Below are 57,671 nucleotides of genomic sequence, written 5' to 3'. Positions count from 1 at the left end.
GGGCCTGGGTACGGTCGGCGGTGACCCACCAGCGGCCATCCGGGGTGCGCGCCAGGTCCACGGCGTACAGGTGCAGGAAGGCGCCGTCGGGTGGCTGGATACCCTGGCACGGCCAGAGGAAATTGTTATGCCCGAACACCAATTCCGCCGGCAGCAAGCCTTCCTTGATCAGGCGCTGCGGGCCGTAGAGGTCGGCCAGCACGGCATTCAGCAGGCGCGCACGCTGGGCGATACCGGCCGACAGGTGCTGCCACTCGTCAAAAGCCAGCACATGGGGCAACAGGTCCAATTCCCACGGGCGATCGGCGCCCTTGGGGTCGGCGTAGACGTTGTAGGTCACGCCGTTTTCCTGGATTTGCCGGGTCAGCAGCGCCTGGCGCTGGGCCAGTTGCGCAGGCGTGCTGCGCTGCAAGTGGTCCAGCAGGCGCTGCCAGTGGGCACGTACCGCGCCACTGTCATCGAGCAGTTCGTGATAGGTGCCCGCAGTCAGCGGGTAACGGTCGAGCAAGTCGGACATGGAACGCTCGGCAGAGGCAAGGGGAGTCAGTTTAAATCAAATTCACTGCAATCTAATGTGGGATGAAAACACCTGTGGCGAGTGGGCTTGCCCGCGTTGGATTGCGTAGCAGTCCGATTTTCTGGGGCCGCTGCGCGTCCCAACGCGGGCAAGCCCGCTCGCCACAAGGGCACTTCAGTTCCACATGGGGCGCGCTTAGTCATTTTTATGGGGGAAACGCCGCAGATCCAAGGTCATCGGCAATTCATCATTCACCACCACTGGCGGCACGGACAGCTTGCCAGGCGTGTGGCCGAGGCGGAAAAACCGCGCCATCCGCCGGCTCTCGGCCTCATTGGCATTCACCGGCAAGCTGTCGTAGTTACGCCCGCCCGGGTGCGCGACATGGTATTGGCAGCCGCCCAATGAGCGTTGCATCCAGGTGTCCAGCAGGTCGAACACCAGCGGCGCGTGCACCGGGATGGTCGGTTGCAGGCAATTGGCGGGTTGCCAGGCGCGATAGCGCACGCCAGCGACAAACTCGCCCACCCGCCCGGTCGGTTGCAACGGCACCGGGATGCCGTTGCACGTCAGCAGATAGCGCTGCGGCGGCAGGCCGCTGAGCTTCACTTGCAGGCGTTCCAGGGACGAATCCACATAACGCACCGTGCCGCCCACCGCGCCTTCTTCGCCCAGTACATGCCAGGGTTCCAGGGCCTGGCGCAGTTCCAGTTCGATACCGCTGACCGCGTAGTCGCCGACCTTGGGAAAACGGAACTCCAGGTGCGCGGCAAACCATTCGGCTCGCAGCGGGTAGCCGGCGGCGTTGAGTTCAACGATCACGTCGGCAAAATCCTGCTCGATAAAGTGCGGCAACAGGAAGCGGTCGTGCAGCTCGGTACCCCAGCGCGCCAGCTTCGGCGGCGCATACGGTTCACGCCAGAAGCGTGCGACCAACGCCCGCAGCAGCAGTTGCTGGGTCAGGCTCATGCGCGCATGGGGCGGCATTTCAAACGCGCGCAATTCCAGCAGGCCCAGGCGGCCGGTGGCGCCATCCGGTGAGTAGAGCTTGTCGATGCAGAATTCGGCGCGGTGGGTGTTGCCCGTCACGTCGATCAACAGGTTACGCAGCAGCCGGTCGACCAACCACGGCGGGCATTCTTCGCCGGGCGCGGGGATTTGCGCGAAGGCGATTTCCAGCTCGTACAGCGCGTCGTTGCGCGCTTCATCCACCCGTGGCGCCTGGGAGGTCGGGCCGATAAACAGGCCGGAAAACAGGTAGGACAAGGACGGATGGTTATGCCAATAGCTGATCAAACTGCGCAGCAAATCAGGGCGACGCAGAAACGGCGAGTCCTTGGGCGTGGCGCCCCCCAGCACGAAATGGTTACCGCCGCCGGTGCCGGTGTGGCGGCCGTCGATCATGAACTTTTCAGTGGTCAGGCGGGTTTGCCGCGCCTCCTCATAGAGGAATTCAGTGCGTTCCACCAACTCGTCCCACGTGGCGGACGGCTGCACGTTGACCTCGATCACACCTGGGTCCGGCGTGACCCGGAAGTTGCTCAGGCGCATATCGAACGGCGGCTCGTAGCCTTCGAGCAATACCGGGCAGTGCAGTTCTTCGGCCGTGGCTTCGATGGCGGCAACCAGCTCCAGGTAGTCCTCGACGCGCTCCAGGGGCGGCATAAACAGGTACAGGCGCCCTTCCCGTGCCTGGGCGCACAGCGCGGTGCGGGTCAGCCAGTCGGCGGATTCATCCACCTTGGGCACACGTTCATCGTTCGGCGCGGGTTCGCCGTGGCTTTGCAGTTGGGCGCTGGTCGGCAGCTCCGGTTGGTCCTGGTTAGGGTCGGTGGGGTGCACGAACGGATACTCCGCCGCCGTCACCCACGGCTGCGAGGCCAGCGGCAGGCGATAGCCCAGGGGCGAATCCCCCGGCACCAGGCGGCAGTGGTTATCGCGCAGGTACCAGCGCCCGCTCTGCCAGCGATCATTGGCGGCGGTGCGCGCCAGCGGCAGCACCTGGCCGATGACGGTATCCAGGCCTTGGCTGAACACTTTGCGCAGGCGTTCGCGCTCCAGGTCGTCGCTCAGGCGCGGGTCCTGGGCGGTGACGTTTTGCGGCAGCGCGCCTTCACGCCACAGGTAGTAGAAATTGTCTTCGAACGCCGGGAACACAAAGCGCGCCGGCAGCTTCAAACGCTCGGCGACGCTGGCCAGGAAGCGCCCGGCCATTACGCCATCGGCGCCATAGTCCTGTTGCTCATCGGCGATCAGCGCGCTGTTGTGCCAGATCGGCACGCCGTCGCGGCGCCAGAAGCAATTAAGCGACCAGCGCGGCAGCTGCTCGCCGGGGTACCACTTGCCCTGGCCAAAGTGCACCAGGCCCTTGGGCGCATAGTGTTTGCGCATGCGCTGGAACAGCTCGGCAGACAGCCGGCGCTTGTCCGGCCCGAGCGCGGCGGTGTTCCACTCGGCGCCGTCGGGGTCGTCGATGGACACGAAGGTGGGTTCGCCGCCCATGGTCAGGCGCACGTCGTCCTTGAGCAGGTCGCCGTCGATCTGTCGGCCCAGGGCCTGGATCGCCAGCCATTGCTCCTCGGTGTAGGGCTTGGTCACCCGAGGGGCTTCCCAGATCCGCTCTACCGACATTTCGTGGGTAAATTCACACTCGCACGGCTCCACCAATCCACTGATCGGCGCGGCGGAAGACGGATCGGGACTACAGGCCAACGGGATATGGCCCTCACCGGCGAACAGACCGGAGGTGGCATCCAAGCCGATCCAACCGGCACCCGGCAAGTACACCTCGCACCAGGCGTGCAGGTCGGTGAAGTCCACCTCGGTGCCGGACGGGCCGTCGAGGGCTTTGACGTCGGCGGTCAGCTGGATCAGGTAACCGGACACAAATCGCGCCGCCAACCCCAGGTTGCGCAGCAGTTGCACCAACAGCCAGGCCGAATCGCGGCAGGAGCCGGAGGCGTTTTCCAGGGTGAATTCCGGGGTTTGCACACCGGGTTCCATACGGATCAGGTAGCCAATATCGGCCGCCAGGCGTTGGTTGAGGCCGACCAGAAAATCTACCGCCGGCAATGGCGTGCGGTCGATGCCGGCCAGGTAGGCGGCAAACCGTGGCGTCAGCGGCAGGGTTTCCAGGTATGGCGCCAGCTCGCGCTGCTCATCGGCAGCGTAACTGAAGGGGATTTTTTCGGCGTAGGGTTCGAGGAAAAAGTCGAACGGGTTGAATACCGCCATCTCAGCGACCAGGTCGACTTCGATGCGCAGTTCGTCAGTTTTTTCCGGGAACACCAGGCGCGCCAGGTAATTGCCCTGGGGGTCCTGCTGCCAATTGATGAAATGCTGCTCGGGCAACACTTTCAGCGCGTAGGACAAAATCCGCGTGCGGCTGTGGGCCGCCGGGCGCAAACGCACGATCTGCGGGCCGAGTTCGACAGCGCGGTCATAGCGGTAATGCGTAACGTGGTGCAACGCGACATGAATCGACACGGCGGCCTCCTGCGAGCCAGGGCATGGGCACAAAGCGCGCAAGACTTATGCCAGAGCGGCGGTCATTGCGCTTTATCGTAAGACCCGGTGCAGTACAGCACCAAAACGACGCCAACGGTGGGGTGATGGTGCATGACCTGCACATATTTGTGGCGCGAGTGGGTGCAGCGGTAGCGGTTGGGTGGGCGCAGAGGTGGGGAATCACCTCGGTTTTTTTATTCTGATGATGGCGCGTTCGTGTTTGCGGCGTTTGTTGATGGCGGCCTGGACTTTTGCGCGCATGTGGCGGAGTTCTACATAGGCCGTACGCATTTCATGATGGCGTTTGCTGTGAAGCAGTAGCAGGCCGAGTATCGGCCAGAAGAAGCACTCCGCGTAAAGGAACAGGTTGGGCGAAAAATGAAACCCCGGCACAGCAACCAACAGGCAGGCGATGAAAAGGGCATACATGCCCCAGGCCCCTTTGGGGCGCCCGGAGGCGATCATGACATTGCAGAGGGTGATGAAGAGGGCTAACACCCGGCCAGTATTTTCAGCAGCCGCATTTGATAACGATGGGAAATAGTAGTTTTCCACCAACACGACAACAGCAACACTGCCGAAAATACCCGAAAAAATAACGGCGATAAACACGGGAAAGTTACGGATCAAAAAAGGCCGAATAGGGACAAGATACCTCCGTCCGAGAAGTCTCATTCCGCGATCTCCTCATACAACCCGATCGCAATGATCCGGATGTTCCCGGACCGGACACTGCCAGCAACACTGAATAACGCGCCAACGGTATCAATCATCTGCAAAAGGGTCACGCTCCTTACTTCTACCGAGGTGTAGCGCTTGGGAATCTCTCCAGCTAGCTGTTTCAGCTTTATCATTTTTCGGGTCATTTCCGGATGATTAATACTGAGTAACTCTCTGGTGAGTTTTCCCCGCTCCTGCCGATTCAAACCTTTGAGCACCTGATGCGTGCTTTTCCCTGTTACCTTTTGAAGCGTATTGATCATTCGAACTGTCGACATCATTGCGGCTCCAGCGCTTAACAACGAAGCAGCATCCAGTCCCGCCATCAAAGCCTGATGCCATTCATCGCTGTCCATGGCGTCATTAAGAGCAGGATCATTCCTTTCATTGTTAGCCCGTCGAGTACCAATCCAGCATTGAATAGTGCTGGCTGACGCGCCAACAACGCTAATCGCGGCCGCTACACCAGAGCCCCCAAAAGTAAATGGCGTCAGCGCAAAGCCCCCCGCAATCACCAACCAACTAATCACCGCCGAAGTACACGCGAACCCCGCATTCAGAGCCTCAAACGCCACCCTCGACTCACGCGGTTCATTCGCCAGCCGCCGAGCGAACTCCACCCGCCCGACGTAACTGGGCGCCTCGCGCAAAATCACCTTCTTCGGCGCCACACTGCAAATCGGCTGAAACTCACGCAACACCACCGCCCGCAACTCGGCATCGAGATACACCACGCCAGCCCCGACAATGGCTGGATCAGCATCAATAGCCGCAAACAACTTACGCAGATCAATACTGCTTTCGACCCGCTGCCGCGTCGTCAAATGGGCACTGGGGAAACCGTCTTTCAACACACTGGAAGTCATCCCTTTACTCCGGTTTTTCACAAGAGTGCAGAGGTTAAAGACTGGGCATCGCCTAAAAATGTCAGAAGCTTCGCTTTATGCGGACAGGCACTTCCTGATCGTTATGCAGCGTCTTGTAGGCCAGATCCCGAATAGGAAAAAGTACGCCCCACGCCACGACCGGCGAATACCAAGACAGGGAGCGACAATGACAACTGATATGTTTTTGAAGTTGGGGGACATCAAGGGCGAGTCCAAAGACCAGTCCCACCGCGATGAAATCGAGATCAGCAAATGGGGGTGGGGCATGACCCAAACCGGCTCCATGCACACCGGCAGTGGCGGCGGTGCGGGCAAGGTCGAGATTCAAAACCTGGCCATCTCCAAGCTCATGGACAAGTCTTCGCCCAACCTGATGATGGCCTGCTCCACCGGCAAGCATTACCCCGAGGCGCGGCTGGTGGTGCGCAAGGCCGGAGGCTCCAGCGCGGTGGAGTACCTGGTGATGACAATGAAGGAAGTCATGGTCATCTCGTACCAGACCGATGCGGTCACCTCGGCCGATACCTTGACTGAGGTGATTGGCCTGAACTTCGCCACCATTGAAGTCAGCTACCAGCCTCAGAAAGCCGACGGCGGCAAGGACGGCGGCGCCGTCAAATACGGCTGGAATATTCGTCAAAACGTCAAAATCTGAACCTACGCGCCCGCTTTGGCTGCCTCGCGCAGCCGGCGCACTTCGACCAACTTTCCGACCATCAGGCGATAGCCTTTGCTGTTGATCAGCAACAGCCCCAGCAATGGCCAGAACAGGCATTCACTGTAGATAAACCAGTGCGGCCGATACGCCAGTGTCGGCAAGGCCACCAGCAGGCACAGCACAAAAAACCCCACCATCCCCCACACCGCCCAGGCATAGCCGCGCACTACCAGGAAGTTGCTGTTGGCCACGAACAGCCCGGCAGCGACTACCACGAACCAGGACAGGGTCGCGTTGTTGGCCATGGGCACGTCGGCAAAATAAGTGCTGGCCGCCAGGGAGATAACACCCGACCCGCCCAGGCAGCCGGCGAGAATCACGCCGATGAACGCCGGGAAATGCGCCAGCAAAAACGGTTTCAGCGACGGCACGCCACTCATCACTCAGCCTCCTCGTACAAACCGACGGCAAAGGTCTTGGCCTGCGTGTAGTTGTCCGAACGCTTCAACCCCCAGACGCTGATGCCGGCACCGATCGCATCCCCCAATTGCACATAGGTGGCATGCTTGAGTTGAGTCGGCGTAAAGCGCTTGGGCAGTTCGCCACTCATTTGCAGCAGCTTGCGCATCTTGGTCGACATTTGCGGGTCAGCGACTTTCAGCAGCTCTTTGGTCAGCTTCTCCCGTTCCTGGCCGTTCAGGCCTTTGAGCACCTGGCGCAGGCTCTTGCCGGTGGCGGCGCGGGTGATGTTAACCAGCTTGACAGTGGTCAGCGCCGACGCGCCCACGCCGACCAGCGCAGCACCATCCAGGACCTTGGTCGCGGCCTGATACCACTCCTCGTTATCGAGGTAATCGTTCATCCCCGGGTCGTTGATTTCGTTGCGCGTGCGGAACCCGCCGACCAGGCAAGAGACGGTACTCGCCGAGGCGGCGGTGTAGCCGATGGCCGTTACGACGGTGCTGGCGCCGGCCGTGAACGGAATGGCGATGGTGCCACTCAACACCACCAGCCAACCGATCACCGCGCCGGTACAAGCCAGGGTGGTATTGAAGGCTTCACTCATCAGCCGCGACTCGCGCGGGTTGTTCAGCACCTGATCAGCGAACTGGGCCGGGGCGATGTATTTCTGCGCCTCGCGCACAATGATGCGCTTGGGCTTGATGCTGCAGATGGGCTTGAATTCACGCAGGGTGACCACGTTGAAATCGGCGTCGATATACACCACGCCCGCGCCGACAATGCCGGGGTCAGCATCGATGGCGGCAAACAGGCGCGGCAGGTTGATTTCGCTTTCGATGCGCTGGCGCGCCATGAACTGCGAGCGGTTGGAGTCCATGCCGATGCCGGCCAGGGGGTTGCCCATAGGTGTTCTTCCTTGAAAGTGATAGTGGCCGGTCGGGCCTCATCGGGGGCAAGTCGAATCGTCGCACCGCCCCTCCCACATTCGACCGCATTCTCATGCTGGAACTCGGTCAACTGTGGGATGGGCGGTGCGACGATTCGACTTGCCCCCGATAGCGATTTAATGGCCGCCACCTTAACAAACAGACTACCCAGCGGCTAGAAAACAAAACGCCAGCACGAGGCTGGCGTTTTGCATGTTCAGGTTACGATCAACGCGGCACAACCGGCTTGCGCGCAGGCTTGCCGCCCTTGCCCTTGGCCGCATCGCTGCGCTCTTTGGCCGCCTGCTTGTTACGTGCCTGCGCGGCAGCCTTGGCCTGTTCGCGCTTGTCCCACGGGTTGCTGCCGTCGCTGCCACGGGGCGGCAGGCCGGTGTGCTGGGTGAGGATCTTGGTGGTGGTTTCCTTGGCGACCTTATGGCTGCCGGCCGGCGTCGAGTTCTTGCGACGCGCGCTCTGGTAGCTGTCGGTGGACGGCTGGTGCAGCGGGATCAGTTGGTCCTTGCCCGGCCCGATCAGGTCGGCACGGCCCATGCGGGTCAGCGCTTCACGCAGCATCGGCCAGCCTTTCGGGTCGTGGTAGCGCAAGAACGCCTTGTGCAGGCGGCGTTGCTCCTCGCTCTTGACGATGGTCACCGCGTCGCTCTTGTAGGTGACCTTGCGCAGCGGGTTCTTGCCCGAGTGGTACATCGCGGTGGCGGTGGCCATCGGCGACGGGTAGAACGCCTGCACCTGGTCGGCGCGGAAGCCGTTGCCCTTGAGCCACAGGGCCAGGTTCATCATGTCTTCATCGGTGGTGCCCGGGTGGGCAGCGATGAAGTAAGGAATCAGGTACTGCTCCTTACCCGCTTCCTTGGTGTACTTCTCGAACATGCGCTTGAACTTGTCATAGCTGCCGATGCCCGGTTTCATCATCTGGTTGAGCGGACCTTCCTCGGTGTGTTCCGGGGCGATCTTGAGGTAGCCACCGACGTGGTGGGTGACCAGCTCTTTGACGTATTCCGGCGACTCGACCGCGAGGTCATAGCGCAGGCCGGAAGCGATCAGGATCTTCTTCACACCCGGCAACGCACGGGCGCTGCGGTACAGCTGGATCAAAGAAGAGTGGTCGGTGTTCAGGTTCGGGCAGATACCCGGGAACACGCACGACGGCTTACGGCACGCGGATTCGATTTCCGGCGTTTTGCAGGCGATACGGTACATGTTCGCGGTCGGGCCGCCGAGGTCGGAAATCACCCCGGTGAAACCTGGGACCTTGTCGCGGATCTCTTCGATTTCGCGAATGATCGACTCTTCGGAACGGTTCTGGATGATGCGGCCTTCGTGCTCGGTGATCGAGCAGAAGGTGCAGCCACCGAAGCAGCCACGCATGATGTTCACCGAGAAGCGGATCATGTCGTAGGCCGGGATTTTTTCCTTGCCATACACAGGGTGCGGGACACGTGCGTAAGGCATGCCAAACACGTAGTCCATTTCCTCGGTGGTCATCGGGATGGGCGGCGGGTTGAACCACACGTCCACTTCACCGTGCTTCTGCACCAGGGCGCGGGCGTTGCCTGGGTTGGTTTCCAGGTGCAACACGCGGTTGGCGTGGGCGTAGAGCACCGCGTCGCCACGGACTTTTTCCACCGACGGCAAACGGATCACGGTCTTGTCGCGGGTCATCTTCGGGCTGGCCAGGATCTGTACGACCTTGGCTTCTTCCGGGTCATCCACCGGGCCTTTCTCTTGCTCGATGGCGCAGGCCTGGGTGTCCTGGGTGTTCACGTACGGGTTGATGATCTTGTCGATCTTGCCCGGGCGGTCGATGCGCGTGGAGTCCACTTCGTACCAGCCGGCAGGCGTGTCACGGCGAATGAACGCGGTGCCGCGCACATCGGTGATGTCTTCGATCTTGTGGCCCCACGACAGGCGCTGGGCCACCTCGACAATCGCGCGCTCGGCGTTGCCGTACAGCAGGATATCGGCGGTGGCGTCGATCAGGATCGAGTTGCGCACGCGGTCTTGCCAGTAGTCATAGTGGGCGATGCGGCGCAGGGAGGCTTCGATGCCACCGAGTACGATCGGCACGTTCTTGTAGGCTTCTTTACAACGCTGGCTGTACACCAGGCTCGCGCGGTCCGGGCGTTTACCGGCCATGCCGCCAGGGGTGTAGGCGTCGTCGGAGCGAATTTTCTTGTCGGCGGTGTAACGGTTGATCATCGAGTCCATGTTGCCGGCCGCGACGCCGAAGAACAGGTTCGGCTCGCCGAGCTTCATGAAGTCGTCTTTGGACTGCCAGTTCGGCTGGGCAATGATCCCGACGCGGAAGCCCTGGGACTCCAGCAGCCGGCCGATGATCGCCATGCCGAACGACGGATGGTCAACGTAGGCATCACCGGTGACGATGATGATGTCGCAGGAATCCCAGCCAAGCTGATCCATCTCCTCCCTGCTCATCGGCAGGAATGGCGCAGGACCGAAACATTCGGCCCAGTACTTGGGATAGTCAAATAACGGCTTGGCTGTTTGCATGACGGTGACCGGTGTTGAGATGAAAAATCGCGGGCGCGGAATATAGCACAAATCTTGACCAATTCCGACCTTTGCAGTCGGAATTGAAAGCGCTGTGTTTACTCGTCTTCGAAGTTGTAGCTGCCCGGTGCCAGGTTCTCGAAGCGCGTGTATTTGCCGATAAACGCCAGGCGCGCGGTGCCGATGGGGCCGTTACGCTGTTTACCGATAATGATTTCGGCGACGCCTTTGTATTCGGTTTCCGGGTGATACACCTCATCCCGGTAAACGAACATGATGACGTCGGCGTCCTGCTCGATCGCTCCGGATTCCCGCAAGTCGGAGTTGATCGGGCGTTTATTCGGCCGTTGCTCCAGGGAGCGGTTGAGCTGTGAAAGCGCCACCACGGGGCAGTTGAATTCCTTGGCCAGGGCTTTCAACGAGCGGGAAATCTCGGAAATCTCATTGGTACGGTTGTCGCCGCCGGAGCCCGGGATCTGCATCAGCTGCAGGTAGTCGATCATGATCAGGGCAATATCACCGTGTTCACGCACCAGTCGCCGGGTACGCGCACGCATTTCCGACGGGCTGATACCGGCCGTGTCATCGATAAACAGCTTGCGGTCGTTGAGCAGGTTGACCGCCGAGGTCAGGCGCGGCCAGTCGTCATCTTCCAGGCGGCCGGCACGCACCTTGGTCTGGTCGATACGGCCCAGGGACGACAACATACGCATGATCAGCGATTCACCTGGCATCTCCAGCGAATACACCAGTACCGCCTTGTCGCTGCGTAACACGGCGTTTTCCACCAGGTTCATCGCAAAGGTGGTCTTACCCATGGACGGACGGCCGGCGACGATGATCAAGTCAGACGGTTGCAGGCCGCTGGTCATGCCGTCCAGGTCGGTGTAGCCGGTGGACAGGCCGGTGATGGCGTTGTCGGTGTTGAACAGGGTATCGATGCGGTCGATGGCCTTGGTCAGCAAGTCGTTGACGCTGACCGGGCCGCCGGTTTTCGGGCGAGCTTCGGCGATCTGGAAGATCTGCCGTTCGGCTTCGTCGAGGATCTCCTCGGCGGTGCGGCCTTCCGGGTTGAAGGCGCTGTCGGCGATTTCGGTGGCGATGCCGATCAACTGGCGCAACGTGGCCCGCGCGCGAACGATCTGCGCATAGGCCTTGATGTTGGCGACGGACGGCGTGTTTTTCGCCAGCTCACCGAGGTACCCGAGGCCGCCGACTTGGGAGGTCTGGCCTTCCTTGTCGAGTTGCTCGGCCAGGGTCACCACGTCGATCGGTGAGTTCTGATCGGCCAGCTTGGCGATGGCACGGAAGATCAGGCGGTGGTCATGGCGATAGAAATCACCGTCCGAGACTTGATCCAGCACGCGTTCCCAGGCGTTGTTGTCCAGCATCAAGCCACCGAGCACGGCCTGTTCGGCCTCGATGGAATGCGGCGGCACCTTCAGGGCAGCGGTTTGCAGATCGTATTGCTCGGGAGCTGAAATATCGTTCATGGCCACTTGGAATTTGGGGAGTGTAGAAAAACAAAAGGCACGACCTGTAAACAGGATCGTGCCCGATGTTAACCGGCTGGCACGCGAGGTGCCACCCAGTTAGGTGCTGCTTAAGCTGCTACCACGACAACGCGTACGGTGGCTTCAACTTCGGCGTGCAGGTGCACGGCTACGTCGAATTCGCCTACGTTGCGGATGGTGCCGTTCGGCAGACGAACTTCGCTCTTCTGCACTTCAACGCCGGAGGCGGTCAGTGCATCAGCGATGTCGTGGGTGCCGATCGAACCGAACAGCTTGCCTTCGTCACCGGCAGTGGCAGTGATAGTCACTTCCAGCTCAGCCAGTTGGGCAGCGCGAGTTTCGGCCGAAGCTTTTTTGTCTGCTGCGGCTTTTTCCAGCTCAGCACGACGCTCTTCAAACGCAGCCAGGTTGGCAGCGGTTGCAGCGGTGGCTTTGCCGTATGGCAGCAGGTAGTTACGACCGTAGCCGGCCTTAACGTTCACTTTGTCGCCCAGGTTGCCCAGGTTGGCGACTTTTTCCAGAAGGATCAGTTGCATGTGAAAATCCTCTAACTTTTAACCTTCACCGTTCGCGTTATCGGCGTCTTTCGACGCCAGACGACCGCGAAAATCAATCAGGCCGTCGACAATGGCCAAAACCACGAGTAACGGATAGATCAGCTGCATGAACAGCAACAGCGTGACGTACAACCCCACCAGCCAGAACTTGGCCAGGCGCTTTCGCGCAACCAGCCCATGCATCAGGGCCAGCCCGGCAAACACCAGCGGTACGCTGCAAATCGGCGCCAGCAAGGCCATCTGGGTTCCGAAGTTCGGCCCGACAACCATGCACGCCAGCAGCAACATCGCCGGCCCCGCGGGGATTCTGATACTGCGAAATTCGCGACCAAAACCACCCGGGTTGTACAACAACGCCTGCCAATAACGCCCAAGAATCAGGCTCAGCACGCTGACGATCTGCAACAGTGCCGCTATCAGGCCGGTCAGGACCGGTGCAATCAGTGACGCGAACCGCGCTCGCTCATCTACCGACAATTGCTGGTAGAGATCCCCGAGAGCCAGCGGCAGGATCTTGACGATCTCTTGCGCCAGCGCCTCGATATGCGGGCGGAAAGCCGCGCCAAGCATCACTGAGTACACCAACCCCAATGCCACGCTGACCAGCAGCGTGCGGACCCAGGACTCGCTTGCGCGTAAAACCAACGCAAGGCTCGATGACCCCAGCAGTACCAGAAGTACCCGTGGATCATCGAACTGCAGCCACCAGACCAAGGCCGGCAGCAGTCCCAGGGAGAGAACGCCAAGGGCGTCCTTCAAACCGCGCCGCAGGAGCACAAGGCAACCAGCTGCAGCACCCAACCAATAAAGCAACGGCAATGCCGCACATCCAGCCACTACCAGAGTGGCCTGCACACGACCGCGCATGATGAACTCAGCTAAGGCGCGCATGCATTCAATCCCTTACTACTTGTCGACTGCCCGGTCTCAGCGGCCGTGGCTGTCGGTGTAGGCCAGCAGGGCCAGGAAGCGGGCGCGCTTGATAGCGGTGGCCAGCTGACGCTGATAACGTGCTTTGGTACCGGTGATACGGCTTGGAACGATTTTGCCGGTCTCGGATACGTAGGCTTTCAGAGTGTTGAGATCTTTGTAATCGATCTCTTTCACGTCTTCAGCGGTGAAGCGGCAGAATTTACGACGACGGAAGAAACGTGCCATTTGATAGGCTCCTTAAAAGGTCCGTGGATTACTCGTCAGCGTTATCGCTGTTGTCGCTGTCATCACTATCAGCGCTATCAGCGCCTTCGTGCTCAGGACGGTCGCGACGCTCACGGCGCTCACTGCGGTTTTCTTCAGCCTTGAGCATCTCGGATTGGCCGGTAACGGCTTCTTCGCGACGGATGACCAGGTTACGGATCACTGCATCGTTGTAGCGGAAGTTGTCTTCCAGCTCGGCCAGGGCCTTGCCAGTGCACTCAACGTTCAGCATCACGTAGTGAGCCTTGTGAACATTGTTGATTGCGTAGGCCAGTTGACGACGGCCCCAATCTTCCAGACGGTGGATTTTGCCGCCGTCTTCTTCGATCAGCTTGGTGTAACGCTCAACCATGCCGCCGACTTGCTCGCTTTGATCCGGGTGGACCAAAAAGATGATTTCGTAATGACGCATGAATGCTCCTTACGGGTTGTAGCCTGCCGCTCAAAAACGGTCAGACAAGGAGTGAATGACACTTATGGATCTTGCCGCAGGGAGGCACATCGGTGCCTGCCCAGGAAGGCAAGGGGCGCAATTGTAGAGAAGGGGGAGAAGCGGCGCAAGGTGATTGGTGATTATTTGAACAATCCCCGCAAACACCGCAAAACAATTGTGGGAGGGGGCTTGCCCCCGATAGCAATGGAACACTCAACATCTCTGCTGACTGGCCTGCCGCTATCGGGGGCAAGCTCCCTCCCACATTTTGACCTGCGCCAAACTTAGTTACTTCTTGGCCTTGACCTTCGCGCCACGCTGGCGCTGGGCTTCGAACAGGCACACGCCGGTCGCCACCGACACGTTGAGGCTGCTGACGCTACCAGCCATCGGCAGGTGCACCAGGTAATCGCAGTGCTCGCGGGTCAGGCGACGCATGCCCTTGCCCTCGGCACCCATGATCAGGATGGTCGGGCCAGTGAGGTCCTGGTCATAAATACTGACCTCAGCCTCCCCCGCCGTCCCCACGACCCACAAGCCACGCTGCTGGAGTTTCTCCAGGGTGCGCGCCAGGTTGGTCACGGCCACCAGCGGAATCACTTCCGCCGCACCGCAGGCGACCTTACGCACAACCGGCGTCAACGTCGCCGACTTGTCTTTCGGCACGATCACCGCCAGCGCGCCGGCAGCATCCGCCGAACGCAGGCAGGCGCCGAGGTTGTGCGGGTCGGTCACGCCGTCCAGCACCAGCAACAAGGGGGCGCCTTCGGTGCGGTCGAGCAGCTCGTCGAGCATGGCTTCGCCCCAGACCTGGCTCGGGCTTACGTCCGCCACCACGCCCTGGTGGACGCCTTCGACCCACACATCCATTTCACGTCGCTCGGCCTGGCCGATGGCGACTTTATTTTGTGTGGCCAACTCGACCAGCGCTTGTACGCGCGGCTCGCTGCGACCTTCCGCCAACCACACTTGCTTGACGCGCTTGGGGTGGTGACGCAGCAGTGCTTCTACGGCGTGCACGCCGTAGATTTTTTCCAGACTCATGACTTGGCCTTAGGTTTGCGCGACCCGCCGCTTTTGGCAGGGGCCGAACCCGCTTTTGGCGGGCCTTTACGGTGTTTACTGGGCTTGCTCGACGGCTTTTCCGCCCCGTGGGACTTTCCCCCAGACGCCGCTTTACCACCGCTTTTGGCTTCGTTGAGCAGCTGTTGCTTCAACTCGCGGCTCTTGCGCAGCTCGGCGTTTTTCGCCGCGGCGTCGCTTGGGCGGTAAGCCTCAGGGGCTTTTTCCTTGGCCGCAGGGCGACGACCGGCCTTGGCAGGTTCAGGCGCTGCGGCCGCTTTCGCGGGTGCACCTTTGCCCTTGGAGGCTGGCGCAGCGGTTTCGCTGCCGCGTTTTTTACGACCCGCCGACTCGGCCGGCTTATCAGGCATACCGAAGTCGATCTTGCGCTCGTCGAGGTCGACGCGCATGACCTGCACTTCCACCGTGTCGCCCAGGCGGAAGCTGCGACCCGTGCGCTCGCCCGCCAGGCGGTGATGCACAGGATCGAAGTGGTAGTAGTCACCCGGCAAGGCGGTGACGTGCACCAGACCCTCGACGTAGATGTCGGTCAGCTCGACAAACAGACCAAAACCGGTCACGGCAGTGATCACGCCTGGGAACGACTCGCCCACGCGATCTTTCATGAACTCGCACTTGAGCCAGTTCACCACGTCGCGAGTGGCTTCATCGGCGCGGCGTTCGCTCATCGAGCACTGCTCGCCCAACTGTTCCAGGGCCGCTTCGTCGTACGGATAAATCCGCGCCTTCGGAATGGTCATGGCACCGGCGCGCTTGACGTGCGGGGTGTCTTGCTTGGAATGGATCACGCTGCGGATCGCCCGGTGCGTGAGCAGGTCCGGGTAACGACGGATCGGCGAGGTGAAGTGGGTGTAGGCCTCGTAATTCAGGCCGAAGTGGCCCTGGTTATCGGCGCTGTACACCGCCTGGCTCAGGGAGCGCAGCATCACGGTCTGGATCACGTGGTAATCCGGACGGTCCTTGATGCTGGCCAGCAATGCCTGGTAATCCTTCGGCGTCGGGCCGTCCTTGCCTTTGTGCAGGGACAGGCCGAGTTCGCCGAGGAACGCGCGCAGTTTTTCCAGACGCTCCGGCGGCGGGCCGTCGTGCACTCGGTACAGCGCAGGGATTTCGTGCTTCTTCAGGAACTCAGCGGTGGCCACGTTGGCCGCCAGCATGCATTCCTCGATCAGCTTGTGCGCATCGTTACGGGTGGTCGGGGTGATCGCGGCGATCTTGCGCTCGGAACCGAAGACAATCCGGGTTTCCTGGGTTTCAAAATCGATCGCGCCACGCACGTGACGGGCACCCAGCAATACTTTGTACAGCGAGTAGAGCTGCTTGAGGTGCGGCACCACGCCGGCGTACTCGGTACGCAGAGCCTTGGCTTCGCTGGTTTTCGGCGTTTCCAGGATGGTGCTGACCTTGTTATAGGTCAGGCGCGCCTGGGAGTGAATCACCGCCTCATAGAACTGGTAGTCAGTCATTTCGCCGGTTTTCGAGATGGTCATCTCGCACACCATGGCCAAACGGTCGACTTTCGGGTTCAGGGAGCACAGGCCGTTGGACAGCTGCTCAGGCAGCATCGGGATCACGCGCTCAGGGAAGTACACGGAGTTGCCGCGCACCTGGGCTTCGTTATCCAGCGCCGAACCGATCTTCACGTAGCTGGACACGTCGGCAATCGCGACGAACAACTTCCAGCCACCGGAGAACAAGCGCAGCTTGCCCGGCTTGGCTTCGCAGTAGACCGCATCATCGAAGTCGCGGGCATCTTCACCGTCAATGGTGACGAACGGCAGATGGCGCAGGTCGATGCGCTTCTCTTTGTCCTTCTCTTCCACTTCCGGCTTGAGCTTGCGGGCTTCCTTGATAACGGCTTCTGGCCACACGTGAGGAATATCGTAGGTGCGCAATGCAACGTCGATTTCCATGCCCGGCGCCATGTAGTTGCCGACCACTTCAACGATATCGCCTTGAGGCTGGAACCGCGCCGTTGGCCAGTGGGTGATCTTCACCTCGACAAACTGGCCGACCTTGGCAGCGCCATTGCGACCCGGGGTAATCAGCACTTCCTGCTGGACCTTCGGGTTATCCGGCACAACAAAGCCGATGCCGCCTTCTTCGAAGTAACGGCCGACGATGGACTCGTGGGCACGGGACACCACTTCGACAATCACGCCTTCACGCCGACCGCGACGGTCCAGGCCGGAAACACGCGCCAGGGCACGATCGCCATCGAACACCAGGCGCATTTGCGCCGGGCTCATGAACAGGTCGTCGCTGCCGTCATCCGGGATCAGGAAGCCGAAGCCGTCACGGTGGCCGGCAATGCGGCCAAGGATCAGGTCGAGCTTGTCCACGGGCGCATAGGTGCCACGGCGGGTGTAGATAAGTTGAGCATCGCGCTCCATGGCACGCAGACGGCGGCGCAGGGCTTCGAGCTGGTCTTCGGTGGTCAGACCGAACTCTTCAACCAGTTGCTCACGGCTAGCAGGCGAACCCCGATCGGCGAGATGCGCCAGGATCAGTTCGCGGCTAGGAATAGGGTTTTCATATTTTTCCGCTTCACGAGCGGCCTCGGGATCGAGGGACTGCCAATCGGCCATTAGAGAGTTTTCACCTTGTCTATATGCGGGTTAGTTTGGCATACGCGTATTGAAACGGGAAATTTCAGGCATCAACTAGCGTTTAAAAGCCTTTTATAACCCCGAGCAAGCACCTTGCACGACCATTGGCGAAATTTTCCAGGCTTTTTTCATGGCAGGGGTTTACAGCTCAAAAACGGCTCCGTATAGTGCGCGCCATCGACGACGGCAACGTTGTTGATGCTGCCCAGGTGGTGAAATTGGTAGACACGCCAGCTTCAGGTGCTGGTGATCGCAAGGTCGTGGAAGTTCGAGTCTTCTCCTGGGCACCAATTTCAAACTCAAGGTTAAACCTTGAGTCTCCCAAAAACCCGCGAAAGCGGGTTTTTGCGTTTCAGGCCTTTGATTTTTAACGAGAATCTTGATTTATTTTTTTGAATCAGGGGTTTACAGATCAAAAAGCCCACCGTATAGTTCGCCACATCAACAGCGGCAACGTTGCTTGATAATGCCCAGGTGGTGAAATTGGTAGACACGCCAGCTTCAGGTGCTGGTGATCGCAAGGTCGTGGAAGTTCGAGTCTTCTCCTGGGCACCAAATTCAGATCAAACCCGCGAAAGCGGGTTTTTTCATTTCTGGAGTTTAAAAACTCCACGCGCAATTCCTCCCCCCTTCGCCGCACCTGAGAAACTTTATCGTTTATCCTTGCAATGATTTGTTGCATACAAGCGAGGAACACTTCGGATGATGATCCGCGATAACCGTCTCAAGACATCCCTTCTGCGTGGCCTGACCCTCACTCTGCTCGGCCTGACCCTGCTCTCACCCGCCGCCTACTCCGCCGACAAGATCTCCCTGACTTTGTACAACGGCCAGCATAAGGAAGTCGGCGATGAACTCGCCAAGGCCTTCGAAGCCAAGACCGGCATTCACGTCAACGTGCGTAAAGGCAGCAGCAACCAGCTGGCCAGCCAGGTTGTCGAAGAAGGCGAGCGCTCCCCGGCCGACGTGATTTACACCGAAGAATCGCCGCCGCTGAACAAACTCGGCGAGCAAGGCCTGTTGGCCAAGATCGACGCCAGCACCCTCGACGTGCTGCCCAAGGATTACGTCGGCAGCAACGGCGACTGGATGGGCGTGACCGCGCGCACCCGCGTCGTGGCCTTCAACCCCAAACTGATTGCCGAAAAAGACCTGCCCAAGTCGGTACTGGATTTCGCCGGACCCGAGTGGCAAGGCAAGGTCGGCTTCGTGCCCACCAGCGGCGCATTCCAGGAACAGGCCGTGGCGATCATCAAGCTGCACGGCCGCGAAGCTGCTGAAGAATGGCTGACTGGCCTGCGCGCCTTCGGCAAGGTGTATAGCAACAATATGGTCGCCCTCAAGGCCGTGGAAAACGGTGAAGTGGCCACCGTACTGGTGAACAACTACTACTGGTTTGCCTTGAAGAAGGAAAAAACCAACCTGGACTCGCAACTGCACTACTTCACCAACGGCGATGCCGGCGGCCTGATCACTGTGTCCTCCGCAGCGGCGCTGAAGTCCAGCAAGCACCCCAAGGAAGCCCAACAACTGCTGGCATTCATGGCCAGCGAAGAAGGCCAGCGTGTGATCACCAACACCTCGGCCGAATACCCGCTGCGCAAGGGCATGCAATCCAACCGTGGCCTCAAGCCGTTCAGCGAGCTGCAACCGCCGAAAGTCACCCCTGCAGACCTGGGCAACGCCGAAGAAGCCCTGGACCTGGAACGTGACGTTGGCTTGAACTGATGACCCCATCGCTACCCGCCGCAGGCTTCACACCCCGGCGCAAACGCCCGTCGATCTGGCTGCTGCTGCCCGTGCTGTTTCTGGTGGGCCTGAGCCTGCTGCCATTGGTGTATGTCGGGCTGAAGGCCTGGCAGGCCGGCTGGGCCGAGGCAGTACATCTGCTGTGGCGGCCATATGTGTTCGGGCTGCTGCGCAACACCTTGGCGCTGATGGTCGGGGTGACAGTGGCGTGTGGCGTGATCGGCCTGTCACTGGCCTGGTTGCTGGAGCGCAGCAACCTGCCGGGGCGGCGCATCTGGGGTGTGATTCTGTGCCTGCCGTTCGCGGTGCCGGCGTTTGTCAGCAGCTTCACCTGGGTGTCGCTGAGCGCCAACTTCGAGGGCCTCGGCGGCGCGATCCTGGTGATGACCCTGTCCAAATACCCGCTGGTGTTTCTGCCGGTGGCGGCCACCCTGCGCAACCTCGACCCATCTCTGGAAGAATCGGCGCGCACCCTCGGCCTGAATCGCTGGGGGGTGTTTTTGCGCATCACACTGCCGCTGTTGTGGCCCTCGCTGCTGGCCGGCGCACTGCTGATTGCGTTGCACATGCTGGTAGAGTTCGGCGCACTGTCGATCATCGGCCTGCAGACGTTCACCACCGCGATCTACCAGCAATTCGAACTGGAATTCAGCAATGCCAATGCCGCGATGCTCTCTGCAGTGTTGCTGGTGATGTGCCTGACCTTGTTATGGCTGGAGCTGCGGGTGCGCGGCAAGGGACGGCATGTACGCATCGGCCAGGGCGCAGCGCGGCACGCCGAGCAGGTTCGGCTGGGCAAATGGGCAGCGCTGGGCCAGGTGTATTGCCTGGCGCTGGCGATCATCGGCAGCGGCATTCCCCTGGGCATGCTCGGTTACTGGCTGGCAGTGGGGTCGTCAGCGGCGTTTCCAGTGGCGCAGATCGGTGAGGCGCTGTTGTCCTCACTGGCACTGTCCCTGGGCGGCGCGGCGTTGTGCCTGGTGCTGGCAGTGCCGGTCGGCCTGCTGGTGGTGCGCTACAAGGGCCAACTGGCAATCTGGGCCGAGCGCCTGCCCTACCTGCTGCACGCCCTGCCCGGCTTGGTGATTGCGCTGACGCTGGTGTATTTCGCGCTGCATTACGTGCCGGCGCTGTACCAGACCTCGGCGTTGTTGCTGATCGCTTATGCGCTGCTGTTTTTACCGCTGGCCCAGGCGCCCATCCGCACGGCGCTGAACAAGGCTGCGCCGCAGCTGGAAGAAGCGGCGAGAACCCTGGGCGCGTCGTCGTTCAGTGCGTTTTGCCGAGTGACGTTGCCGATTATTTTCCCGGCATTGGGCGCGGCGTTTGCGCTGGTTTTTCTGGATGCGATGAAGGAATTGACGGCCACGTTGCTGCTCAGTCCAACCGGCCTGAACACCTTGGCGACTGCCGTGTGGGCGCACACTTCGAATGTGGAGTTTGCGGCGGCGGCGCCTTATGCGGCGTTGTTGATTCTGGTGTCGGGGTTGCCGGTTTATCTGCTGACGACTCGGATGTATCTGAGTCGCTGAGACCGCTATCGGGGGCAAGCCCCCTCCCACATTTGACCGTATTCCAGCTTTGGAATGCAGTCAAATGTGGGAGCGGGCTTGCTCGCGAAGAGGCCATCACAGATAACCTCAAGCCCGGAACTGCCCCAGGCTCGCCTTCAACTGCGCCGCCAGCCCATCCAGCACCTTGCCACTGGCGGTAGTCTCCACCACCGCCTGCGCGGCACGTTCGGCCTGGGCATGGATCACTTCGACCCGCCCACGCACGGCATGCGCGCCCTGCGCCTGATGCTCTGCCGCGCGCGTCGCCAAACCGATTGCCGCGTGCACCTGCTCCACCGACGCCTGCACCGTCTGCTGCAAGCGCACGCTGTCACGCAGCACCAGCAAGCCCTCATTGGCCTGACGCCCGGCCTTGCCGATGGTCTCCACCGCCTCGCGCGCGCCCTGTTGCAGCGCCACGATATGCGCCTGGATGTCGCCGGTGGAACTCTGGGTCTTGCTCGCCAGCGCACGCACTTCGTCCGCCACCACCGCAAAACCGCGCCCGGTTTCACCGGCACGCGCCGCCTCGATGGCGGCGTTGAGTGCCAGCAAGTTGGTCTGTTCAGCGATGCCGTGGATTACCGTGAGCACCACTTCGATCTGCTCACTTTGCTGCGCCAACCGCTCGATCACCTGGGAGCCCGCCTGCACCTGCCCGGCCAACGCTTCGATCAGGCTGCCGACCTCGGCCGAGGTGCGCGAGTTCTCATCCGTGGCCTGGCGAATATCCACCACCTGCTGCAAGGCAGCCTGCATGGCATGGCTTTCGGCCTGGGCCTCATCAGCCATCTGCGACAGCGCGCGCAAGCTCTCGGCCACCTCATCACGCTGCAGCCCGGCCGCCTTGTCGGCACCGGCATTGCGCAAGGTCATGGCGCCGATTTCCACGCCGGTACGCTGAGCCACATCGCCAGCCTCACGCACGATGGGTTGCAACTTATCCACAAAGCGGTTGACCGCCGAGGCCATGTCACCGATTTCGTCCTTACTGCTGATTTGCACGCGCTTGGTCAGGTCGCCCTCACCCGCCGCCAGGTCATCCATGGCCGCAATCAACAGCTTCAGGCGATTGACCACGCGGCGCCCCAGCACCACGGCGATCAGCAGCAATACGCCAAAACCCACCACCGCGAGCCCCATCCCGATGCGCCAGCGCAGGGTGCCAGCAGACTCCTGGACGGCGCTGGTGGTGTTGGCGGCCATCTGGGTCGCCGTGGCTTGCGCCGACTGCAGGCGCGCACCCATGGCCGCCGCACTGTCGGCGGCGGCACCTTTGAGGCTGTCGCCGACCAGTTGATCACCGCTGGCGATCAGCGCGGCAAAACGCTTGTCCAGCGCAGCCAGGTCCGCCTCTACCGCGGCGGTCGAAACCCCCATGCGGACTTTACCGATCTCTACCCCATTGGGGCTGATGGACGCTTCGACGTAGAACACCGAAGGATCATTTTTCGCGGCGTCCAACACCTTATCCAAGGCGCGGTCGCCCTTGCCCTTTTCCAGCAGCGCCTGGTTGATCGGGTTTTCACGGTTAAGGTAACGGGTCAGGTGCTCACCCGCGGCGTCGTCATACACCACGAACAACACGTTAGGGTTGCGCTGGGCGCGCCGAGCAAACTCCGAGAGAGTCGGCACATCGCTGTCCCACATGGCGCGGGGCGCCACCGAGGCCAGCAGTTGCGCCATGTCATTGGCAGAGTCCTGCAGGTCCTTTTCCAGGGTCGCACGCAGTTGCTTCTGCTCTTCCTGCAGGCGCGTGGAAAGCCCTGCGGTCAGACGCTGACGCGTGCTGGTAGACAAGCTGTCCAGGCTGGATGTGACTTCCTTACCGGCTTGCGCCAATTCGCCGGACAATTTCTGGCTGTCGATCCCCAGGCGATTGCCCAGATCAGCCTCCAGCGCTGTGACCGTGCTTCGGGTTAGAGCGACCGCCACCAGCACTTGCACCAAAAGGGCGATACCTAGGGTAACGAACACCGGCCGCAACAGACGGCTTTGTAACAATGAGAGAACGGCAGACATCGGGAATCCCTCCACCACGGGTGCCATTAATTTGATAGCACCGCGAAAGAAAGAACCGAAGCAAGGGTCGTGCCGCTCAGGCAGCAGATATGCAAAAGGGCTCCCGAAGGAGCCCTTTGCTTTTTACATCAACAGCTTATTAAGCGAACGGGTGACGCAGAACGATGGTTTCGTTGCGGTCCGGGCCCGTCGAAATAATGTCGATCGGCGCGCCGATCAACGCTTCAACGCGCTTGATGTACGCACGGGCGTTAGCCGGCAGCTCTTCCAGGGTTTTGGCGCCCACGGTCGATTCGGTCCAGCCCGGCACTTCTTCGTACACAGGCTGCAGGCCTACGTAGCTGTCCGCGTCGGTCGGCGCAACGTCGTTGCCTGCTGCATCTTTGTAGCCGATGCAGATGTTGATGGTTTCCAGGCCGTCGAGTACGTCCAGCTTGGTCAGGCAGATGCCCGAGATGCTGTTCACATCGATAGCACGACGCAGGATAACCGCGTCAAACCAGCCGCAACGACGCGCACGGCCAGTGGTAGCGCCGAATTCGTGACCTTGCTTGGCCAGGTGCGCACCCACTTCGTCGAACAGCTCAGTCGGGAATGGACCCGAACCCACGCGAGTGGTGTAAGCCTTGGTGATGCCCAGGATGTAGTCCAGGAACATCGGGCCAACGCCCGAACCGGTAGCCACGCCGCCAGCGGTGGTGTTGGAGCTGGTCACGTACGGGTAGGTACCGTGGTCGATGTCCAGCAGCGAACCTTGGGCGCCTTCGAACATGATGTCTTTGCCAGCGCGACGCAGGTCGTGCAGCTCGGCAGTCACGTCCAGCATCAGCGGCTTGAGCAGCTCAGCGTATTCCTTGCACTCGGCCAGGGTCTTGTCGAACTCGATGGCCGGCTCTTTGTAGTAACCCACCAGCATGAAGTTGTGGTAATCCACCAGTTCACGCAGCTTGTCTTCGAAACGCGGCATGTTGAGCAGGTCGCCCACACGCAGGCCACGACGCGCAACCTTGTCTTCGTAGGCCGGGCCGATACCGCGACCGGTCGTACCGATCTTCAGCTCGCCACGGGCCTTTTCACGGGCCTGGTCCAGCGCAACGTGGAAGGACAGGATCAGCGGGCAGGACGGGCTGATACGCAGGCGCTCGCGCACCGGTACGCCTTTCTCTTCCAGCTTGATGATCTCACGCAGCAGGGCGTCAGGTGCAACCACTACGCCGTTACCGATCAGGCACTGCACGCCTTCGCGCAGTACGCCCGACGGGATCAGGTGCAAGACGGTTTTTTCGCCATCGATGACCAGGGTGTGGCCAGCGTTGTGGCCACCTTGGTAGCGCACTACGGCGGCAGCATGTTCGGTCAGCAGATCAACGATCTTGCCTTTGCCCTCATCACCCCATTGGGTGCCCAGGACTACGACATTCTTACCCATAACACTTGTCCTCATTCGCGCAAACTTGGTGCCGGCGATGGCCGGCAGGAAAACTCAAGAAGCCAGTGGCGATACTTGCCAAAGCCCGTTCTGCAGAATCAATTGCCGGTCGCAGTCCGCATCACGGGCGGCGGCCAATGGCTGCCCAGGCAAAGCCTGGACGACACGCTGACCCTCACTGCGCAACTGGCAAACCTGCTGCCAGAGTGCTGCGTCCGTACTGTCGGGCATCCAGACGCCACCAGACGGCAGCTCGACCTCAGCACGCCCCAGGGTCACCAGGGTTTTCAAATCGGTAGAAAAGCCCGTCGCCGGACGTGCGCGACCGAAGTCGGCGCCGATATCGTCGTAACGACCGCCTTGGGCGATGGCCTGGCCAACACCCGGTACAAACACCGCGAACACCACACCGGTGTGGTAGTGGTAGCCGCGCAACTCACCCAGGTCAAAGTACAGCGGCAACTGTGGGAAGCGTGCCGACAACTGCTCGGCAATCGCCAGCACGTCATCCAGCGCCGCCAATACCGGCGCCGGCGCATTGGCCAGGCGCTCACGCGCGGCCACCAGCACTTCACGGCCGCCACACAGGTTCACCAGCGCACGCAGCATGCCGGCGAGGTCGGCAGGCACGCCCTCGGTGAGCGCGATCACTTCGTCGATGGCCTTGCGTTGCAGGGCATCGAACAACTGTTGTTCCACTTCACCGGACAAACCGGCCGCACGCGCCAAGCCACGGTAGATACCCACGTGGCCCAGGTCCATGTGGACATCCGGCACGTCAGCCAGTTGCAACATGGCCAGCATCAGGCTGATCACTTCAACGTCGCTGCTCGGGCTGGCGTCGCCGTACAACTCGGCGCCCAGTTGGATCGGGCTACGGGAAGACGACAACGCACGCGGCTGGGCATGCAGCACGCTGCCGGCGTAGCACAGGCGGCTCGGGCCTTCGCGGCGCAGGGTGTGCGCATCGATGCGCGCCACTTGCGGCGTGATGTCGGCACGGAAACCCATTTGCCGACCCGATTGCGGGTCGATGACCTTGAAGGTGCGCAGATCCAGGTCCTGGCCCGCGCCGGTCAGCAGGGATTCCAGGTACTCGATATGGGGGGTCACGACAAACTCGTAACCCCAGCTCTGGAACAGATCCAACACCTGACGACGCGCTACTTCAATGCGCGCAGCTTCCGGTGGCAGTACTTCTTCGATGCCATCTGGCAGCAGCCAGCGGTCTACCGTTGCCATTACGCCATTCCCCTTTGATCCGGGCGGCCAGCCCTCGGCCGAGCCTTGAGTGAAGCAGAAAATGCCCGCCGCCTGCATAAACCACGCGCAAGAGCGACGTGACGAACGACCTGTAACCGGCCTCGTCGGGCACTTTCCTCGAAAAACCTGTCACGCCTGCCGAATCAAACATGCAGACGCAAAAAAGCCGGGAATTTCCCGGCTGCCGCATCATACACCCGTTTTCTGAAAGGATCACCCCGCCAGGCGTTTTAGCCGCCCGACGGGAGTGAAACCTACAGAATCACAGGCTGGTTACTTGGACTTTTCCAGGTAGCGGAAGAAGTCGCTGCTTGGGTCCAGCACCATGACATCGGTTTTGTTCGCGAAGCTTTCACGGTAGGCACGCAGGCTACGGTAGAACGCGTAGAACTCCTGGTCCTGGCCGTAGGCCTTGGCGTAGATCGCCGCGGCTTGAGCATCACCATCACCGCGCGCCTCTTCAGACTCGCGATAGGCTTCGGCCAGCAGTACACGGCGCTGACGGTCGGCATCCGCACGGATACCTTCGGCCAACTCGTTACCCTTGGCGCGGTGCTCACGAGCTTCACGCTCACGCTCGGTGCTCATACGCTCGAACACGCTGCGGTTCACTTCCTTCGGCAGGTCGATAGCCTTGACCCGGACATCAACCACTTCGATGCCCAGCTCTTTCTCTGCCATGGTGTTCAGCGAGCGCGTGATGTCAGCCATCAGCGCATCACGTTCACCGGAGACCACCTCGTGCAGGGTGCGCTTACCAAACTGGTCACGCAGGCCCGACTCCAGACGGCGCGACAAACGCTCGTCGGCAATCTGCTTGAGGCCGGAGGTCGCAGTGTAGAAGCGCTCGGCATCCTTGACGCGCCACTTGGCGTAGGCGTCAACCATCACGGCTTTCTTTTCCAGGGTCAGGAAGCGTTGTGTCGGTGCATCCAGGGTCATCAGGCGGGCGTCGAACTTGCGCACCTGGTTCACGTAGGGGACCTTCACATGCAGGCCGGGCTGGACATCTGCCTGGACCACGCGACCGAATTGCAGCAGCACCGCACGCTCGGTCTGAGCCACGATGTAGAAGCAGTTCCAGGCAGCGATGACCACGACGACGCCCACAATCAGGGCGGTCAGCGATTTATTGCTCATCAACGACTCTCCCTGGTACGTGTTTGCTGTTGCAGCAAGTCAGCGGCCGCACGGGCGCTCGCTTCGTTGGCAGCGGCATTGGAACCGGTGGACGCTGCGCCGGTGCTGCTACGACCACCTTCGATCATCTTGTCCAGCGGCAGGTACAGCAGGTTGTTCTGCCCACCTTTGCTGCCGGTCACGAGAACCTTGCTGGTGTTGCTGAAGACTTCCTGCATGGTGTCCAGGTACAGACGCTCGCGGGTAACCTCGGGCGCCTTGCGGTACTCGGCAACCAGCTTGGTAAAGCGATCCGCCTCACCCTTGGCACGGGAAACCACTTCGTCGCGGTAACCGTTGGCATCTTCAAGGATGCGCTGGGCCTGACCACGAGCTTCCGGCACGACGCCATTGGCGTAGGTTTCAGCCTGGTTGCGCGAACGCTGCTCGTCTTCACGGGCGCGGATCACGTCATCGAAGGCTTCCTGCACTTCACGCGGTGCCGCTGCGCTCTGTACGTTCACCTGGGTAACGGTGATACCGGTGCGATAGGTATCGAGGAACCGTTGCAGGCGCTCCTTGATTTCGCTGGCCATCAATTCACGACCTTCGGTCAGCACCTGGTCCATGGCGGTGGAACCCACCACGTGGCGCAGGGCGCTTTCGGTTGCGTGTTGCAGGCTGATTTCCGGCTGATCAACGTTCAGCACGAAGTCCTGCAGGTTGCTGATCTTGTACTGCACGGTCAGCGGCACTTCGACGATGTTCTCGTCTTCGGTCAGCATCTGGCCCTGCTTGGTGTAGGCACGCTCACGCGTGACGTTCTCCATGTACTTCTTGTCGATCGGCGGGAAATAGATGTTCAGGCCCGGGCCGACCGTTTCGTAGTACTTGCCGAAGCGCAGCACCACGGCCTGCTCCTGCTCGTCCACCACGTATACGGCGCTGTACAGCCACACGGATGCCAGCACGACAAGACCCAGGCCCAGCAGGCCATAGCCGCCGCCCTTGCTTGTGCGACCGCCATCGTCACCACCGCGTTTTTTTCCACCACCGAACAACCCATTCAGGCTTTCCTGCAGCTTTCGGAAGGCCTCGTCGAGATCTGGTGGCCCCTTGCGGTCGCCATTATTGCGGCGTTTACCACCCCAAGGATCCTGATTATTCGAGTTGCCACCCGGCTCATTCCAAGCCATAGCGCTCTCCATCTGATAAAGCAAAGACGCACCCACGGCGCGCCGACCAATGCTACAGAATGCCTGCTACTGCGGCACAACCGCTTTCGGAGGCTTTTATTGCAAAGTGTGTTGTTCGATGAACTCTGTCGGTACTACACCCTCGCGGCTGACCAGCCGGTTGAGCTCCGAGCGCGGCAATCGAACGGCCAGCAAGCTGACACCTTCTTCGTCGTGTTCTTCTTTCTGTACCGCGCCCAGCTCGAAAAACTGTGCACGCAGTCGAGCAAAACGCTGCGGCAAGCGCAAGGTGCCGACGAACAAATCACTGCCGAGCAACTCGGCAATGGCCTGTTCAAGCAACTCCAAACCGCTGCCATCTCGCGCCGACAGCCATACCCGCTGGGGCTTGCCGTTCTCGTCGCGCTGGATTTGTGGCTCTACGCCTTCAAGCAAATCGAGTTTGTTATAGACCTCGAGGATCGGCAAGTCCTGGGCACCAATCTCGCCCAGCACCACCATCACCTGCTCGATCTGCAACATGCGATCCGGTTCAGCCGCATCGATCACGTGCAACAGCAGGTCGGAATTGCTCGACTCTTCGAGCGTAGACCGAAACGCCTCGACCAGCTTGTGGGGCAAGTGGCGAATGAAGCCCACGGTGTCGGCCAGCACAATCGGCCCCAGGTCGTCGATATCCAGACGGCGCAGGGTCGGATCCAGAGTGGCGAACAGTTGGTCGGCCGCGTACACGTCGGATTTGGTCACGTTGTTGAACAGCGTGGATTTGCCGGCGTTGGTATAGCCCACCAGGGACACGGTAGGGATATCCGCACGCGAACGCCCGCGCCGCGATTGCTCACGCTGGCTGCGGACTTTTTCGAGGCGGCCCTTGATCTGGCGCAGGCGCACCCGCAGCAGACGGCGGTCGGTTTCGAGCTGGGTTTCACCCGGGCCACGCATACCGATACCACCCCCTTGGCGCTCAAGGTGAGTCCAGCCGCGAACCAGCCGCGTGCTCATGTGGTCAAGCTGGGCCAGTTCGACCTGGAGCTTGCCTTCATGGGTACGGGCGCGCTGGGCGAAAATATCGAGGATCAGGCCAGTGCGGTCGATCACGCGACACTCGAAAACACGTTCGAGGTTACGTTCCTGACTGGGCGTGAGGGTGTGATTGAAGATCACCAGATCGGCTTCTTCGGCATGGACCAGGTCGCGCAGTTCCTCGACCTTGCCGCTGCCAATCAGGAATTTGGCGGTTGGCCGATGACGCGGTACGTTAAAAAACGCAACGGTCTCGGCGCCGGCCGAATTTGCCAACTCCTGAAACTCCTGCGGATCTTCGCGCGCCTCAGGGTCCTGTCCATCCAAGTGAACGAGGATTACCCGCTCACCACCACCGTGGCGCTCAAAGAACAAAGGAGACTCCTATCAGGCGTTACCTGGCTCAGCGTCACCGACTTCGTCACCTGCTGCGCTTGGCAGACGGATTGGACGAACTGGAACGACTGTCGAGATAGCGTGCTTGTAAACCATCTGGCTGACGGTGTTTTTCAGCAGGATCACGAACTGGTCGAACGACTCGATCGTGCCTTGCAGCTTGATACCGTTGACCAGGTAGATGGAAACCCCCACTTTCTCTTTACGTAAAGTATTCAAGTAAGGGTCTTGTAGCGAATGCCCTTTTGACATGTGCCGCACTCCTTTAAGGATCAATAATAAAAAATCGGAAAATAGATAGCTTATGGCCGTCACACCCCCAAGGATAGACGGCAATTGCAAGGACTCAGCTCAATATGGAGACCGTTCCCAAGTATTTCAAGGCGCGTGACAGATTGTCGCTGTCCAGGCTGTCCAACCAGTGCAAATCGCTCCAGCTGCGCAACCAGGTGAACTGGCGTTTCGCCAATTGGCGCGTGGCAATGATGCCGCGCTCCTGCATTTCGGCTGACGTCAGCTTGCCATCCAGATGATCCCAGACTTGGCGGTAGCCTACAGCACGTATCGAAGGTAACCCGGGATGCAGGTCACCTCTTGAACGCAGTGCTACGACCTCGTCGATAAACCCCTGTTCCAACATAATTGTGAATCTTTGTGCAATTCGTTCATGCAGCACCTGACGATTTGCCGGAGCGATGGCCAGATTCGCCACAGTATAGGGCAATTGTGACTGTCCAGATGCGCCTGCGTCAGCACTTTGCGCAGTTTGTTTCAGCCGATGTTCAGTCATGGTCTGGCCACTTACGCGCCAGACTTCCAGGGCTCGGGTGAGCCGCTGGGGGTCATTGGGGTGAATTCGCGCAGCGGACACCGGGTCCACGGCCGCCAGCTGGTCGTGCAGGGCTTGCCAGCCAAGGCGTACAGCCTCCTCCTCAAGCTCGGCGCGCACCTGGGCGTCGGCGGGGGGCATATCCGCCAGCCCCTCCTGCAAAGCCTTGTAATAGAGCATCGTGCCACCCACCAGCAACGGAATATTGCCTCGCGCGGTGATCTCAGCCATGGCGGCCAGGGCATCGGTGCGGAAATCCGCCGCCGAATAGCTCTCGCCAGGGTCGATTATGTCGATCAGGCGATGTGGATGCTGGGCCAGAAGCGCTTTCGACGGTTTGGCCGTGCCGATGTCCATGTCCCGGTAAACCAGGGCAGAGTCGACACTGATCAGCTCGCACGGCAGCACCTTGGTCAGCTCGATGGCCAGGTCGGTCTTGCCGGCGGCCGTGGGGCCCATCAGGAAGATCGCGGGGGGCAAGGCACTCATCAACGGCCGCGCAAGAACAGTTTGTCCAGATCGTCCAGGCCCATTTGGGTCCAGGTCGGTCGGCCATGGTTGCATTGGCCGCTGCGCTCGGTGTTTTCCATATCGCGCAGCAAGCCGTTCATTTCCGGCAGGGCCAGGCGGCGGTTGGCACGGATCGCACCGTGGCAGGCCATGGTGCCGAGCAATTCGTTGATATGCGCCTGGATGCGGTCACTGGTGCCGTATTCCATCAGGTCGGCCAGCACGTCGGCCACTAGCCGGTTGGCCTCGGCCTGCTTGAGCAGCGCGGGAATCTGGCGTATCGCCAGGGTTTCCGGGCCCAGGCGCTGCAGTTCGAAGCCGAGTTTCTGGAACACGCTGTGGTGCTCCTCGGCGCAATCGGCCTCACGCTGGCTCACGGCCAGCGATTCCGGCACCAGCAGCGGTTGGCCGCTGAGGCCTTCGCTGGCCATGGCGATCTTCAGGCGTTCGTACATGATCCGCTCGTGGGCGGCGTGCATGTCCACCAGCACCAGGCCATGGGCGTTTTCCGCGAGGATATAGATGCCTTTGAGTTGCGCCAGCGCGTACCCCAGCGGCGGGATATCACCACCGCCTTCCGGCAGCGCAACCGCCGAGCCCGCATCAGCCCCCGGCAGCGGCGCGAAAAACTCGCGATAAGCCGCCTGAGCCTCAGCCACCGGCACCGTTGATTGCGGGCGCGGCGTGTATTGATATTGATACCCCGCACCGGCACCCGCGCCCGGCGCCGTGTACGCAGGCTGCGGTTGTGGCGATTGCAGCAGGTTACCCGCCAGGCTCATCTCGCCCTGGGGGCCGAATTCACCGGCTTCCGGGCCGCTCGGGCGGACCACCGCCGTCACAATCGGCGCCGATAGCTGGTCATCCGGGCGCACATCGCCTAGGGCACGGTGCAAGGTGCCATAGAGGAAGTCATGCACCATGCGCCCATCACGGAAACGCACTTCGTGCTTGGTCGGGTGCACGTTGACGTCGACCACCGACGGGTCAACCTCAAAAAACAGCACAAACGTCGGATGCCGCCCGTTGAACAACACATCGCGGTAAGCCTGGCGCACCGCGTGAGCCACCAGTTTGTCGCGCACCGCGCGGCCGTTCACGAAGAAGTACTGCAAGTCCGCCTGACTGCGGGAGAAGGTCGGCAAACCGACCCAGCCCCACAGGCGCAGGCCATTGCGTTCGATCTCGATCGGCAGCGCCTGCTCCAGGAAGCCCGCGCCACAGATCGCCGAGACCCGCCGAGCGCGCGCGGCGTCGTCATGGGCTTCGTGCAGGCTGAGGATGGTCTTGCCGTTGTGGCGCAAGTGAAACGCCACATCGAAACGCGCCAGGGCCAGGCGCTTGATGACTTCCTGCAGGTGATCGAATTCGGTTTTCTCGGCCTTGAGGAATTTGCGCCGCGCCGGGGTATTGAAGAACAGGTCGCGCACTTCCACCGAAGTGCCCACCGGGTGCGCAGCCGGCTGGACCCGGGGCGCCATGTCGCGGCCTTCGGTTTCCACCTGCCAGGCTTGCTCGGCGCTGCGGGTGCGCGAGGTCAGCGTCAGGCGGGCCACGGAGCTGATCGAGGCCAATGCCTCACCACGAAAGCCCAGGCTCATCACCCGCTCCAGGTCTTCCAGGTCGCGGATCTTGCTGGTGGCGTGACGGGCCAGGGCCAGCGGCAGGTCATCCGCAGAGATGCCGCTGCCATCGTCGCGCACACGCAGCAGCTTGACGCCGCCCTGCTCCACGTCGACATCAATGCGCTTGGCGCCAGAGTCGATACTGTTTTCCAGCAGCTCCTTGATCACCGATGCAGGCCGTTCAACAACCTCACCCGCGGCAATCTGGTTGGCCAGACGCGGGCTGAGCAACTCAATGCGCGAGCCACTGTTCAAGACTGATTCGCTCATTTACTGCGCCGCCAATTCAGTGCCGGGGATGGTCAACACCTGGCCGACTTTCAACTCATCGGTTTTCAGGTTATTGGCGCTGCGCAAGGTGGCCGCCGATACCTGGAAACGCACCGCCAGCATGGCCAGGGTGTCACCCGGCTGCACCCGATGGTCACGCGGGCCCTGGGCGATTTTGCCGGAGTCGCGCAGCCAGGCGATGTAGGTGCCCGGCGGCGGGTTCTGCTGGAAGAACTGGCGCACACCGGCGCTGATCGAACGCGCCAGCGCCTGCTGGTGGCTGGCGCTGGCCAGTTTCGAGGCTTCGTTGGAGTTGGAGATAAACCCGGTTTCCACCAGGATCGACGGAATGTCCGGCGACTTCAACACCATAAACCCGGCCTGCTCCACACGTTGCTTGTGCAAGGAAGTGACGCGACCGATATTGCTCAAGACTTTCTGGCCGACGTTCAAGCTGGACGTCAGCGAGGCCGTCATCGACAGGTCGAGCAGTACGCCAGCGAGCATCTTGTCCTTGTCATCGAGGGACACGTTGCCGGCGCCACCGATCAAGTCGGAACGGTTTTCGCTGTCGGCCAGCCAACGGGCGGTCTCAGACGTAGCACCGCGATCCGACAGGGCAAACACCGAAGCGCCGAAAGCGGCGGCCGAAGGCGCGGCATCGGCGTGGATCGACACGAACAGGTCGGCGCCCTTCTTGCGGGCAATTTCGGTACGGCCGCGCAACGGGATGAAATAGTCGCCGGTACGGGTCAGCTCGGCGCGGTAGCCTTTCATACCGTTGATCTGGCGCTGCAACTCGCGGGCGATGGCCAGTACCACGTCTTTCTCATGCTGGCCGCGCGAGCCGGAGGCGCCCGGGTCTTCGCCGCCGTGGCCGGCGTCGATCACCACGATGATGTCGCGCTTGCCGGCCGGAGCCGGCGGCGGTGGTGGCAACTTGACCTGCGGTTGCGACGGGTTGACCGGCACTGCAGGCACCATGGCCACGCTTGGGGTCGGAGCAGGCGGCGGCGCGGCATCGGCGGCGTTGTCGAACAGGTCGACCACCAGCCGGTTGCCGTACTGGGCATTCGGCGCCAGGGAGAAGCTCTTGGGGGTCACGACTTTTTTCAGGTCGATGACCACGCGCAGGTCGGTCGGCGTACGTTGGGCCGAGCGCATGGCGGTAATCGGTGTGTTGGCGGTGGAGACTTTCAGCGGCGCGGCCAGGGTCGCACCGTTGATGTCGATCACCAGGCGATCAGGCGCCGTGAGGGTAAAGACGCTGTGCTGGACCGGGCCAGACAGGTCGAACACCAGTCGCGTGTTATCCGGCGCTCGCCACAGGCGAACACTTTTCACCTGTGAAGCAGCCAGAGCATTGACAGTCATTGCCGCAAGCAACACCCCTACGACACTAACCAACGCGCGAAAGCGCATACCTAACCCCATCTATTATTTGAATTCCAATGCCAAAGCGGCGCACCAAGACTGGCCGCGCGCGCTCTGGGGCAACAACTTCAGCTGACGTCCATGCTCATGCGGCGTAATGGTAATGGTCAGGTCCGGCTTTGGCAAAAAGCCTGTGCCTTTATCTGGCCACTCGATCAGGCATAACGCGTCTTCGTCGAAGTAATCACGGATGCCCATGTACTCCAGCTCTTCGGGATCCACCAGGCGGTAGAGGTCGAAGTGAAACGCGCGAATCGCGCCAATCTCGTAGGGCTCAACCAGGGTGAACGTAGGGCTTTTTACCGCCCCCGTATGGCCCAGGCCGCGAATAATCCCACGGGACAAGGTGGTCTTGCCCGCCCCCAGGTCGCCTTCGAGAAAGATCAGCCCCGCCCCGCCCGTGACTTGGGCAATGCGCTGACCAAACGCCACCATGGTGTCTTCATCGGCCAGGAAAAGAATTACTTCAGGCACGGCGACTGCTCCTCCAGCAATTGACGAATGGCGGGTATCAGGTCGCTGGCCGCCAGCCCGCGACCAAAGGTGCCTTGGCGATCCCCGGCGGTGGCGTGCAGCCACACGGCCAGGCAACTTGCCTCAAAGGCCGGCATGCCCTGGGCCAGTAACGCACCGACCAGGCCGGCCAGCACGTCACCGAGGCCCGCCGTGGCCATGGCCGGATGGCCCTGGTCGCAGCGCGAAACACGCCCATCCGGGCTGGCAATCAAACTGCCAGCACCCTTGAGGATAGCCACTGCATTGAATCTGTGACTCAACGCGCGCGCCACCTTAAGACGATCGGCCTGAACCTCGGCTGTCGAAATCCCCAACAACCGCGCGGCCTCCCCCGGATGCGGAGTGATCACGCAGTTGGCCGGCAGGCTAATATTGCCCGTGGCCAGCTGGTTCAGCGCGTCTGCGTCCCAGACCTGCGGCTGATCGGCGTTGGCGGCAACCGATAGCAGGCTTTTACCCCAGGCGGCGCCACCCAGGCCCGGGCCAATCACGATCACCGAGATTTTTTCCAGCAGCCCCATCAATTGGTTGGCCGAACTCACGCCTACCGTCATCACTTCCGGCAAACGTGCCAATGCGGCGGGTACATGCTCCGGGCGAGTCGCCAGGGACACCATGCCCGCGCCACTGCGCAAGGCACTTTCCGCGCTCAGCAGCGAGGCGCCGCCGAAGCCGCGGTCGCCGCCGATCACCAGCAGGTGGCCGAACTGGCCCTTATGGGCGTCTGGGGAACGTGCAGCCAGTTGCGGCAAATCGCCGTGTAACAGGGGCTGAACGTCGGATATTGGGTGTTTTGTCTGCGGCATGCGTCTTCGAGCTCCGATGTCTGGCAGAATTATACGCATCTAACCTGTGGTTTCCCGTGTCTCATGCCCGCTATTACCTCCGATCTGCCCGCCCTCGCCCAATCGATCAAAGACTGGGGCCGCGAACTGGGCTTTCAACAAGTCGGCATCAGCGGCCTGGACCTGGCCGAGCATGAACAGCATCTGCAACGCTGGCTCGACGCGGGCTACCACGGCGAAATGGACTACATGGCCGCCCACGGCAGCAAACGCTCGCACCCCGATGAACTGGTGCCCGGTACCTTGCGCGTGGTGTCGCTGCGCATGGATTACCTGCCGGGCGACACCCAAATGGCGCAGCTGCTGGCCAAGCCGGAAAAAGCCTACGTCTCGCGCTACGCCCTCGGCCGCGATTACCACAAGCTGATCCGCAAGCGCGTACAGCAGCTGGCGGACCGCATCCAGGCGCAAATCGGCCCGTTCGGCTTTCGCGCGTTTGTCGACAGTGCGCCGGTGCTGGAAAAAGCCATCGCCGAACAAGCCGGCCTCGGCTGGATCGGCAAAAACACCCTGGTGCTCAACCGCAAGGCCGGCAGTTATTTCTTTTTGAGCGAACTGTTTGTCGATTTGCCCCTACCGGTTGACCCACCCCACAGCACCGAGCACTGCGGCCGCTGCACCGCCTGCCTGGATATCTGCCCCACCAACGCCTTCGTCGGCCCCTACGTGCTGGATGCACGGCGTTGCATTTCTTACCTGACCATCGAACTCAAAAGCGCGATCCCGGAAGACCTGCGCCCGTTGATCGGCAACCGTGTATTCGGCTGCGATGACTGTCAGATTGTTTGCCCGTGGAATCGTTTCGCGCGCCCTACGGCCGAGAGCGACTTTACGCCACGGCATAACTTGGATAACGCAGAACTGGCCGAGCTGTTTATGTGGGACGAAGATAAATTTCTCAGCAGCACCGAAGGCTCGCCATTACGCCGCGCCGGGTATGAGCGCTGGCTGCGCAACCTGGCCGTAGGCCTGGGCAATGCGCCGTCGAGCATTCCGGTGCTGGAAGCCCTGAAAGCGCGGCGGGACTACCCTTCGGAGCTGGTGCGCGAGCATGTGGAATGGGCACTGAACCAGCACGCCACGCGCTAGTGTACGTCGTCGTTGTAGACGAACTTGGGCATTTCCCAGTGAAACCGAATCGCCAGCAGGCGTAAGAGAAAGCCGCTGAACAGGGTCAGCAGGATCGCTTGCTCGCTGGGCAGCTCCAGATAAAGGCAGAGCATGTAGAACCAGGCGGCGAGGAACGACACGCTGGCGTACAGCTCGCGGCGGAAAATCAGCGGGATATCGTTGCAGAAGATGTCCCGCAAGATGCCGCCGAACACGCCGGTGATCACCCCGCTGACCGAGGCCACCAGCATGCCGTGGCCCATTTCCAGGGCGGTCATGCAGCCGATCAGGGTGAAGGCCACCAGGCCTAGGGCGTCCAATGCCAGGAACAACGAACGCAGGCGGCACATCAGCGGCGCGATAAAGATCGTCACCAGTGCAGCGACGGAGGTCAGCACCAGGTATTCCGGGTGCTTGACCCAGGTGAGCGGGTAATGGCCCAACAGCACATCACGCACCGAACCGCCACCCAGCGCCGTCACGCACGCGATCAACACCACGCCAAACCAGTCCATGCCGCGCCGACCGGCGGACAAGGCGCCCGTCATGGCTTCGGCGGTGATGGCGATGAGGTAGAGCATCAACAGCATGATGGCGATCCTTGCAAAGAGGCGCGCAGTCTAATCATTTGATGATGGCACCAAAAGGGGGCGCAAGGCGAAAGACCGTGTCGCGCCCTTCGCGAGCAAGCCCGCTCCCACATTTGACCGAGGCGTCATGACGAACACGGAACACTGTGGGAGCGGGCTTGCTCGCGATGGCGCCAGGCCAGGCGCCAGATCTTTAAGCCTTGATGAAATGCTTGCGGTAATGCTGCAGCTCGGCAATCGACTCGCGAATATCGTCCAGCGCCAGGTGGGTGCTGCCTTTATGGAAGCTGTCTTTGACTTCCGGCGCCCAGCGCGCGGCCAGCTCTTTGAGCGTGGACACGTCGAGGTTGCGGTAGTGGAAGTAGCTTTCCAGGCCCTTCATGTGGGTATAAAGGAAGCGACGGTCCTGGCAGATGCTGTTGCCGCAGATCGGCGACTTGCCCTTGGGCACCCATTTTTCCAGGAAGGCGATGGTTTCAGCCTCGGCCTCGGCCATGCTGATGCGGCTGTCGCGCACGCGCTGGGTCAGGCCGGAGTTGCCGTGGGTGCGGGTGTTCCACTCGTCCATGGTGGCGAGCACGGCGTCGCTGTGGTGGATGGCGATCACCGGACCTTCGGCCAAGGTATTGAGGTTGCTGTCGGTGACAATGGTGGCCATCTCGATGATGACGTCGGTGTCAGGGTTCAGACCGGTCATTTCCAGATCGATCCAAATCAGGTTCTGTGGGTTTTGCATGGCTTGATTCTCTTGGCACCTTGGCGTAGCTGCGCAGTTTAGCAGGCGGGGCCGTGCTAGACTCGCGACCGTTTTACCCAACCTTTGCATTATCGACACGGAACACCAATGGCCAAACGCCAGCTCAACCGTCGCCAAAACTGGCGCATCGAAAAGATTCAAGGTGAACGCGCCGCTCGCGCCGCCAAACGTGAATCCTCCGCCGTAGAAGCGCTCGAGGGCGGCGACCTGGGCCCCGAACAAACGGGCCTGGTGATCGCGCACTTTGGTGTGCAGGTCGAAGTCGAGGCGCTTGAAGGCGAGCTCGCAGGCTCTGTGTTCCGTTGCCACTTGCGCGCCAACTTGCCTGCGCTGGTGACCGGCGACCAAGTGGTATGGCGTGCCGGCAACCAGGGTATCGGCGTGATCGTCGCCCAGCTGCCGCGCACCACCGAACTACGCCGCCCCGACAGCCGTGGCCAGCTCAAGCCGGTGGCGGCCAACGTCGACATGATCGTGATCGTGTTCGCGCCGCTGCCCGAGCCCCATGCCAACCTGATCGACCGCTACCTGGTCGCGGCCGAGCATGCCGGCATCCGCCCCTTGTTGCTGCTGAACAAATTCGACCTGATCGACGAGCAGAACGCCCCGGCGCTGAATGCATTGCTGGCGGTGTACCGCACGTTGGGTTACCCGGTGCTGGAAGTCTCGGCGCATCACGGCAATGGCATGGAACAGCTGCAACAGCAGTTGGACGGGCGCATCAGCGTGTTTGTCGGCCAGTCGGGCGTGGGCAAGTCGTCGCTGGTCAACAGCCTGCTGCCAGAAGTTGACACCCGTGTCGGCCCGCTGTCGGAGCTATCCGGCCAGGGCACCCACACCACCACCACCGCACGGTTGTTCCACTTCCCCGGCGGCGGTGAGCTGATCGACTCCCCAGGCATCCGCGAATTCGGCCTCGGCCACGTCAGCCGCAGCGACGTGGAAGCGGGCTTCATCGAATTCAACGACCTGATCGGCACCTGCCGCTTCCGCGACTGCAAACACGACCGCGAACCCGGCTGTGCACTGCTCAAGGCCCTGGAAGATGGCCGCGTGCAGCAGCAGCGGATGAACAGCTATCGGTCGATTATTGCGAGCTTGCCGGAAAGCAGTTACTAACCTGCACTGCTGACATTGTGGCGAGCGGGCTTGCCCGCGTTGGGCTGCGAAGCAGCCCCAATAAAGCACAACACGGTGTATCAGGCACTCCGCATTCCCCGGCTTCAGGGCTGCTTCGCAGCCCAACGCGGGCAAGCCCGCTCGCCACAACAGCCGCAATCGCCGCTACCTAGGTACCCGTCTTAGGCACCGTAGGATCTTTTACGCCACCGTCATCAAACAGGTTCAGCTTCTGGCGCAGTTCATGCGCCGGTAACGGCTCTTGCCCTGGCGGAATCGCGTTCGGGTCGCTCGGCACTTCACCTGGCGCGCCCGCGCCTGGGGTCGGCGCCGGTGGTGGCTGATCACCTTCAATCGCACGCTGGGCCTTTTTGGTCAGCACCACGATGTCGATGCGGCGGTTGATCGGGTTGAACGGATCCTTGTGATCAAACAGCTGCGAGGAAGCAAAACCGACCACGCGCGCCACTTGCGGGTCCGGGTAGCTGCCGGCGACCAATGCGCGGCGAGCAGCGTTGGCACGGTTGGCCGAAAGCTCCCAGTTGCCGAAATCACCCTGGCCTGCATAGGGCTTGGCGTCGGTATGGCCGCTGATGCTGATCTTGTTCGGCACGGCCTTGATCGTGTCGGCCATGGCCAGCAGGATGTCTTCAAAGTAGGGCTTCAAGCGCGCACTGCCGGAGTCGAACATCGGGCGGTTGGCCGCGTCGGTGATCTGGATGCGCAAGCCGTCCGGAGTGATCTCGAAGGAAATCTGATCCTTGAATTTCAACAGCTGCGGGTTTTCCTCAACCTTGGTCTGCAATTCTTGGAGCAACAGTTCAAGGCGCTCCTGCTCGACCTGCTCAGCCATGGCCTCGACGGTATCGCGCTCGATCGGGATTTTTTCCTGGGGCGCTTCGGTCTTGATTTCCGGGTTGATGGTGCGCTCAGGCGCCAATTGCGGCGAGCCGCCCAGGTCGATCACGAAGGGCGTGCCGCTTTCCGAGAAGCCAATCGGGTCTTTGAAGTAGCCGGCGATGGCGATCTTCTGTTCGGGCGTGGCGGTGGACATCAGCCACAGCACCAGGAAGAACGCCATCATCGCCGTCGCAAAGTCGGCGAAGGCGATTTTCCAGGCACCACCATGGTGCCCCGCAGCGAAGCGCTTGACGCGCTTGATGATTATCGGCTGGTTGTTTTCCATGGCTTAGCGACCGCGAACCGCTTGTTCCAGCTCGGCGAAGCTTGGGCGATGCTTGGGGTACAGCACTTTGCGGCCGAACTCCACCGCCAGCGATGGCGGCATGCCGGAAGCGGAAGCAACCAGGCTGGCCTTGATCGACTCGTACAGGTTGACCTCTTCCTTGGCATCGTGGGCCAGGGAGGTGGCCAACGGGCCGAAGAAGCCGTAGGCCGCGAGAATACCGAAGAAGGTACCCACCAACGCCGCACCTACGTGCATGCCGATGGCCGCCTGGTCACCCTCGCCCAGCGAGGCCATGGTGACCACGATACCCAGTACCGCCGCGACGATACCGAAGCCAGGCATGCCGTCGGCAATGCCGGTGACGGCATGGGAGGGGTGCTCGAGTTCTTCTTTAAGGCTGAACAGCTCCATGTCGAACAGGCCTTCCAACTCATGCGGGGCCATGTTGCCGGAGGACATGATGCGCAGGTAATCGCAGATGTAGGCGGTCATGCGCTCATCTTTGAGCACGGCCGGGTACTTGGCGAAAATCGGGCTGGCGGCGGCGTCTTCGATGTCGGCCTCGATGGCCATCATGCCTTCGCGGCGGCTCTTGTTGAGGATCTCGTAGACCAGGCCCAACACCTCAAGATAGAAGGTGTGGGTGAAGCGCGAACCGAACATGCCCAGCGACTTTTTGATCACGTGCATGGTCATGTAGCCGGGGTTCGCCTGCAGGAAGGCACCCAGTGCCGCACCACCAATAATCAACACCTCGAAAGGCTGGATCAGTGCCGCAATTTTACCGTGGGACAGGACGTACCCGCCGAGCACGCTTGCGAAGACGACGATGATGCCGATAATTTTAGCCATAGGAGATGAGTACTTGCGCCGTCGGGTTCATGGACATATTTGGGGTAACTGAAAAACTCTTGTTCTACTTATCGGCAAAACTGCGCCAGACTATAGCCCGTTAAGGCGAAAAGCCAGTTCGGCCCGCTCCGGGCGTGTTGACCGCAAGTGATGATCGCGCCCCAATCATGGCTAATGAAACGACAGTCCCAACTGCAAAACCCAATTCTCTCGCCGCTTGGATCAAGCGCCTGGACGATGTGCTGCTGCCTGTTCCCCAGAGTAGCCATGACCGTGTGTGCAAAGGCATCCGCGATAGCCGCAGCTCGTTGCGAGATATTGCCGAACTGATGCAAAGCAGCCCGGCTCTGGTGCTCAGCGTGATGCGCGAGGCCAACAGCCACACCCATGGCAGCCTGGCGGCCCCCGCAGAAAACCTCGAAGTCGCGCTCAACCGCCTGGGCCTCAAGCGCGCCGAGGAATTGCTGGCGCGCCTGCCCTCGGTGCCCGACGCGGAAATCCCCGTGGCCTTGCGCCAGTTGCTGCTGGTGAGCCAGCACGCCTCGCAGCAAGCCAATGGCTTGTTCGGCAGCCGCTTGGCGCGGCTGTGGCAAGACATCCACTGGGGCAGCCTGCTGTTTCTGTCGCCGCTGTGGCCAATGGTGGTGGCCTATCCCAAGCTTCTGGAAGAATGGGAACTGCGCGTTATCCATAAAGGCGAGCGGGCCCGCAAGGTCGAACAGGAACTGTTCGGCGTACGCCTGCTGGACCTGTGCCTGGGCCTGACCGAAACCTGGCACCTGCCGATCTGGGTCTCCCAGGGCTATACCTTGCTGCGCAACGAGCAGCGTCTGCTGGTCAAGGCGCTGCACATTGCCCGCGAAGACGACCCGTTGCGCCATCAGCAGTTGCTCGATGCCGAACCCAACCTGCGCCGCTGGCTGAACCAGCCGGCCAATACGGTGCTGCTGGCCAATGGCCTGGCGATGTCGGCCCAGGAATCCTGGACCTGCCCGCACACCCTGCGCTGGCAATACCTCACTGCGCTGTACCTGCAACAGCCTCTGGGCGAGGTGCAGCAACAGGTTCACCAGCAAGCCGTCACCAGCGCCCGCAGCACCTTGATGCCCGACCTCTGGCACCCGGCGCTGTCGCTGATCTGGCCGTGGCACGTGCAAAAAATTCACCGCGGTCTGCTGCCTGCCCCGCCCCCCACCGCCGAGGCCCTGGCCGTGTGGCGCAAGCGCTGCACCGAGTTGCTGGTGGAGCCAAGCCGCTTTGCCAACGCCATGCACCTGACCACCTGCGCCCGCGAGGCTCTGGTAGCCAGCGGCATGCAACGGGTCATGCTGTTGATGACCGATCGCGCGCAGAGCACCTTGCGGGTGCACCAGGTCGACGGCCTGCCCAAGGATGCCGACAACCTGAGCCTGGATGTGGTCAACAGCACATTGCTGCAGCGCCTGCTGGAAAAGTCCGCGCAAGTGCGACTCACGCCAGACAACCACGCCCAGTTCTCGGCCCTGCTGCCGCCGATCCTGCGTCGGCTGTTCACCGGTGAACACCTGCTACTGCGTTCCTTGAGCTGCAACGGCAAGGTGGTGATGCTGATGGTGGCCGACCAGGGCGGTGGGCCGTTCTCGGAAACCACCGTGCAGGCCTTCGGCAAAACCGCCCAATGCATCGAGAAAGCCCTGCACAGCTTTACCAACCGCAACGCCTGATCCTTGCGCTACAATCGCCCTCTTTTATCGCCAACATTTGTGCCCAGGAGACCTCACATGCCTGACTTCTCTGGCTTGCCGCTGGTGATCGAATCCAGCGACCTTATCGGTCAACTGGATGCCGAACACCTGATTGTGGTGGACCTCACCAGTGCCGCCCGCTACGCCGAAGGGCACATCCCCGGCGCGCATTTCGTTGACCCCAAGCGCACCCAACTGGGCCAGCCGCCGGCACCCGGCCTGCTGCCCCACAAGGCCGAGCTGGAAAAACTCTTCGGCGAACTCGGCCACACGCCGGACGCCACCTACGTGGTCTACGACGACGAAGGCGGTGGCTGGGCCGGGCGCTTCATCTGGATGCTCGACGTGATCGGCCACCAGAAATACCACTACCTCGACGGCGGCCTGCTGGCGTGGCTGGAGGAAAAACACCCGGTTTCCACCGAGGTGCCCGCCCCGGTCGGCGGCCCGGTCAGCCTCACGCTGCACGACGGCCCCACCGCTACCCGCGAGTACCTGCAAAGCCGCCTCGGCGCGGCCGACCTGGGCATCTGGGACGCGCGCGGCCCGCTGGAGTACTCCGGTGAAAAAGTGCTGGCGGCCAAAGGCGGGCATATCCCTGGCGCGGTGAATTTCGAATGGACCGCCGGTATGGACAAGGCGCGCAACCTGCGCATCCGCCGCGACATGCCGCAGATCCTCGAAGACCTCGGGCTGACCAAAGATAAAGAAATCATCACCCACTGCCAGACTCACCACCGCTCTGGCTTCACCTACCTGGTGGCCAAGGCGCTCGGTTATCCGCGAGTCAAAGGTTATGCCGGTTCCTGGGGCGAATGGGGCAACCACCCCGACACCCCCGTTGAGATTTAAGGTTTAAGGACAGTAAATGAAAAAGCAGTTGTTTATCCTCAGCCAGTACCTGCTGCCGCACCACCTGCTGTCGCGGTTGGCCGGCTGCATTGCCGAGTGCCGCGTGCGCTGGTTCAAGAACGCGTTCACCACGTGGTTCGCCAAGCGCTATCAAGTGGACATGTCCCAGGCCCTGGTCGAAGACGTAACCGCCTACGAGCACTTCAATGCCTTCTTCACCCGCGCCTTGAAAGACGGCGCCCGCCCGCTGGATCAAACCCCAGGCGCGGTGCTGAGCCCAGCCGACGGCGCGATCAGCCAACTCGGCCCGATCGAGCATGGCCGGGTGTTCCAGGCCAAGGGCCACAGCTTCAGCGTGCTGGAACTGCTGGGCGGCGATGCGGCCGTGGCGGCGCCCTTCATGGGCGGTGATTTCGCCACTGTGTATCTGTCACCGAAGGACTACCACCGCGTGCACATGCCACTGGCCGGCACGCTGCGCGAGATGGTCTACATTCCTGGGCGCATCTTCTCGGTGAACCAGACTACCGCCGAAAACGTCCCGGAACTGTTCGCACGTAACGAACGTGTAGCGTGCATTTTCGACACCGAACGCGGCCCGATGGCCGTGGTATTGGTGGGCGCGATGATTGTCGCGTCGATTGAAACCGTGTGGGCCGGCTTGGTCACGCCGCCGAAACGCGAGCTGAAAACCTTCCGCTACGACGAAGCCGCACGCGCGCCGATCCACCTGGAAAAAGGTGCGGAGCTGGGTCGCTTCAAGCTGGGTTCGACCGCGATTGTGCTGTTCGGGCCGGATCAGGTGAAGTGGGCTGAAGAGTTGGTGGCGGGTTCGCCGGTGCAGATGGGCCAGGGTATGGCACTGCCGAAAGCTTGATCTGAATACCACATAGAACAAATGTGGGAGGGGGCTTGCCCCCGATTGCGGTGGGTCAGTCACCAGATTATTTGACTGAAACACAGCTATCGGGGGCAAGCCCCCTCCCACATTTTTTACCGCGTTTCTACTTACAGCTGGCCATCGCGATCTCGGAAGCCCAGCAGGTACAGCACGCCGTCCAGCCCCAACGTCGAAATCGCCTGCTTGGCCGACTGTTTCACCAATGGTTTGGCGCGGAACGCCACGCCCAGCCCGGCAATCGCCAGCATCGGCAAGTCATTCGCACCGTCACCGACCGCAATGGTCTGTTCCAGGCGCAAACCTTCCTTGTGGGCCAATTCTTTCAGCAAGTCCGCTTTGCGCTGCGCGTCGACAATCGGCTCCACCGCCACACCCGTCACTTTGCCATCGACCACTTCCAGCTCGTTGGCGAACACGTAGTCGATGCCCAGCTTGGCCTGCAATTGCTTGGCGAAGTAGGTGAAGCCGCCGGACAGGATTGCGGTCTTGTAGCCCAGGCGCTTGAGTTCGGCGAACAGCGTTTCAGCGCCCTCGGTCAGGCGCAGCGAAGCACCGATGGAGTCCAGCACGCTCACGTCCAAACCTTTGAGCAGGGCCAGGCGCTCCTTGAAGCTCGCCCGGAAATCCAGCTCACCCGCCATCGCGCGCTCGGTGATCTCGGACACCTGTTCGCCCACGCCGGCGGCCTTGGCCAGCTCGTCGATGACTTCGGCTTCGATCAGCGTGGAGTCCATGTCAAACACCGCCAGGCGGCGGTTGCGACGGAACAGTGAGTCTTCCTGGAAGGCGATATCGACATTCAGCTCCTGGGCCACGCTGAGGAATTCGGCGCGCAGGGCCTGCGGGTCGGCCGGCTCACCGCGTACCGAGAACTCGATGCAGCCCTTGCCCTTGTCGGCAGGAGTGTCCAATGGCATGCGGCCCGACAGACGGTCAATGTGGTCGATATTCAAGCCGTACTGCGCAGTGATCGAGCTGACACGCTGCAATTGTTCGGCGGTGACCTTGCGGGTCAGCAGGGTGACGATGTGACGCTTCTTGCCCTGGCCGGCCACCCAATGTTGGTAATCCTCTTCGGACACCGGCGTGAAACGCACCTGCTGGTCCAGCTTATAGGCGGTAAACAGGATGTCCTTGAGCACCGACGAGGCCTGCTCGGTGCTGGGGATTTCCACCAGGATGCCGAACGACAGGGTGTCGTGGATCACCGCCTGGCCGATGTCGAGAATGTTCACACCACCCTGGGCCAGAACACCGGTAATGGCAGCGGTGAGACCCGGGCGGTCTTCACCGGTGATGTTTATCAGGACAATTTCGCGCAAGGCGCACCCCCAGGCTGGAAAAAAACCGCATTCTACCCACTTTCAGTGACCATCGGGCACAGCCAGCGCTTTGCCGGTCCTAGGGCTGTCGCTATACTGCGCGTCAACTTCACGGACCAAGAGCCGAGCGCAAGTGAACCGGCCCACGCCAGTAAAAACCGATAACTTCTTCCTGCTGATCTTCCGGGCACTGCGCCACCGCCGTGTACCGATCGCATTGCGCATCGCCAGCCATAACGTGATCCTGGTCGCCCTGGCCCTGGTGATCTATGCCTGCGTGATGGGTTTGCAGTTCAAGCAGGCCATGCACGAGCAAGCCGACGCGCTGGGTGAGAGCCTCACCACCCAGACCGCCACCTCGGCGACCGAGCTGTTGGTGTCCAACGACATCCTCAGCCTCAACGTGCTGCTCAACAACCTGACCAAGAACCCGCTGGTGGCCCACGCCGCCATCTACAGCGTTGATAACCGGATCATGGCCGAAGCCGGGCAGCGCCCGAAAAACGGCCTGCTGGGCGAAGCGGAAGGCTTGTACCAGAGCAATATTACATTTCAGGATGTGAAGGCCGGCCAACTGCGCATCAGCCTCGACATGCAGCAGTTCCAGCAGCCGATGACCATCAGCCTGCAGAGCATGGGCATCCTCAGCGCAATCCTGCTGGCCTTGGCCCTGGCCTTGAGCCTGCGCCTGGGTCGGCATATCTCCACGCCGCTGATGCAACTGCGCATCTGGCTGCGGGATATCGACGAACACACCCCGGCCACCGACCGCCAGGATGAGATCGGCGACCTGGCGCGCCAACTGCACGCCAGCTTTGCCCCGGAGCCAGCGCCCCGCGCGGCTGAGCCCGAACCTGACTACGACGACACCGACTACGGCGACGAGCCCGAGTTTGAAGTGCGTAACCTGCGCGACCCGGGCTTCGATGAAAGCGCCCCGGTGGCCGGCCTGAAACCGGCAACGCGCCAGGCGTTCAAGGCGGAAGAAGACGAACTGGACGACGAAGACCCCTTCGCCGACCTGCGCGACACCTCGGCCAGCAGCCCGGCCGTCGCGCCGAAGCCGGCCCCCGAGCGCAACGCCGAACCCCAGCACAGCGCCGTACTGGCCGTGCAACTGGGCGCCCAGGACCAATTGCGTCGCCTGCCCCGCGCCCGCCTGACCGAGCTGCTGGAGCGCTACCGCGACTGCCTCGACCAGGCCGCCTCGCTGTATCAAAGCGAGCTGCATACCCTAAACGACGGCAGCACGCTGATGCTGTTCCACAGTGAAGACAGCGGCGAAGACTACCTGACCAACGCCATCTGCTGCGGCGAGCTGTTGCGCGCCCTGGGCCATGCCCTGCAGATCGAAGTGGCTGACAGCGGCATCACCCTGCAACTGCAATTGGGCCTGACGGTTGGCGACGACTTGTTTGGCATGAGCCAGATCGACCTGCTGCTCACCGAAATCGCCCAGGACGCGCTGGCCTTGTCGCAACACAGCCGCAACCTGTTGCTGGTGGAGCGCAAGATCAGTGAAGACGCCTTGATTCGCCAGCGCGCGCGTATCCGCCCGATTGCCAGCCCGGAGGGTGCCAGTTGCGTGGAGCGGCTGATGGAGCCGTACCCGTCGATGCTGGAGCGGCAGTTGGCGCGCATGCACGAGACCCGCAAGCCCTGAAGAACACTGCTGAACCATCTATGGAGTGGGCTTGTGTGGGAGCGGGCTTTGTGGGAGCGGGCTTGCTCGCGAAGGCGGTGTATCAGTACCGAATGTACTGGTTGACCCAACGCCTTCGGGGGCAAGCCCCCTCCCACATTTGATCTTTGGCGCAACTCAAATCGCCCACAAAAAAAGGCCCGCTTATTCAGCGGGCCTTTTTTGTGGGGCGGTTTCAGGTCAGAACCTGAACACTTCCATATCCGTACGAATCGGTACGGCCATCGGCATCTTCGGTTTCTGTGGCTCTGCCGGCCGGGCCTGCACGGGTGCCGGCTTGCGGGGCGCTTCGGCAATCGGCGGCTGGTTGGCCAATGGCTTGAGGGCCACCGACAACTGCTGCGCCAGGTTCTGCAGCAGCACGCCCTGGGCCTGGACCTGGGACGCGGTGGTACCGGTGTGTTGCTCCTGCAGGTGCACGATGCGGCTGTCGCGCACCTGGCCACGGCGGTCGATCAAGCGCCACTGCGCGTCAAGGATCGCCGGCTGCGAAGCACCGGAGTCGAGCCGAGTGATCGTCAGCAAGACCTGCACATCCGGGCTGAAGCCGGCGGGCGCAGGCGCAAGTACCACACGCTGGCTGTCGAGCTGACCCGCCACCTGGCGCAGCATCAGCTGGTTGATGTCGGACGATAAACTGCCCGCCCAACGACCATCAGTGGAACCTTGCAGGCTGCCGTCGTTCTGACGTTGCAGCAGGGTTTCGCGTTGCAGGTAGTCAGCGACGACCACCGGGCCCAGCAAAACCGCCATGCCAGCGGTTTGGGCTGGTTGAGCTGGGCTTCCGCTGTCCAGCTGGTACAGCGACACCGGTTGGTGCGTGCTGCAACCCGCCAACCCCAAAAGGCCAGCGAGCATGAAAATAAAAGGAAGGCGTGGAGCAGTCATCATCCCATCCAGGTGGCTGCCACAAGGCGAACCACAATGTAATACTTAAAAATAACCTAAACACGCTCGGCCACGCCGGCGCTGGAAAGGCCATATCATCCGTGAATATGCGCCATGACTCCAGCGCCAAAGCGTCGATCTACGCGTTAAATCGTAGATCGAGGGCTCTAAACCGCCTTAAACGGGCGTTTCCACCAATAAAGCATCAACGCGTTGGAAACCGCGAGGCAGTTTATTACCGCGACGACCGCGCTCGCCCTTGTAATGTTCGAGGTCGTCAGGGCGCAATGACAACGTGCGCTTGCCGGCCTGGAGCACCAGGGTGGAGCCTTCCGGAATCACTGCGATGTCGGTCACGTACTCTTCGCGACTGGCCACCCGCTCGCCAGGAATGCCAATGATCTTGTTGCCCTTACCTTTGCCCAGCTGTGGCAGATCGCTGATCTTGAACACCAGCAAGCGCCCTTCGGTGGTCACCGAGGCCAGCCAATTGCTTTCGCGATCCTCCACCGGCCGCGGCAGAATCACCTTGGCGTTGTTCGGCAGGCTCAACAGCGCCTTGCCTGCCTTGTTCTTGGCCTGCAGGTCTTCACCCTTGACCACGAACCCGTAACCCGCGTCGGAAGCGATCACATACAGCGCGTCGTCGTCCGGCAGCAGCACACATTCAAAATTTGCCCCCGGTGGTGGCGTCAGACGCCCGGTCAGCGGCTCGCCCTGACCGCGTGCCGATGGCAGGGTGTGGGCCGGCACCGAATAACTGCGCCCGGTGGAGTCGATAAACACCGCAAACTGGTTGGAACGCCCGGCCGCAGCCGTCTTGAAGCCATCACCGGCCTTGTACGACAAACCGGTGGCGTCAATATCATGCCCTTTGGCAGAGCGAACCCAACCCTTTTCCGACAGAACGACGGTAATTTTCTCGTTCGGCAGCAGCTCGGTTTCTGTCAGAGCCTTGGCTTCGGCGCGCTGCACGATTGGCGAACGACGGTCATCGCCATAGGTTTCGGCGTCCTTGATCAACTCGCTGCGCACCAGTTTCTTGAGCTTGGCTTCGCTGCCCAGCAGGGCTTGCAGCTTGGCTTGCTCCTTGAGCAGGGCGTCTTGCTCATCACGCAACTTCATCTCTTCCAACCGCGCCAACTGACGCAAGCGGGTGTCGAGGATGTAGTCGGCCTGGATCTCGCTCAGCTCGAAACGCGCAATCAGCTCGGCTTTCGGGTGCTCGGCGGTACGGATGATGTGGATCACTTCATCCAGGTTGAGATAGGCAATCAGCAAGCCGTCCAACAGGTGCAGGCGGCGCTCGACCTTGTCCAGGCGGAACTGCAGGCGGCGGCGCACGGTATTGACCCGGAACTCCAGCCACTCGACCAGCAGGTTGCGCAGGTTTTTCAGCTGCGGCTTGCCGTCCAGGCCAATGATGTTGACGTTGACCCGGTAGCTCGACTCCAGGTCGGTGCTGGCGAACAGGTGCTGCATCAGCACTTCGTGATCGACCCGGCTGTTGGTCGGGATGATCACGATGCGGCAAGGGTTTTCGTGGTCGGACTCGTCACGCAGGTCGGCGACTTGCGGCAGTTTCGACGGTTTGGCCTGCATCAACGCGGCGATCTGCTCCAGCACCTTGGCGCCGGACACCTGGTGCGGCAGCGCGGTAACAATGATGTCGCCGTCTTCGATGTGGTAAACGGCGCGCATGCGCACCGAGCCCTTGCCGGTTTCGTACATCTTCAGCAGGTCGGCACGCGGTGTGATGATTTCTGCTTCGGTCGGGTAGTCCGGGCCCTGGATATGCTCGCAGAGCTGCTCGACCGTAGCCTTTGGCTCATCCAGCAGGCGTACGCAGGCCGTGGCGACTTCGCGCAGGTTGTGCGGCGGCACGTCGGTGGCCATGCCGACCGCGATACCGGTGGTGCCATTGAGCAGGATATTCGGCAAACGTGCCGGCAACACCAGGGGTTCATCGAGGGTGCCGTCGAAGTTCGGGCCCCAGTCGGCGGTGCCCTGACCCAGCTCACTCAGCAATACTTCCGAATAACGCGACAGGCGCGCCTCGGTGTAACGCATGGCCGCGAAGGACTTGGGATCATCCGGCGCACCCCAGTTACCCTGGCCGTCCACCAGCGTGTAGCGGTAGCTGAACGGCTGGGCCATCAGCACCATGGCTTCGTAGCACGCCGAGTCGCCGTGGGGGTGGAACTTACCCAGCACGTCACCGACGGTACGCGCCGACTTCTTGTGCTTGGAATCGGCGTCCAGGCCCAACTCACTCATGGCGTAGATGATGCGCCGTTGTACCGGCTTCAGGCCGTCGCCGATATGCGGCAGGGCGCGGTCCATGATCACGTACATGGAGTAGTTGAGGTAGGCATTTTCGGTGAAGTCAGCCAGCGACCGGCGTTCTACGCCATCTAAGCTGTCTGCGAGGATGTCACTCATGCGGGCCTCATCATTGTTGGGTAAGGCGCAGCGGAACTGCCGCTGCGCTGAATCAATTGAAAAAAACGCGGGTTCATGGCTGGGCACTCCAGCCACCGGCCGGGGCCGCGAAACGATAGACCACCGGGCGTTTTTCACCATCGGCGCGCGGGCCGAAATTGTTGTCGATGCCCAGCCACAGGCCATCGGTGTCGATCACCAAGGCTTCGGCCAAGCCGTAGGGCTGGGCGTAGCGGCGCTCGGGCGTCAGGGTCTCGTCGGCGAACGACCAGCACAGCTCGACCTTGGCCGTGACGGCATCGCGCCGACAAATCTGGAACGCATTGCGCTCCAAAGTAAACAGCTTGCCGTTGAACAGCGCCAGGTCGGCAAAATCCTTGGACACCGCCTTGGCATTGGTGAACTTGGCAGGTTGCACTTCCTGGCCGGCCTCGCTCAGCAACACGCAGGGGCCGTCACAATCCCACACACTCTGCCCGCGCTTGATGGAAATTAAGCCGCGTCGCTCGCGCTCGGCCGCCAGCCAAATCTGATTACCTTCTGGATTTATCGCCAGGCCTTCGAATAACGCATTGAAGTGCAGCAACATGCCACTGGCCCGGGCCTCACGCACCATGCCTGGGGCAATCTTCAACCACTCGGGCGCCCCGCTCACCGGTACTTGCAGCACGGCGGCGTGGGCTTCACTGACGATGTAGCGGTTGCCGGCAGCATCACAGGTGACGCCTTCGAAATCCAGGTCGCCACCGCGAATGAATGAAGCGGCCTTGGTGCGCGAGCGCAACCCCCAAGGCAAACCGGACTCGGGCACCGGCGGCACTTCGATCTTCACCGCTTCGGCCTGCCAGGTCGGCGCACTGATATCCAGGCGGTAGATCTGGTCGTCATCACGGTCGGAAACCGTCCACAAGTCCTTGCCGCACAGGGCCAGGCCCGACAGGTTACCGCCGCGCATACCGTCCACCGGGTGTTCGGACACAAGTTTAAGCTCAGCCGCAGGCGCGGCGACCACCGTGGTCGCCGCCAACCCGCTCAACATCAGGATCGCCAGGGCGAAACCTGTTCGCATCAGCCCAGAACCTCGGCCAGGTTGCCTTTGGATTCCAGCCAGGCCTTGCGGTCCGGCGCGCGCTTCTTCGCCAGCAGCATGTCCATCATTTCCGACGTGCCGGCGTAGTCTTCCAGGGTCAACTGCACCAGACGGCGGGTGTTCGGGTCCATGGTGGTTTCGCGCAGTTGCGGCGGGTTCATCTCACCCAGGCCTTTGAATCGCGTGACCTGTGGCTTGCCGCGTTTCTTCTCGGCCACCAGGCGGTCGAGGATGCCATCGCGCTCGGCTTCGTCCAGGGCGTAGAAGATTTCTTTGCCCAGGTCGATCCGGTACAGCGGCGGCATGGCGACGTAGACGTGACCGGCATCCACCAACGGGCGGAAATGCTGCACAAACAGCGCGCACAGCAGGGTCGCGATGTGCAAACCGTCGGAGTCGGCGTCGGCGAGGATGCAGATCTTGCCGTAGCGCAGCTGGCTGATATCCGCCGCGCCCGGGTCAACGCCAATGGCCACGGCAATGTTGTGCACTTCCTGGCTGGCCAGCACTTCGCTGCCATCGACTTCCCAGGTGTTGAGGATTTTGCCGCGCAGCGGCAGGATCGCCTGGAATTCCTTGTCCCGCGCTTGCTTGGCGGAACCGCCGGCGGAGTCACCTTCCACCAGGAACAGCTCGGAACGCATCGGGTCCTGCCCGGCGCAATCGGCCAACTTGCCTGGCAGTGCCGGGCCTTGGGTGATGCGCTTGCGCTCGACCTTCTTGCTGGCTTTAAGGCGACGGCCGGCGTTGTTGATCGCCAGTTCCGCCAGGGCCAGGCCCAGCTCCGGGTGCTCGTTGAGCCACAGGCTGAAGGCGTCCTTGACCACACCGGAAACAAACGCCGCAGCCTCGCGAGACGACAGGCGTTCTTTGGTCTGGCCGGAGAACTGCGGCTCCTGCATCTTCATCGACAGCACGAACGCGATGCGCTCCCACACGTCTTCCGGCGCCAGCTTCACGCCGCGTGGCAACAGGCTGCGGTATTCGCAGAATTCGCGCATGGCATCCAGCAAACCCTGGCGCAAACCGTTGACGTGGGTGCCGCCCTGGGCCGTCGGGATCAGGTTGACGTAGCTTTCCTGCACGCTGTCGCCACCTTCGGGCAACCACAGCAGCGCCCAGTCAACGGCTTCTTTGTTACCGGCCAGGCTGCCGCAGAACGGCTCGTTGGGCAGGCGCTCGAAGTCGCTGACGGAATCTTCCAGGTAGGAGCGCAGGCCATCTTCGTAGTGCCACTCGACCTTCTCGCCGGTGCCTTTGTCTTCAAAGGTGACCAGCAGGCCCGGGCACAACACCGCCTTGGCCTTGAGCACATGCTTGAGGCGGCTGATGGAGAATTTCGGTGAATCGAAGTATTTCGGGTCCGGCGCGAAGTACACGCTGGTGCCGGTGTTGCGCTTGCCAACGGTACCGATCACAGCCAGGTCGGTGGCCTTGTAGCCATCGGCGAAGGTCATCTCGTATTCGTTGCCGTCGCGCTTGACCCGCACCCGCACCAGCGTGGACAGGGCGTTGACCACGGAAATACCCACGCCGTGCAAGCCGCCGGAGAACTGGTAGTTCTTGTTGGAGAACTTGCCACCCGCATGCAGCTTGGTGAGGATCAGCTCAACGCCGGGCACACCCTCTTCCGGGTGGATGTCCACCGGCATGCCGCGACCATCGTCGGACACTTCCAGGGAATGGTCAGCGTGGAGAATGACATGCACCGACTTGGCGTGGCCGGCCAGGGCTTCGTCGACGCTGTTGTCGATGACTTCCTGGGCAAGGTGGTTCGGCCGGCTGGTGTCGGTGTACATGCCGGGGCGTTTGCGCACCGGGTCGAGGCCCGAGAGGACTTCGATGGCGTCGGCGTTATAAGAGCTAGCGCTGGGAGTGGCCATGGGGTCTCGTCGTGAGTCGTTCGATTAAAAAGTAACCTGCGGTTTCCAAGGCAATTACAGTGCCGAAAAATCGAAGGATTGATACTGATCTGCGCCAATGCCGGCAAAGCTGAGCAGCGCCGGCAATTGCTCGGCGAAACCCTGGTAACCATGGTCGCCACCGGCCTGGATGCGCAAGGCACAGGCCCGGTAATACTGTTGGGCGAGGCGATAATCCAGTGTTTCATCACCGGTCTGCAACCACACCTGATAACGCGCGGCGTCCCGCGGGGCCGGCACTTCCAGCTCGGCCAACGCGGTGACGTGGTCGTGGGTCAGTTCCCAGGTTTCATCGGTATAGAGGTTCTTCTGGGTGCCCAGGTAACCGTCGAACATCCGATGCGGGCTCACCGCCGGGTTGACCAGCAGCGCCTTGAGGCCATGGCGTTCGGCAAGATGGGTTGCATAGTAGCCGCCGAGTGAGCTGCCGACCAGCAGCGGCCGCCCCAGTTGGGCAATGGCCTGCTCCAATTGCGGAATTGCCTGACGCGGGTGGTGGTGCAGGGCCGGCACACGCAGTTGGTCGGCCAGGCCGAGCTGGTCCATCACCCTGATCAACTGGCTGGCCTTGTTGGACGCGGGCGCGCTGTTGAAACCGTGGATATACAGGATCGAAGCGGACATGCCGGGCTCTCCGTGCTTGCGCCAAAAGGGCGCAGTTTACAGGGATCGAAGCCCTATGTGAGTCCCCTATCGCCCAGCACCTGCATAACCCATGTGGGAGGGGGCTTGCCCCCTCCCACATGGGTTTCAGTGTTTGCAGCTGTTAGTAGCCGTTGCTGCCGTAATCGATGCTGAAGGTGAAGCCTTTGACTCGCTCCACACCAGTCTCCAACCGCCCGTCTGCATGCAAGCGCAGCCAGCGATAGCCCGGCGCTTGCTCGCTGACCTTGAAATCCTCGCTGCCCGGCGCGAACTGGATGCACGTGGACGGCGACGCCAGCAGGCGCACGCCGTTGCGCTCGCGGTCGATTTCCTGGTGCACATGCCCCCAGAGCACCGCCTTGACCTGTGGAAAGCGGTCAAGCACGGCAAACAGCGCTTCGGGGTTACGCAAGCCGATAGGCTCCATCCACGCACAGCCGATAGACACCGGGTGATGGTGAAAACACACCAGGTGATGGCGGCTGGGCGCCTCGCTCAAGGCCTGGGCGAGCAATTGCAGTTGCTGGTCTTGCAGGTAACCGGGCACCGAGCCTGGCACCGCGGAGTCGAGCAGGGTGACGCGCCAATTGCCGACATCGACCACCGGCTCGAGCAAATCGCTGTGCACCGCAGCGTGGGCCATGATCTGCGGCTCGTCATGGTTACCGGGGATCCAGCGCGTGGGCGCGCCAATCGGCGCAGTCATCTGGCGAAACTGTTGGTAAGACGCCAGCGTGCCATCCTGGGACAAATCACCCGTGGCCAGCACCAGGTCAATCCGTGGCTGCTGCTCGCGTACCAACCCGATCACCCGCTGCAGGCTCTCGCGGGTGTTCATGCCCAGCAGCGTGCCGTCAGCCTCGGCAAACAGGTGGCTATCGGACAATTGCACCAGCAACGCCGGCGCATCGGGGTTCACGGTGGATACGCTCGGCAAGGCGCTCTCCCAGGGCAATCACAGGAAATGGACAGTTGGCGCGATTATGCTGGGGCAGGACACAAAGAGGAAACCCTGGAAGCAGACGCAGTTCACATCTACCGCACGACTTCGAACTCATGGCCCAGGGCCAGGCAATGGCTCAACCATTCACCGAGGAACACATTGAGCTGTGCTTTCTCATCGGGCTGGTGCATGAACACATTGGGGTAAGGATAGATGCTGCGAAAGCGCCGCGCATGTTCGGCGCTGATCACTTCGGCCATCCGCGCATCGTGGTACACCTGCACTTCCAGTTGCGGCACCGGCAGCCACGGCAGGCTGTGTTCCTGGCGCACGCGCAAGGTGGTGGTGTAGGGGCAGTTGACGATGACCTCCAGGGCCAGCACGCCGAGCATCTGGTCGCCATGGGTCACGCCGATACGCCGCGCGTCGGGCGCGTGGCGCATGTCGGGCAGCAAACGCATCAGCCGCGCATAGTTGGCCTCGCAGGCGGCTTGCAGCCCGATCAGGTCGACTCGGTATCGTTCCCGTGCCTTTACTGCCATAACCCCCTCACTTCCGCGCGATTAAGCGCAAGCCATTGCAGGGCGATAATGCTGGCTGCGTTGGAAATTTTGCCGTCACGCACCGCTTGCAGGGCGTCTTCGAAGGCCCAGGTGCTGACGCGTATATCTTCTGCCTCTTCTTCCAGTCCATGGACGCCCCCCGCGCCCGAGCTGTCGCAACGGCCCAGGTACAAGTGCACATATTCGGTACTGCCGCCGGGCGACGGGAAATATTTGGTGATCGGCCACAACGCGGAGAATGTCAGCCCAGCTTCCTCCTCGGCTTCGCGGTGTGCAACCTCCTCCGGCTCTTCATCCTTGTCGATCAGGCCGGCGACCATCTCGATCAGCCACGGGTTGTCGGTGCGGCCCATGGCGCCCACGCGGAACTGCTCGATCAGCACCACTTCATCGCGTTGCGGGTCGTAGGGCAGCACGCACACGGCATCGTGGCGCACGAAGACTTCGCGGTTGATCACCCGGCTCATGTCACCGTCGAATTTTTCGTGGCGCAGTTGCACGCGATCAAGCTTGTAGAAGCCCTTGTACGCATTGTCGCGCTGAACAATTTCGATCTTGCTCGGCGTCGATTTCGCAAAATCCGTCATATCCCTTCCTCGTTAAGCCTGAGCAATGGGCGCCATCCTAACGCGCTCACCGCCGTTGGTGCAGCCCCTTTCCGGTTGCCGGGATAGACGGCGGGCGCCAAACACACTCTAATCAGCTTAGTGGCGAACTGACTGCCTTGCTGGCAGTCGAAGCTGCACAAATCGCGCTCTTATCGATAGACGAAGGACATCCATGTCGCTTTTAAAAATCGCCTCTGTGGCCTGCATTGCCCTGACCCTCGGCGCCTGCCAAAGCCTGTTCCAACCGAGCTGGCGCACCCCGCTGGAAGCCACTCGCGACACCACCGAACAAACCCGGCCGGGCTGCGCCAGCGCCGATTGCGCGCTGGTGAATATCGACACCGTGCATTTCGCCAAGGAACCCAAGCTGGACGCGCTGATCGAACAGCGCCTGCTGGAAATGACCGGCGCCAACCCGCTGCCGACCAGCCTTGCGAGCTATCGCGAGCAATTCCTGCAAACCGCCGCGCCGAACAACAGCATGTATTTACAGGCCAAGGTACGCGAGCAGCATGACGGCTTGGTGATCGTCGAACTGTCCAGCTACCTGGACCAGGGCGCCACCCACGGCGAGCCGGGCCGCGCGTTCATCAACTATTCGCGCCAGCAGCAAAAGGCCCTGTCGCTGACCGACATGCTGTTGCCCGGCAAGGAAGAGGCCTTCTGGAAAGCCGCCCAAGTGGCGCACAACAGTTGGCTGATCAGCACGCGCTTGAGCCTGGAGCCCGAGTTCGTGAAGAAATACCCCTTCCAGAAAACCCCGAACGTGGCGCTGACCTACGGTGGCGTGGTGCTCAAGTACCCCACCACCACCATCGCGCCGTATGCCTTGGGCCACGTCGAGTTGCAGATTCCCTACACGCGCCTGGACGGCATCCTCAAGCCTGAGCTGGTGCCCGTGCGCCACTGAAGGCCCGGCCCAGGATGAACTGCAACAGCCCTGCCAGCACCAGTGCCGGCAGGGTCGCGCCGATATCCGGGTAGAGGTTGGCCAGCAGGTGGTAAGTGCCGATGCCACCCAGCCAGGCCAGCAGCGCCGGCCACCGCAGGCTGGCGACTGTGCCGCGGCCA

Annotated in this window: 51 protein-coding genes and 2 tRNA genes (2 of these 53 cut by a window edge); 12 read left to right on the top strand and 41 right to left on the bottom strand. The window is 61.6% G+C overall.

Annotated elements, in window-relative coordinates:
- From CXQ82_RS02835 to CXQ82_RS02820, 4 genes are all read right to left on the bottom strand, one after another.
- Positions 1-517 carry the start of a circularly permuted type 2 ATP-grasp protein gene (locus CXQ82_RS02835; RefSeq protein WP_101265942.1) on the bottom strand. It extends 1,970 nt beyond the left edge of the window, so 517 of the gene's 2,487 nt are visible here — the first part of the coding sequence; the start codon lies at positions 515-517; its stop codon lies off the left edge, out of view.
- Between the two features lie 195 nt (positions 518-712).
- Positions 713-4,003 carry a DUF2126 domain-containing protein gene (locus CXQ82_RS02830; protein WP_101265940.1) on the bottom strand — a complete coding sequence of 1,097 codons (3,291 nt, stop codon included), beginning with the start codon at positions 4,001-4,003 and terminating at the stop codon, positions 713-715.
- 201 nt (positions 4,004-4,204) lie between these two features.
- Positions 4,205-4,699, bottom strand: coding sequence for a hypothetical protein (locus CXQ82_RS02825; RefSeq protein ID WP_101265938.1), 495 nt, complete (start codon positions 4,697-4,699; stop codon positions 4,205-4,207).
- Positions 4,696-5,610: an NAD synthetase gene (locus tag CXQ82_RS02820; RefSeq protein WP_101265936.1), complete on the bottom strand. Its 915-nt coding sequence runs from the start codon at positions 5,608-5,610 to the stop codon at positions 4,696-4,698. The genes CXQ82_RS02825 and CXQ82_RS02820 overlap by 4 nt, the downstream gene beginning before the upstream one ends.
- Before the next feature lie 187 nt (positions 5,611-5,797).
- Here CXQ82_RS02820 and CXQ82_RS02815 point away from each other — a divergent pair, with 187 nt between their 5' ends.
- The gene (locus CXQ82_RS02815) at positions 5,798-6,286 is read left to right on the top strand and encodes a type VI secretion system tube protein Hcp (RefSeq protein WP_177409881.1); all 489 of its coding nucleotides are present in this window, start codon (positions 5,798-5,800) and stop codon (positions 6,284-6,286) included.
- A 2-nt stretch (positions 6,287-6,288) separates the two neighbouring features.
- Here CXQ82_RS02815 and CXQ82_RS02810 read toward each other — a convergent pair whose 3' ends face one another.
- The 10 genes from CXQ82_RS02810 to rnr form a co-directional block, all read right to left on the bottom strand.
- Positions 6,289-6,729, bottom strand: a complete 441-nt coding sequence (locus tag CXQ82_RS02810) for a hypothetical protein (RefSeq protein ID WP_101265932.1) — start codon at positions 6,727-6,729, stop codon at positions 6,289-6,291.
- Positions 6,729-7,655 carry an NAD synthetase gene (locus CXQ82_RS02805; protein ID WP_101265930.1) on the bottom strand — a complete coding sequence of 309 codons (927 nt, stop codon included), beginning with the start codon at positions 7,653-7,655 and terminating at the stop codon, positions 6,729-6,731. The genes CXQ82_RS02810 and CXQ82_RS02805 overlap by 1 nt, the downstream gene beginning before the upstream one ends.
- Positions 7,656-7,905: 250 nt before the next feature.
- Complete coding sequence (locus tag CXQ82_RS02800; RefSeq protein WP_101265928.1) at positions 7,906-10,209, bottom strand: YgiQ family radical SAM protein; 2,304 nt, start codon at positions 10,207-10,209, stop codon at positions 7,906-7,908.
- 98 nt (positions 10,210-10,307) lie between these two features.
- Positions 10,308-11,702, bottom strand: a complete 1,395-nt coding sequence (gene dnaB / locus CXQ82_RS02795) for a replicative DNA helicase (protein WP_101265926.1) — start codon at positions 11,700-11,702, stop codon at positions 10,308-10,310.
- Positions 11,703-11,812: 110 nt separating this feature from the next.
- Entirely contained in the window at positions 11,813-12,259 is a 447-nt protein-coding gene (rplI, locus tag CXQ82_RS02790; protein ID WP_003171376.1) for a 50S ribosomal protein L9, read from the bottom strand.
- Between the two features lie 18 nt (positions 12,260-12,277).
- Positions 12,278-13,171 carry a hypothetical protein gene (locus CXQ82_RS02785; RefSeq protein WP_101265924.1) on the bottom strand — a complete coding sequence of 298 codons (894 nt, stop codon included), beginning with the start codon at positions 13,169-13,171 and terminating at the stop codon, positions 12,278-12,280.
- Between the two features lie 36 nt (positions 13,172-13,207).
- The gene (gene rpsR / locus CXQ82_RS02780; RefSeq protein WP_002551829.1) at positions 13,208-13,438 is read right to left on the bottom strand and encodes a 30S ribosomal protein S18; all 231 of its coding nucleotides are present in this window, start codon (positions 13,436-13,438) and stop codon (positions 13,208-13,210) included.
- A gap of 28 nt (positions 13,439-13,466) precedes the next feature.
- Entirely contained in the window at positions 13,467-13,889 is a 423-nt protein-coding gene (gene rpsF / locus CXQ82_RS02775) for a 30S ribosomal protein S6 (protein WP_003236224.1), read from the bottom strand.
- Between the two features lie 309 nt (positions 13,890-14,198).
- Positions 14,199-14,954: a 23S rRNA (guanosine(2251)-2'-O)-methyltransferase RlmB gene (gene rlmB / locus CXQ82_RS02770; RefSeq protein WP_021493242.1), complete on the bottom strand. Its 756-nt coding sequence runs from the start codon at positions 14,952-14,954 to the stop codon at positions 14,199-14,201.
- Positions 14,951-17,581, bottom strand: coding sequence for a ribonuclease R (gene rnr / locus CXQ82_RS02765; RefSeq protein WP_101265922.1), 2,631 nt, complete (start codon positions 17,579-17,581; stop codon positions 14,951-14,953). The genes rlmB and rnr overlap by 4 nt, the downstream gene beginning before the upstream one ends.
- Before the next feature lie 224 nt (positions 17,582-17,805).
- On the opposite strand from rnr, the gene CXQ82_RS02760 reads away from it, so the two are divergent.
- Positions 17,806-17,892, top strand: a tRNA-Leu gene (locus tag CXQ82_RS02760).
- Between the two features lie 15 nt (positions 17,893-17,907).
- Here CXQ82_RS02760 and CXQ82_RS31220 read toward each other — a convergent pair.
- Positions 17,908-18,096, bottom strand: coding sequence for a hypothetical protein (locus CXQ82_RS31220; RefSeq protein WP_157832142.1), 189 nt, complete (start codon positions 18,094-18,096; stop codon positions 17,908-17,910).
- Between CXQ82_RS31220 and CXQ82_RS02755 the strand changes: the two genes are divergently transcribed.
- The 3 genes from CXQ82_RS02755 (at position 18,071) to CXQ82_RS02745 (ending at position 20,883) form a co-directional block, all read left to right on the top strand.
- Positions 18,071-18,157 (top strand) — tRNA-Leu (locus tag CXQ82_RS02755). The two genes, CXQ82_RS31220 and CXQ82_RS02755, sit on opposite strands and share 26 nt — an antisense overlap.
- 147 nt (positions 18,158-18,304) lie before the next feature.
- Positions 18,305-19,330, top strand: a complete 1,026-nt coding sequence (locus CXQ82_RS02750) for an iron ABC transporter substrate-binding protein (RefSeq protein ID WP_101265920.1) — start codon at positions 18,305-18,307, stop codon at positions 19,328-19,330.
- Entirely contained in the window at positions 19,330-20,883 is a 1,554-nt protein-coding gene (locus CXQ82_RS02745) for an iron ABC transporter permease (RefSeq protein ID WP_101265918.1), read from the top strand. Before CXQ82_RS02750 ends, CXQ82_RS02745 begins: the two co-directional genes overlap by 1 nt.
- Positions 20,884-20,991: 108 nt before the next feature.
- Here the strand turns inward: CXQ82_RS02745 and CXQ82_RS02740 are convergent, their stop codons facing one another.
- From CXQ82_RS02740 to CXQ82_RS02685, 12 genes are all read right to left on the bottom strand, one after another.
- Entirely contained in the window at positions 20,992-22,926 is a 1,935-nt protein-coding gene (locus CXQ82_RS02740) for a methyl-accepting chemotaxis protein (protein ID WP_101265916.1), read from the bottom strand.
- A gap of 139 nt (positions 22,927-23,065) precedes the next feature.
- On the bottom strand, positions 23,066-24,355 hold the full coding sequence (locus CXQ82_RS02735) for an adenylosuccinate synthase (protein ID WP_101265914.1): 1,290 nt from the start codon (positions 24,353-24,355) through the stop codon (positions 23,066-23,068).
- A gap of 54 nt (positions 24,356-24,409) precedes the next feature.
- Positions 24,410-25,597, bottom strand: a complete 1,188-nt coding sequence (locus tag CXQ82_RS02730) for an ATP phosphoribosyltransferase regulatory subunit (RefSeq protein WP_101265912.1) — start codon at positions 25,595-25,597, stop codon at positions 24,410-24,412.
- Positions 25,598-25,891: 294 nt separating this feature from the next.
- A complete protein-coding gene (hflC, locus tag CXQ82_RS02725) occupies positions 25,892-26,758 on the bottom strand; it encodes a protease modulator HflC (protein ID WP_010213607.1) in 867 nt (288 codons plus the stop codon).
- Positions 26,758-27,933: an FtsH protease activity modulator HflK gene (hflK, locus tag CXQ82_RS02720; RefSeq protein ID WP_101265909.1), complete on the bottom strand. Its 1,176-nt coding sequence runs from the start codon at positions 27,931-27,933 to the stop codon at positions 26,758-26,760. Before hflK ends, hflC begins: the two co-directional genes overlap by 1 nt.
- A gap of 96 nt (positions 27,934-28,029) precedes the next feature.
- Entirely contained in the window at positions 28,030-29,331 is a 1,302-nt protein-coding gene (hflX, locus tag CXQ82_RS02715) for a ribosome rescue GTPase HflX (protein WP_027604899.1), read from the bottom strand.
- 12 nt (positions 29,332-29,343) lie between these two features.
- Positions 29,344-29,604: an RNA chaperone Hfq gene (gene hfq / locus CXQ82_RS02710; RefSeq protein WP_071482778.1), complete on the bottom strand. Its 261-nt coding sequence runs from the start codon at positions 29,602-29,604 to the stop codon at positions 29,344-29,346.
- 94 nt (positions 29,605-29,698) lie between these two features.
- Entirely contained in the window at positions 29,699-30,670 is a 972-nt protein-coding gene (miaA, locus tag CXQ82_RS02705; RefSeq protein ID WP_101265907.1) for a tRNA (adenosine(37)-N6)-dimethylallyltransferase MiaA, read from the bottom strand.
- Entirely contained in the window at positions 30,670-32,586 is a 1,917-nt protein-coding gene (mutL, locus tag CXQ82_RS02700) for a DNA mismatch repair endonuclease MutL (RefSeq protein ID WP_101265905.1), read from the bottom strand. The genes miaA and mutL overlap by 1 nt, the downstream gene beginning before the upstream one ends.
- Positions 32,587-34,020, bottom strand: coding sequence for an N-acetylmuramoyl-L-alanine amidase (locus tag CXQ82_RS02695; protein ID WP_218274440.1), 1,434 nt, complete (start codon positions 34,018-34,020; stop codon positions 32,587-32,589).
- Positions 34,021-34,023: 3 nt separating this feature from the next.
- A complete protein-coding gene (gene tsaE, locus CXQ82_RS02690; RefSeq protein WP_101265901.1) occupies positions 34,024-34,494 on the bottom strand; it encodes a tRNA (adenosine(37)-N6)-threonylcarbamoyltransferase complex ATPase subunit type 1 TsaE in 471 nt (156 codons plus the stop codon).
- Positions 34,482-35,342 carry an NAD(P)H-hydrate dehydratase gene (locus tag CXQ82_RS02685; protein ID WP_101265899.1) on the bottom strand — a complete coding sequence of 287 codons (861 nt, stop codon included), beginning with the start codon at positions 35,340-35,342 and terminating at the stop codon, positions 34,482-34,484. The genes tsaE and CXQ82_RS02685 overlap by 13 nt, the downstream gene beginning before the upstream one ends.
- A gap of 63 nt (positions 35,343-35,405) precedes the next feature.
- On the opposite strand from CXQ82_RS02685, the gene queG reads away from it, so the two are divergent.
- Positions 35,406-36,470: a tRNA epoxyqueuosine(34) reductase QueG gene (gene queG, locus CXQ82_RS02680; RefSeq protein WP_101265897.1), complete on the top strand. Its 1,065-nt coding sequence runs from the start codon at positions 35,406-35,408 to the stop codon at positions 36,468-36,470.
- Here the strand turns inward: queG and CXQ82_RS02675 are convergent.
- Positions 36,467-37,084 carry a trimeric intracellular cation channel family protein gene (locus CXQ82_RS02675; protein WP_177409939.1) on the bottom strand — a complete coding sequence of 206 codons (618 nt, stop codon included), beginning with the start codon at positions 37,082-37,084 and terminating at the stop codon, positions 36,467-36,469. The two genes, queG and CXQ82_RS02675, sit on opposite strands and share 4 nt — an antisense overlap.
- Before the next feature lie 190 nt (positions 37,085-37,274).
- Positions 37,275-37,817, bottom strand: a complete 543-nt coding sequence (orn, locus tag CXQ82_RS02670; RefSeq protein WP_003171343.1) for an oligoribonuclease — start codon at positions 37,815-37,817, stop codon at positions 37,275-37,277.
- A 108-nt stretch (positions 37,818-37,925) separates the two neighbouring features.
- On the opposite strand from orn, the gene rsgA reads away from it, so the two are divergent.
- The gene (gene rsgA, locus CXQ82_RS02665) at positions 37,926-38,957 is read left to right on the top strand and encodes a small ribosomal subunit biogenesis GTPase RsgA (protein WP_101265894.1); all 1,032 of its coding nucleotides are present in this window, start codon (positions 37,926-37,928) and stop codon (positions 38,955-38,957) included.
- Between the two features lie 169 nt (positions 38,958-39,126).
- Here the strand turns inward: rsgA and motB are convergent, their stop codons facing one another.
- A complete protein-coding gene (gene motB, locus CXQ82_RS02655) occupies positions 39,127-40,143 on the bottom strand; it encodes a flagellar motor protein MotB (RefSeq protein WP_101265892.1) in 1,017 nt (338 codons plus the stop codon).
- Between the two features lie 3 nt (positions 40,144-40,146).
- A complete protein-coding gene (gene motA / locus CXQ82_RS02650) occupies positions 40,147-40,998 on the bottom strand; it encodes a flagellar motor stator protein MotA (protein WP_101265890.1) in 852 nt (283 codons plus the stop codon).
- 167 nt (positions 40,999-41,165) lie between these two features.
- On the opposite strand from motA, the gene CXQ82_RS02645 reads away from it, so the two are divergent.
- Genes CXQ82_RS02645 through asd form a run of 3 tightly spaced genes read left to right on the top strand, consistent with a single transcriptional unit; the run spans position 41,166 to position 44,451 of the window.
- Positions 41,166-42,701: an HDOD domain-containing protein gene (locus tag CXQ82_RS02645; protein WP_101265889.1), complete on the top strand. Its 1,536-nt coding sequence runs from the start codon at positions 41,166-41,168 to the stop codon at positions 42,699-42,701.
- 57 nt (positions 42,702-42,758) lie between these two features.
- Positions 42,759-43,574, top strand: coding sequence for a rhodanese-like domain-containing protein (locus CXQ82_RS02640; protein ID WP_101265887.1), 816 nt, complete (start codon positions 42,759-42,761; stop codon positions 43,572-43,574).
- A 16-nt stretch (positions 43,575-43,590) separates the two neighbouring features.
- Positions 43,591-44,451 (top strand): archaetidylserine decarboxylase, encoded by an 861-nt coding sequence (asd, locus tag CXQ82_RS02635; protein ID WP_101265885.1) that lies wholly within the window; start codon positions 43,591-43,593, stop codon positions 44,449-44,451.
- 131 nt (positions 44,452-44,582) lie between these two features.
- Here the strand turns inward: asd and serB are convergent, their stop codons facing one another.
- Entirely contained in the window at positions 44,583-45,797 is a 1,215-nt protein-coding gene (gene serB, locus CXQ82_RS02630; RefSeq protein WP_038850738.1) for a phosphoserine phosphatase SerB, read from the bottom strand.
- Positions 45,798-45,930: 133 nt separating this feature from the next.
- On the opposite strand from serB, the gene CXQ82_RS02625 reads away from it, so the two are divergent.
- Positions 45,931-47,460 (top strand): AhpA/YtjB family protein, encoded by a 1,530-nt coding sequence (locus CXQ82_RS02625; protein WP_101265883.1) that lies wholly within the window; start codon positions 45,931-45,933, stop codon positions 47,458-47,460.
- A gap of 219 nt (positions 47,461-47,679) precedes the next feature.
- On the opposite strand, the gene CXQ82_RS02620 is transcribed toward CXQ82_RS02625, so the two are convergent.
- The 8 genes from CXQ82_RS02620 to CXQ82_RS02580 form a co-directional block, all read right to left on the bottom strand.
- Complete coding sequence (locus tag CXQ82_RS02620; protein ID WP_101265881.1) at positions 47,680-48,387, bottom strand: membrane integrity-associated transporter subunit PqiC; 708 nt, start codon at positions 48,385-48,387, stop codon at positions 47,680-47,682.
- 177 nt (positions 48,388-48,564) lie between these two features.
- Complete coding sequence (parC, locus tag CXQ82_RS02615) at positions 48,565-50,829, bottom strand: DNA topoisomerase IV subunit A (RefSeq protein ID WP_101265879.1); 2,265 nt, start codon at positions 50,827-50,829, stop codon at positions 48,565-48,567.
- 73 nt (positions 50,830-50,902) lie between these two features.
- Complete coding sequence (locus CXQ82_RS02610; protein WP_101265877.1) at positions 50,903-51,898, bottom strand: esterase-like activity of phytase family protein; 996 nt, start codon at positions 51,896-51,898, stop codon at positions 50,903-50,905.
- Positions 51,898-53,802 (bottom strand): DNA topoisomerase IV subunit B, encoded by a 1,905-nt coding sequence (parE, locus tag CXQ82_RS02605; RefSeq protein ID WP_101265875.1) that lies wholly within the window; start codon positions 53,800-53,802, stop codon positions 51,898-51,900. The genes CXQ82_RS02610 and parE overlap by 1 nt, the downstream gene beginning before the upstream one ends.
- A 54-nt stretch (positions 53,803-53,856) precedes the next feature.
- Positions 53,857-54,465, bottom strand: coding sequence for a YqiA/YcfP family alpha/beta fold hydrolase (locus CXQ82_RS02600; protein WP_101265873.1), 609 nt, complete (start codon positions 54,463-54,465; stop codon positions 53,857-53,859).
- Positions 54,466-54,607: 142 nt separating this feature from the next.
- Positions 54,608-55,423 carry a 3',5'-cyclic-AMP phosphodiesterase gene (gene cpdA / locus CXQ82_RS02595; protein WP_101265871.1) on the bottom strand — a complete coding sequence of 272 codons (816 nt, stop codon included), beginning with the start codon at positions 55,421-55,423 and terminating at the stop codon, positions 54,608-54,610.
- Between the two features lie 98 nt (positions 55,424-55,521).
- On the bottom strand, positions 55,522-55,971 hold the full coding sequence (locus CXQ82_RS02585) for a DUF1249 domain-containing protein (protein ID WP_101265867.1): 450 nt from the start codon (positions 55,969-55,971) through the stop codon (positions 55,522-55,524).
- On the bottom strand, positions 55,962-56,579 hold the full coding sequence (locus CXQ82_RS02580; RefSeq protein ID WP_101265865.1) for an NUDIX domain-containing protein: 618 nt from the start codon (positions 56,577-56,579) through the stop codon (positions 55,962-55,964). Before CXQ82_RS02580 ends, CXQ82_RS02585 begins: the two co-directional genes overlap by 10 nt.
- Positions 56,580-56,772: 193 nt before the next feature.
- On the opposite strand from CXQ82_RS02580, the gene CXQ82_RS02575 reads away from it, so the two are divergent.
- Entirely contained in the window at positions 56,773-57,510 is a 738-nt protein-coding gene (locus CXQ82_RS02575; protein ID WP_101265863.1) for an RsiV family protein, read from the top strand.
- Here the strand turns inward: CXQ82_RS02575 and cytX are convergent.
- A protein-coding gene (gene cytX / locus CXQ82_RS02570) for a putative hydroxymethylpyrimidine transporter CytX (RefSeq protein WP_101265861.1) crosses the window boundary here: on the bottom strand, positions 57,479-57,671 show its 3' portion. It continues 1,097 nt past the right edge of the window; the window shows 193 of its 1,290 coding nt (coding positions 1,098-1,290); its start codon lies beyond the right edge, outside the window — the gene reads right to left on this strand; its stop codon occupies positions 57,479-57,481. The genes CXQ82_RS02575 and cytX overlap by 32 nt on opposite strands.

This window comes from Pseudomonas sp. S09G 359 (genome assembly GCF_002843605.1).
Lineage (GTDB): Bacteria > Pseudomonadota > Gammaproteobacteria > Pseudomonadales > Pseudomonadaceae > Aquipseudomonas.
The sequence above is the reverse complement of the archived record's forward strand: the minus strand, read 5'-3'. Positions and strand labels throughout refer to the sequence as shown.

Bases quoted from the DNA above. Each gene is read 5' to 3' on its own strand.
- CXQ82_RS02620 (WP_101265881.1), bottom strand. From the start codon at position 48,387: ATGACTGCTCCACGCCTTCCTTTTATTTTCATGCTCGCTGGCCTTTTG.
- CXQ82_RS02600 (WP_101265873.1), bottom strand. From the start codon at position 54,465: ATGTCCGCTTCGATCCTGTATATCCACGGTTTCAACAGCGCGCCCGCG.
- motB (WP_101265892.1), bottom strand. From the start codon at position 40,143: ATGGAAAACAACCAGCCGATAATCATCAAGCGCGTCAAGCGCTTCGCT.
- asd (WP_101265885.1), top strand. From the start codon at position 43,591: ATGAAAAAGCAGTTGTTTATCCTCAGCCAGTACCTGCTGCCGCACCAC.
- parC (WP_101265879.1), bottom strand. From the start codon at position 50,829: ATGAGTGACATCCTCGCAGACAGCTTAGATGGCGTAGAACGCCGGTCG.
- motA (WP_101265890.1), bottom strand. From the start codon at position 40,998: ATGGCTAAAATTATCGGCATCATCGTCGTCTTCGCAAGCGTGCTCGGC.
- rnr (WP_101265922.1), bottom strand. From the start codon at position 17,581: ATGGCCGATTGGCAGTCCCTCGATCCCGAGGCCGCTCGTGAAGCGGAA.
- CXQ82_RS02800 (WP_101265928.1), bottom strand. From the start codon at position 10,209: ATGCAAACAGCCAAGCCGTTATTTGACTATCCCAAGTACTGGGCCGAA.
- dnaB (WP_101265926.1), bottom strand. From the start codon at position 11,702: ATGAACGATATTTCAGCTCCCGAGCAATACGATCTGCAAACCGCTGCC.
- rlmB (WP_021493242.1), bottom strand. From the start codon at position 14,954: ATGAGTCTGGAAAAAATCTACGGCGTGCACGCCGTAGAAGCACTGCTG.
- CXQ82_RS02825 (WP_101265938.1), bottom strand. From the start codon at position 4,699: ATGAGACTTCTCGGACGGAGGTATCTTGTCCCTATTCGGCCTTTTTTG.
- hflC (WP_010213607.1), bottom strand. From the start codon at position 26,758: ATGAGCAATAAATCGCTGACCGCCCTGATTGTGGGCGTCGTCGTGGTC.
- CXQ82_RS02580 (WP_101265865.1), bottom strand. From the start codon at position 56,579: ATGACGGATTTTGCGAAATCGACGCCGAGCAAGATCGAAATTGTTCAG.
- CXQ82_RS02610 (WP_101265877.1), bottom strand. From the start codon at position 51,898: ATGCGAACAGGTTTCGCCCTGGCGATCCTGATGTTGAGCGGGTTGGCG.
- rpsF (WP_003236224.1), bottom strand. From the start codon at position 13,889: ATGCGTCATTACGAAATCATCTTTTTGGTCCACCCGGATCAAAGCGAG.
- CXQ82_RS02735 (WP_101265914.1), bottom strand. From the start codon at position 24,355: ATGGGTAAGAATGTCGTAGTCCTGGGCACCCAATGGGGTGATGAGGGC.
- parE (WP_101265875.1), bottom strand. From the start codon at position 53,802: ATGGCCACTCCCAGCGCTAGCTCTTATAACGCCGACGCCATCGAAGTC.
- CXQ82_RS02575 (WP_101265863.1), top strand. From the start codon at position 56,773: ATGTCGCTTTTAAAAATCGCCTCTGTGGCCTGCATTGCCCTGACCCTC.
- rplI (WP_003171376.1), bottom strand. From the start codon at position 12,259: ATGCAACTGATCCTTCTGGAAAAAGTCGCCAACCTGGGCAACCTGGGC.
- CXQ82_RS02685 (WP_101265899.1), bottom strand. From the start codon at position 35,342: ATGCCGCAGACAAAACACCCAATATCCGACGTTCAGCCCCTGTTACAC.
- CXQ82_RS02640 (WP_101265887.1), top strand. From the start codon at position 42,759: ATGCCTGACTTCTCTGGCTTGCCGCTGGTGATCGAATCCAGCGACCTT.
- CXQ82_RS02645 (WP_101265889.1), top strand. From the start codon at position 41,166: ATGGCTAATGAAACGACAGTCCCAACTGCAAAACCCAATTCTCTCGCC.
- CXQ82_RS02585 (WP_101265867.1), bottom strand. From the start codon at position 55,971: ATGGCAGTAAAGGCACGGGAACGATACCGAGTCGACCTGATCGGGCTG.
- CXQ82_RS02730 (WP_101265912.1), bottom strand. From the start codon at position 25,597: ATGGCAACGGTAGACCGCTGGCTGCTGCCAGATGGCATCGAAGAAGTA.
- rsgA (WP_101265894.1), top strand. From the start codon at position 37,926: ATGGCCAAACGCCAGCTCAACCGTCGCCAAAACTGGCGCATCGAAAAG.
- CXQ82_RS02805 (WP_101265930.1), bottom strand. From the start codon at position 7,655: ATGGGCAACCCCCTGGCCGGCATCGGCATGGACTCCAACCGCTCGCAG.
- hfq (WP_071482778.1), bottom strand. From the start codon at position 29,604: ATGTCAAAAGGGCATTCGCTACAAGACCCTTACTTGAATACTTTACGT.
- CXQ82_RS02810 (WP_101265932.1), bottom strand. From the start codon at position 6,729: ATGAGTGGCGTGCCGTCGCTGAAACCGTTTTTGCTGGCGCATTTCCCG.
- orn (WP_003171343.1), bottom strand. From the start codon at position 37,817: ATGCAAAACCCACAGAACCTGATTTGGATCGATCTGGAAATGACCGGT.
- CXQ82_RS02695 (WP_218274440.1), bottom strand. From the start codon at position 34,020: ATGGGGTTAGGTATGCGCTTTCGCGCGTTGGTTAGTGTCGTAGGGGTG.
- hflK (WP_101265909.1), bottom strand. From the start codon at position 27,933: ATGGCTTGGAATGAGCCGGGTGGCAACTCGAATAATCAGGATCCTTGG.
- CXQ82_RS02750 (WP_101265920.1), top strand. From the start codon at position 18,305: ATGATGATCCGCGATAACCGTCTCAAGACATCCCTTCTGCGTGGCCTG.
- CXQ82_RS02740 (WP_101265916.1), bottom strand. From the start codon at position 22,926: ATGTCTGCCGTTCTCTCATTGTTACAAAGCCGTCTGTTGCGGCCGGTG.
- CXQ82_RS02820 (WP_101265936.1), bottom strand. From the start codon at position 5,610: ATGACTTCCAGTGTGTTGAAAGACGGTTTCCCCAGTGCCCATTTGACG.
- CXQ82_RS02785 (WP_101265924.1), bottom strand. From the start codon at position 13,171: ATGCGCGCCTTAGCTGAGTTCATCATGCGCGGTCGTGTGCAGGCCACT.
- miaA (WP_101265907.1), bottom strand. From the start codon at position 30,670: ATGAGTGCCTTGCCCCCCGCGATCTTCCTGATGGGCCCCACGGCCGCC.
- CXQ82_RS02745 (WP_101265918.1), top strand. From the start codon at position 19,330: ATGACCCCATCGCTACCCGCCGCAGGCTTCACACCCCGGCGCAAACGC.
- rpsR (WP_002551829.1), bottom strand. From the start codon at position 13,438: ATGGCACGTTTCTTCCGTCGTCGTAAATTCTGCCGCTTCACCGCTGAA.
- mutL (WP_101265905.1), bottom strand. From the start codon at position 32,586: ATGAGCGAATCAGTCTTGAACAGTGGCTCGCGCATTGAGTTGCTCAGC.
- queG (WP_101265897.1), top strand. From the start codon at position 35,406: ATGCCCGCTATTACCTCCGATCTGCCCGCCCTCGCCCAATCGATCAAA.
- CXQ82_RS02815 (WP_177409881.1), top strand. From the start codon at position 5,798: ATGACAACTGATATGTTTTTGAAGTTGGGGGACATCAAGGGCGAGTCC.